The 57,671-nt window shown below is 73.1% G+C and carries 49 protein-coding genes, 1 tRNA gene and 1 riboswitch (1 of these 51 cut by a window edge); of the genes, 28 read left to right on the top strand and 22 right to left on the bottom strand.

Features of this window, described 5'->3' with window-relative positions; translation table 11 throughout:
• A protein-coding gene (locus tag ACH4DX_RS03195) for a TetR family transcriptional regulator (RefSeq protein WP_398117308.1) crosses the window boundary here: on the top strand, positions 1-603 show its 3' portion. It extends 33 nt beyond the left edge of the window; the window shows 603 of its 636 coding nt (coding positions 34-636); its start codon lies beyond the left edge, outside the window; its stop codon occupies positions 601-603.
• Between the two features lie 539 nt (positions 604-1,142).
• On the opposite strand, the gene ACH4DX_RS03190 is transcribed toward ACH4DX_RS03195, so the two are convergent.
• Both ACH4DX_RS03190 and ACH4DX_RS03185 read right to left on the bottom strand, forming a co-directional pair.
• Positions 1,143-1,376, bottom strand: a complete 234-nt coding sequence (locus tag ACH4DX_RS03190) for a ferredoxin (protein ID WP_398153780.1) — start codon at positions 1,374-1,376, stop codon at positions 1,143-1,145.
• The gene (locus tag ACH4DX_RS03185; RefSeq protein WP_398153779.1) at positions 1,376-2,875 is read right to left on the bottom strand and encodes an aldehyde dehydrogenase; all 1,500 of its coding nucleotides are present in this window, start codon (positions 2,873-2,875) and stop codon (positions 1,376-1,378) included. Before ACH4DX_RS03185 ends, ACH4DX_RS03190 begins: the two co-directional genes overlap by 1 nt.
• Before the next feature lie 132 nt (positions 2,876-3,007).
• Here ACH4DX_RS03185 and ACH4DX_RS03180 point away from each other — a divergent pair, with 132 nt between their 5' ends.
• From ACH4DX_RS03180 to ACH4DX_RS03150, 7 genes are all read left to right on the top strand, one after another.
• Complete coding sequence (locus ACH4DX_RS03180; RefSeq protein ID WP_398153778.1) at positions 3,008-4,084, top strand: MBL fold metallo-hydrolase; 1,077 nt, start codon at positions 3,008-3,010, stop codon at positions 4,082-4,084.
• A 97-nt stretch (positions 4,085-4,181) separates the two neighbouring features.
• Positions 4,182-4,272: riboswitch (cobalamin riboswitch) on the top strand.
• A gap of 136 nt (positions 4,273-4,408) precedes the next feature.
• Positions 4,409-5,656: a prenyltransferase/squalene oxidase repeat-containing protein gene (locus ACH4DX_RS03175; protein WP_398153777.1), complete on the top strand. Its 1,248-nt coding sequence runs from the start codon at positions 4,409-4,411 to the stop codon at positions 5,654-5,656.
• Entirely contained in the window at positions 5,653-6,348 is a 696-nt protein-coding gene (locus ACH4DX_RS03170; RefSeq protein WP_398153776.1) for an SCO2322 family protein, read from the top strand. The genes ACH4DX_RS03175 and ACH4DX_RS03170 overlap by 4 nt, the downstream gene beginning before the upstream one ends.
• Positions 6,341-7,579, top strand: a complete 1,239-nt coding sequence (locus tag ACH4DX_RS03165) for an energy-coupling factor transporter transmembrane component T (protein WP_398153775.1) — start codon at positions 6,341-6,343, stop codon at positions 7,577-7,579. The genes ACH4DX_RS03170 and ACH4DX_RS03165 overlap by 8 nt, the downstream gene beginning before the upstream one ends.
• Before the next feature lie 2 nt (positions 7,580-7,581).
• Entirely contained in the window at positions 7,582-9,363 is a 1,782-nt protein-coding gene (locus tag ACH4DX_RS03160) for an ABC transporter ATP-binding protein (RefSeq protein WP_398154170.1), read from the top strand.
• 164 nt (positions 9,364-9,527) lie between these two features.
• Complete coding sequence (locus ACH4DX_RS03155; protein WP_398154169.1) at positions 9,528-10,421, top strand: ECF transporter S component; 894 nt, start codon at positions 9,528-9,530, stop codon at positions 10,419-10,421.
• A gap of 308 nt (positions 10,422-10,729) precedes the next feature.
• Complete coding sequence (locus tag ACH4DX_RS03150; RefSeq protein WP_398117294.1) at positions 10,730-11,188, top strand: transglycosylase SLT domain-containing protein; 459 nt, start codon at positions 10,730-10,732, stop codon at positions 11,186-11,188.
• A gap of 246 nt (positions 11,189-11,434) precedes the next feature.
• Here the strand turns inward: ACH4DX_RS03150 and ACH4DX_RS03145 are convergent, their stop codons facing one another.
• Positions 11,435-12,604: a steroid 3-ketoacyl-CoA thiolase gene (locus ACH4DX_RS03145; RefSeq protein ID WP_398153774.1), complete on the bottom strand. Its 1,170-nt coding sequence runs from the start codon at positions 12,602-12,604 to the stop codon at positions 11,435-11,437.
• 259 nt (positions 12,605-12,863) lie between these two features.
• Here ACH4DX_RS03145 and ACH4DX_RS03140 point away from each other — a divergent pair, with 259 nt between their 5' ends.
• Together ACH4DX_RS03140 and ACH4DX_RS03135 are read left to right on the top strand one after the other, a co-directional pair.
• Positions 12,864-14,108 (top strand): cytochrome P450, encoded by a 1,245-nt coding sequence (locus ACH4DX_RS03140; protein ID WP_398153773.1) that lies wholly within the window; start codon positions 12,864-12,866, stop codon positions 14,106-14,108.
• Between the two features lie 116 nt (positions 14,109-14,224).
• Entirely contained in the window at positions 14,225-15,853 is a 1,629-nt protein-coding gene (locus ACH4DX_RS03135; protein WP_398153772.1) for a hypothetical protein, read from the top strand.
• On the opposite strand, the gene ACH4DX_RS03130 is transcribed toward ACH4DX_RS03135, so the two are convergent.
• On the bottom strand, positions 15,810-17,906 hold the full coding sequence (locus ACH4DX_RS03130) for a bifunctional glycosyltransferase 87/phosphatase PAP2 family protein (protein WP_398153771.1): 2,097 nt from the start codon (positions 17,904-17,906) through the stop codon (positions 15,810-15,812). The two genes, ACH4DX_RS03135 and ACH4DX_RS03130, sit on opposite strands and share 44 nt — an antisense overlap.
• Positions 17,907-18,392: 486 nt before the next feature.
• On the opposite strand from ACH4DX_RS03130, the gene proP reads away from it, so the two are divergent.
• From proP to nadE, 3 genes are all read left to right on the top strand, one after another.
• Positions 18,393-19,862 carry a glycine betaine/L-proline transporter ProP gene (gene proP / locus ACH4DX_RS03125; RefSeq protein ID WP_398117284.1) on the top strand — a complete coding sequence of 490 codons (1,470 nt, stop codon included), beginning with the start codon at positions 18,393-18,395 and terminating at the stop codon, positions 19,860-19,862.
• An 857-nt stretch (positions 19,863-20,719) separates the two neighbouring features.
• Positions 20,720-21,463, top strand: a complete 744-nt coding sequence (locus tag ACH4DX_RS03120; protein ID WP_398153770.1) for an O-methyltransferase — start codon at positions 20,720-20,722, stop codon at positions 21,461-21,463.
• A 92-nt stretch (positions 21,464-21,555) separates the two neighbouring features.
• Positions 21,556-22,386, top strand: coding sequence for an ammonia-dependent NAD(+) synthetase (gene nadE, locus ACH4DX_RS03115; RefSeq protein WP_398153769.1), 831 nt, complete (start codon positions 21,556-21,558; stop codon positions 22,384-22,386).
• A gap of 37 nt (positions 22,387-22,423) precedes the next feature.
• Here nadE and ACH4DX_RS03110 read toward each other — a convergent pair whose 3' ends face one another.
• Positions 22,424-22,819, bottom strand: coding sequence for a hypothetical protein (locus ACH4DX_RS03110; RefSeq protein WP_398153768.1), 396 nt, complete (start codon positions 22,817-22,819; stop codon positions 22,424-22,426).
• Between the two features lie 109 nt (positions 22,820-22,928).
• On the opposite strand from ACH4DX_RS03110, the gene ACH4DX_RS03105 reads away from it, so the two are divergent.
• Positions 22,929-23,249 (top strand): antibiotic biosynthesis monooxygenase family protein, encoded by a 321-nt coding sequence (locus ACH4DX_RS03105; protein ID WP_398117277.1) that lies wholly within the window; start codon positions 22,929-22,931, stop codon positions 23,247-23,249.
• Between the two features lie 479 nt (positions 23,250-23,728).
• Here the strand turns inward: ACH4DX_RS03105 and ACH4DX_RS03100 are convergent, their stop codons facing one another.
• On the bottom strand, positions 23,729-25,765 hold the full coding sequence (locus ACH4DX_RS03100; protein WP_398153767.1) for a DHA2 family efflux MFS transporter permease subunit: 2,037 nt from the start codon (positions 25,763-25,765) through the stop codon (positions 23,729-23,731).
• A 176-nt stretch (positions 25,766-25,941) separates the two neighbouring features.
• Between ACH4DX_RS03100 and ACH4DX_RS03095 the strand changes: the two genes are divergently transcribed.
• Entirely contained in the window at positions 25,942-27,036 is a 1,095-nt protein-coding gene (locus ACH4DX_RS03095) for a peptidoglycan-binding protein (RefSeq protein ID WP_398153766.1), read from the top strand.
• Between the two features lie 68 nt (positions 27,037-27,104).
• On the opposite strand, the gene ACH4DX_RS03090 is transcribed toward ACH4DX_RS03095, so the two are convergent.
• Complete coding sequence (locus ACH4DX_RS03090) at positions 27,105-27,764, bottom strand: HAD-IA family hydrolase (RefSeq protein WP_398117271.1); 660 nt, start codon at positions 27,762-27,764, stop codon at positions 27,105-27,107.
• 243 nt (positions 27,765-28,007) lie between these two features.
• On the bottom strand, positions 28,008-28,589 hold the full coding sequence (locus ACH4DX_RS03085) for a TMEM165/GDT1 family protein (protein WP_398153765.1): 582 nt from the start codon (positions 28,587-28,589) through the stop codon (positions 28,008-28,010).
• Between the two features lie 576 nt (positions 28,590-29,165).
• On the opposite strand from ACH4DX_RS03085, the gene ACH4DX_RS03080 reads away from it, so the two are divergent.
• The 5 genes from ACH4DX_RS03080 (at position 29,166) to ACH4DX_RS03060 (ending at position 35,293) form a co-directional block, all read left to right on the top strand.
• On the top strand, positions 29,166-29,813 hold the full coding sequence (locus ACH4DX_RS03080) for an HNH endonuclease family protein (RefSeq protein ID WP_398117267.1): 648 nt from the start codon (positions 29,166-29,168) through the stop codon (positions 29,811-29,813).
• A gap of 122 nt (positions 29,814-29,935) precedes the next feature.
• Complete coding sequence (locus ACH4DX_RS03075) at positions 29,936-31,630, top strand: alkaline phosphatase D family protein (protein WP_398154168.1); 1,695 nt, start codon at positions 29,936-29,938, stop codon at positions 31,628-31,630.
• A 164-nt stretch (positions 31,631-31,794) separates the two neighbouring features.
• Positions 31,795-33,810, top strand: coding sequence for an FAD/NAD(P)-binding protein (locus ACH4DX_RS03070; protein WP_398153764.1), 2,016 nt, complete (start codon positions 31,795-31,797; stop codon positions 33,808-33,810).
• A gap of 70 nt (positions 33,811-33,880) precedes the next feature.
• Complete coding sequence (locus ACH4DX_RS03065; RefSeq protein ID WP_398117264.1) at positions 33,881-34,339, top strand: DoxX family protein; 459 nt, start codon at positions 33,881-33,883, stop codon at positions 34,337-34,339.
• Between the two features lie 333 nt (positions 34,340-34,672).
• Positions 34,673-35,293, top strand: a complete 621-nt coding sequence (locus ACH4DX_RS03060; RefSeq protein WP_398117263.1) for a DedA family protein — start codon at positions 34,673-34,675, stop codon at positions 35,291-35,293.
• 21 nt (positions 35,294-35,314) lie between these two features.
• Here the strand turns inward: ACH4DX_RS03060 and ACH4DX_RS03055 are convergent, their stop codons facing one another.
• Positions 35,315-35,551: a DUF2277 domain-containing protein gene (locus ACH4DX_RS03055; RefSeq protein ID WP_398153763.1), complete on the bottom strand. Its 237-nt coding sequence runs from the start codon at positions 35,549-35,551 to the stop codon at positions 35,315-35,317.
• 117 nt (positions 35,552-35,668) lie between these two features.
• Between ACH4DX_RS03055 and ACH4DX_RS03050 the strand changes: the two genes are divergently transcribed.
• From ACH4DX_RS03050 to ACH4DX_RS03040, 3 genes are all read left to right on the top strand, one after another.
• Positions 35,669-36,028 carry a hypothetical protein gene (locus tag ACH4DX_RS03050; RefSeq protein ID WP_398117261.1) on the top strand — a complete coding sequence of 120 codons (360 nt, stop codon included), beginning with the start codon at positions 35,669-35,671 and terminating at the stop codon, positions 36,026-36,028.
• A gap of 142 nt (positions 36,029-36,170) precedes the next feature.
• On the top strand, positions 36,171-36,470 hold the full coding sequence (locus ACH4DX_RS03045; RefSeq protein ID WP_398117259.1) for a hypothetical protein: 300 nt from the start codon (positions 36,171-36,173) through the stop codon (positions 36,468-36,470).
• 259 nt (positions 36,471-36,729) lie between these two features.
• Positions 36,730-37,395, top strand: a complete 666-nt coding sequence (locus tag ACH4DX_RS03040; protein WP_398117257.1) for a hypothetical protein — start codon at positions 36,730-36,732, stop codon at positions 37,393-37,395.
• 50 nt (positions 37,396-37,445) lie between these two features.
• Here ACH4DX_RS03040 and ACH4DX_RS03035 read toward each other — a convergent pair whose 3' ends face one another.
• The 3 genes from ACH4DX_RS03035 to ACH4DX_RS03025 all read right to left on the bottom strand — a co-directional run bounded on the left by ACH4DX_RS03035 (position 37,446) and on the right by ACH4DX_RS03025 (position 39,720).
• Entirely contained in the window at positions 37,446-38,858 is a 1,413-nt protein-coding gene (locus tag ACH4DX_RS03035) for an erythromycin esterase family protein (protein WP_398153762.1), read from the bottom strand.
• A 239-nt stretch (positions 38,859-39,097) separates the two neighbouring features.
• Entirely contained in the window at positions 39,098-39,331 is a 234-nt protein-coding gene (locus tag ACH4DX_RS03030; RefSeq protein ID WP_398117254.1) for a hypothetical protein, read from the bottom strand.
• Positions 39,332-39,648: 317 nt separating this feature from the next.
• A tRNA-Val gene (locus tag ACH4DX_RS03025) sits at positions 39,649-39,720 on the bottom strand.
• A gap of 318 nt (positions 39,721-40,038) precedes the next feature.
• Here ACH4DX_RS03025 and ACH4DX_RS03020 point away from each other — a divergent pair.
• The 3 genes from ACH4DX_RS03020 (at position 40,039) to ACH4DX_RS03010 (ending at position 43,089) form a co-directional block, all read left to right on the top strand.
• Positions 40,039-41,394: a hypothetical protein gene (locus ACH4DX_RS03020; RefSeq protein ID WP_398117252.1), complete on the top strand. Its 1,356-nt coding sequence runs from the start codon at positions 40,039-40,041 to the stop codon at positions 41,392-41,394.
• A 103-nt stretch (positions 41,395-41,497) separates the two neighbouring features.
• The gene (locus tag ACH4DX_RS03015) at positions 41,498-42,109 is read left to right on the top strand and encodes a bifunctional 4-hydroxy-2-oxoglutarate aldolase/2-dehydro-3-deoxy-phosphogluconate aldolase (RefSeq protein WP_398153761.1); all 612 of its coding nucleotides are present in this window, start codon (positions 41,498-41,500) and stop codon (positions 42,107-42,109) included.
• Positions 42,106-43,089: a sugar kinase gene (locus tag ACH4DX_RS03010; protein ID WP_398153760.1), complete on the top strand. Its 984-nt coding sequence runs from the start codon at positions 42,106-42,108 to the stop codon at positions 43,087-43,089. Before ACH4DX_RS03015 ends, ACH4DX_RS03010 begins: the two co-directional genes overlap by 4 nt.
• A gap of 40 nt (positions 43,090-43,129) precedes the next feature.
• On the opposite strand, the gene ACH4DX_RS03005 is transcribed toward ACH4DX_RS03010, so the two are convergent.
• From ACH4DX_RS03005 to ACH4DX_RS02990, 4 genes are all read right to left on the bottom strand, one after another.
• On the bottom strand, positions 43,130-43,357 hold the full coding sequence (locus ACH4DX_RS03005; protein ID WP_398117249.1) for a zinc ribbon domain-containing protein: 228 nt from the start codon (positions 43,355-43,357) through the stop codon (positions 43,130-43,132).
• Between the two features lie 122 nt (positions 43,358-43,479).
• Positions 43,480-44,301: an HAD family hydrolase gene (locus tag ACH4DX_RS03000; protein ID WP_398153759.1), complete on the bottom strand. Its 822-nt coding sequence runs from the start codon at positions 44,299-44,301 to the stop codon at positions 43,480-43,482.
• Positions 44,298-46,934 carry a phosphoribosyltransferase gene (locus ACH4DX_RS02995; RefSeq protein WP_398153758.1) on the bottom strand — a complete coding sequence of 879 codons (2,637 nt, stop codon included), beginning with the start codon at positions 46,932-46,934 and terminating at the stop codon, positions 44,298-44,300. Before ACH4DX_RS02995 ends, ACH4DX_RS03000 begins: the two co-directional genes overlap by 4 nt.
• Positions 46,935-46,939: 5 nt before the next feature.
• Complete coding sequence (locus ACH4DX_RS02990) at positions 46,940-48,106, bottom strand: HpcH/HpaI aldolase/citrate lyase family protein (RefSeq protein ID WP_398153757.1); 1,167 nt, start codon at positions 48,104-48,106, stop codon at positions 46,940-46,942.
• 354 nt (positions 48,107-48,460) lie between these two features.
• Here ACH4DX_RS02990 and ACH4DX_RS02985 point away from each other — a divergent pair, with 354 nt between their 5' ends.
• Positions 48,461-49,381 carry a TerD family protein gene (locus tag ACH4DX_RS02985; protein ID WP_398153756.1) on the top strand — a complete coding sequence of 307 codons (921 nt, stop codon included), beginning with the start codon at positions 48,461-48,463 and terminating at the stop codon, positions 49,379-49,381.
• A 58-nt stretch (positions 49,382-49,439) separates the two neighbouring features.
• Here ACH4DX_RS02985 and ACH4DX_RS02980 read toward each other — a convergent pair whose 3' ends face one another.
• From ACH4DX_RS02980 to ACH4DX_RS02955, 6 genes are all read right to left on the bottom strand, one after another.
• Positions 49,440-50,186, bottom strand: a complete 747-nt coding sequence (locus tag ACH4DX_RS02980) for a Tellurium resistance (RefSeq protein ID WP_398117240.1) — start codon at positions 50,184-50,186, stop codon at positions 49,440-49,442.
• Between the two features lie 265 nt (positions 50,187-50,451).
• Positions 50,452-51,594 (bottom strand): DUF475 domain-containing protein, encoded by a 1,143-nt coding sequence (locus tag ACH4DX_RS02975; RefSeq protein ID WP_398117239.1) that lies wholly within the window; start codon positions 51,592-51,594, stop codon positions 50,452-50,454.
• A gap of 135 nt (positions 51,595-51,729) precedes the next feature.
• On the bottom strand, positions 51,730-52,305 hold the full coding sequence (locus ACH4DX_RS02970) for a TerD family protein (protein ID WP_030566412.1): 576 nt from the start codon (positions 52,303-52,305) through the stop codon (positions 51,730-51,732).
• 156 nt (positions 52,306-52,461) lie between these two features.
• Positions 52,462-53,037 (bottom strand): TerD family protein, encoded by a 576-nt coding sequence (locus ACH4DX_RS02965; protein ID WP_016642563.1) that lies wholly within the window; start codon positions 53,035-53,037, stop codon positions 52,462-52,464.
• A gap of 139 nt (positions 53,038-53,176) precedes the next feature.
• Positions 53,177-53,635 carry a peroxiredoxin gene (locus ACH4DX_RS02960; protein ID WP_398153755.1) on the bottom strand — a complete coding sequence of 153 codons (459 nt, stop codon included), beginning with the start codon at positions 53,633-53,635 and terminating at the stop codon, positions 53,177-53,179.
• A gap of 262 nt (positions 53,636-53,897) precedes the next feature.
• On the bottom strand, positions 53,898-54,329 hold the full coding sequence (locus ACH4DX_RS02955; RefSeq protein ID WP_058845858.1) for a DUF3052 domain-containing protein: 432 nt from the start codon (positions 54,327-54,329) through the stop codon (positions 53,898-53,900).
• A gap of 460 nt (positions 54,330-54,789) precedes the next feature.
• Between ACH4DX_RS02955 and aceE the strand changes: the two genes are divergently transcribed.
• Positions 54,790-57,537, top strand: a complete 2,748-nt coding sequence (gene aceE / locus ACH4DX_RS02950; RefSeq protein ID WP_398117234.1) for a pyruvate dehydrogenase (acetyl-transferring), homodimeric type — start codon at positions 54,790-54,792, stop codon at positions 57,535-57,537.
• Positions 57,538-57,671 lie beyond the last annotated feature (134 nt).

The raw sequence follows: 57,671 nt of genomic DNA, 5'->3' as shown, positions 1-57,671 counted from the left end.
GCGACAGATCCGGCCTCGCCGCCCCTCACCGAACGCCAGGAGGCCCGGCGCCGCCGCATCCTGCACGCGAGCGCCCAACTGGCCGGCCGCGGCGGCTTCGACGCCGTCCAGATGCGGGAGGTCGCCGAGGCCGCGGGCGTCGCCCTCGGCACGCTCTACCGCTACTTCCCCTCGAAGGTGCATCTGCTCGTCGCGACGATGCAGGACCAGTTGCAGCACATGCACAGCACGCTGCGCAAGCGTCCCCCTGCCGGTGCGGGTCCCGCCGAGCGGGTGGCCGAGACGCTGATGCGGGCCTTCCGTGCGCTCCAGCGCGAGCCGCACCTCGCGGACGCGATGGTGCGCGCCCTGACCTTCGCCGACAGGTCGGTGAGCCCCGAGGTGGACACCGTCTCGCGGCTCACCACCACGATCATCCTGGACGCCATGGGCCTGGCGGGGCAGCCGACGCCCGCGCAGCTCTCCGCCGTGCGGGTCATCGAGCACACCTGGCACTCCGCCCTCATCACCTGGCTGTCCGGGCGCGCCTCGATCGCCCAGGTCAAGATCGACATCGAGACGGTGTGCAGACTGATCGACCTGACGGCACCCGAGACGCCGTAGCGAACGCCTCCGGGCTCCCGCGGGGTGCTGGGCGCTCAGCCGCAGCGGCGACAGAGCCGCAGACGCATCTGCCAGCGACTCAGCGGACGCGTCTGCGGCTCGTCGCCGGTTGCTCGCGCAGTTCCCCGCGCCCCTCAAAAGACCCACCCCTGGACGCCCCAAAAGGGGCGCGGGGAACTGCGCGCCCAGCCCAAGAAAGGCCGCAGACGCATCTGCCCAGCGACCCAGCAGACGCGTCCGCGGCTCGTCGCCGGTTGCTCGCGCAGTTCCCCGCGCCCCTCAAAAGACCCGCGCCTGAACGCCCCAAAAGGGGCGCGGGGAACTGCGCGCCCAGCCCAAGAAAGGCCGCAGACGCATCAGCCCAGCAACCCAGCAGACGCGCCCGCGGCCCGTCGCCGGTTGCTCGCGCAGTTCCCCGCGCCCCTCAAAAGACCCACCCCTGGACGCCCCGAAAGGGACGCGGGGAACTGCGCGCCCAGCCCGAGAAAGGCCGTCCCTGGTTGCTCGCGCGGTTCCGCGCGCCCCTCGCGGGGGCGCCCTCACCCCTCCGGAGGGAACACCGCCTCCCCGCTGTCCAGCAGCGTGATGGTGATCGCCTCCACGGGGCACCCCTCGGCCGCCTCCAGGACATCCTCGGCGGCGCCGCTCTCGGGCCGCGCGGGATGCGACTGGCGGGCGGAGTCGAGGGTGAAGCCGTCCGGCGCGATGCTCACGCACATCCCGGAGCCGATGCACACCGACCGGTCCACCTCGACGCGCCAGCGGTCGCCCATCAGGCACCGCCGCCCGCGCCCGCGGTCCCGGCACCGTCCGCGCCCGGGTCGTACCCGGCGGGCAGGTGGATCATCTTGTGCTCGAAGTACTCGCCGTACCCCTCGGGCCCGAACTCCCGCCCGAGGCCGGAGTCCTTGTAGCCGCCGAAGGGCCCCAGCATGTCGAGGTTGAAGGTGTTCACGGAGTACGTGCCGGTCCGCACCCGGCGGGCCACGTCGATGCCGCGCTCGACGTCGGCGGTCCACACGCTGCCGCTGAGCCCGTAGTCCGAGTCGTTCGCGATCCGCACGGCCTCGTCCTCGTCGCCGTACGGGAGGAGGCAGATCACGGGTCCGAAGATCTCCTCGCGGGCGACGCGCATGGAGTTGTCGACGCCGCCCAACAGGGTCGGCTCCACGTACCAGCCCCGGTCGAACCCGGCAGGACGCCCGCCCCCGGCCAGGATCTTGGCACCCTCCTCCTGTCCGATGCGGATGTAGTCGAGGGCGCGGCGCTGCTGCCGCTCGGCGACGAGGGGGCCGAGTTCGGTTGCGGGGTCGAGGGGGTCGCCGACCTTCAGGGCGTTCGCGGCGGCGGCGAAGCCCTCGGCGAACTCGTCGTAGCGGGTGCGCGGGACGAGGATGCGGGTCTGGGCCACGCACGCCTGGCCGTTGATCATCCACGCGAAGGGCACGATCCCGGCCACGGCACCCGCGGCGTCGGCGTCCGGCAGGACCACCGCGGCCGACTTGCCGCCGAGTTCCAGGGTGACGCGGGTGAGGTTGCGGGCGCAGACCTCCATGACGCGCTTGCCCGCGGCGACGGACCCGGTGAAGGAGACCTTGTCGACGTCCGGGTGCCCGACCAGGTACTCACTGACCTCCCGGTCGGCGCAGACGATCGACAGCACCCCCTCGGGCAGCCCCGCGTCCGCGACGATCCCGGCGAGTACGCAGGCGTCGAGCGGCGCCTCGGGCGAGGTCTTCAGGACGACCGGGCAACCGGCGAGGAGGGCGGGCGCCAGCTTGGCGGCGGCGGTGAACTGCGGGACGTTCCACGGGACGACGGCCGCGACGACGCCGACGGGCTCGCGCCGTACGAGGATCGGCCCGAGCGCCCCGGCCCGCCCCTCCTCGTACACGAACCCGCGTGCCGTCGTGATCGCCGCGTCCCACACCATCATCGCGGACAGGGCCTGCACCATCACGGACGAGGTGAACGGGGTGCCGTTCTGGGAGCTGATGACGCGGGCGATCTCCTCGTGCCGCGCCGCGAGTCCGTCCTTGATCCTCGCCACGACCTCGATCCGCTCGTCGAGCGTCATGCGCGGCCAGGGCCCCTCGTCGAACGCCCGGCGCGCGGCGGCGACGGCCCGGTCGACGTCCGCGGGCGCGGCGTGCGGCACCCGCGCGAACACCTCACCGGTGTGCGGCGAGACCACCTCGATGACGTCCTCGCCGAGCGGGTCCGTCCACTCCCCGCCGATGAACAGCTGTCCGTGTTCCACGAGCTCGGTCATGACCGACTGCCCTCCTGTGGGACGCCGCCGCACCTTCTGACGTTGTCTCAGAACTGATATCAGTTCTAGTTGGGGTGGGCAATGGCCCCGCCGCAGCACCCAGTTGAGCCGACGAGGAGAGCGGGGACGCGGATGGCGCGGGCGATCGGCACACGGACGCAGGCGCACGGGGGCGGGGTGTGGAGCATCCGCGTGCCCATCCCCGACAACCCGCTCGGCCACACCCTGGTGTATCTGCTCGACACCGACAGCGGTCCCGTCCTCGTGGACACCGGCTGGGACGACCCAAGGTCCTGGGACACCCTGGTCGCGGGGCTCGCCGAGTGCGGCGCCGCCGTCGCGGACGTGCGGGGCGTCCTGATCACGCACCACCACCCGGACCACCACGGCCTCTCCGCGCGCCTCCGGGACGCCTCCGGGGCCTGGATCGCCCTGCACGAGGCGGACGCGCACGTGGTGCGGCGGACCCGGGAGTATCCGGCCGCGCGCTGGTACGACTACATGGTCGACAAGCTCACCGCCGCCGGCGCCCCCGCGGCGCACGTCGCTCCCCTGCTGGCCGCGCGGGACGCGGGCCGCACCCCGAGCCTTCCCTCCCTCGCCCTGCCCGACCGCACGATCACCCCCGGTGAACTCCTCGACCTGCCGGGGCGCAGGCTGCGGGCCATCTGGACGCCCGGCCACACGCCGGGCCACGTGTGCCTGCACCTGGAGGAGGAGCACCCCGCCGGGCTCCGGGGCAGCGGGCGGCTCTTCTCCGGCGACCACGTGCTCCCGGGCATCACCCCGCACATCGGCCTGTACGAGGACCCCGACAACACCACCGTCACCACCGACACCACCGTCACCACCGTCACCGACCCACTCGGCGACTACCTCGACTCGCTGGAGCGGCTCGGGCGGCTCGGCGTGGCGGAGGTGCTGCCCGCCCACCAGCACGCGTTCACCGGCGCCCGGGCCCGCGTACGGGAACTCCTCGCCCACCACGAGCAGCGCCTCGCCGACCTGTGCGCCCTGCTCACCGGGGACCGCACGCCGTGGCAGCTCGCCGAGCGCATGGAGTGGAACAGGCCCTGGGCCGACATCCCGTACGCGTCGCGCACCATCGCCGTGTCGGAGGCCGAGGCCCACGTCCGGCACCTGGTGCAGCTCGGCCGGGCGCAGGCCGTGCCCGGCAGGGGACCCGTCGCGTACAGGGCGACGGGCTAGCCGGGCCGCCTCCGCCGCGCGTCGCGGGGCCCGCGCCGGGCCCGGGGAGGCCGCGTACGGGCCGGTAGAGTGGGCGGGTCGTCATCATGCGCGAACGAGGGAAAGCCGGTGCGAATCCGGCGCTGACCCGCAGCCGTGTCCCGGCACGGGAGCCGAAGGGCGCCCCGCAACGGGAAGCCGGAATGCCTCGTCCGCCGCATGACCGGCTCGTGTCATCGGGACCGCCGATGGCCGGCACCGTCGAGGTATACGGAGCCGGAGCCGCCCGGTGCCCACCCGTGCCGTGCCGCCCGGCTCCCCGCAGGGAGAGGCACCCGCCGCATCATGAACGTTCGCCGCAGCGCAGCTGCCCTGGCCGTGGCCGTCGCCGCCCTCGGCACCGCCGCCGCCCCGGCCGCTCTCGCCGACGACGCGTCGCCGTCGCCCGCGGGCCCGCTGCCCTCCGGCCTCTACGGCAAGAAGGACCCGCAGTTCGACGGCGTGTTCCGGCAGTCGTACGCCCTCCTCGCGCAGCGGACGACGGGCGTCACCCCGGCCGCGAAGGCGGTCGACTGGCTCACCGGCCAGAGTTGCGCGAGCGGCGGCTTCGCCGCGTACCGCGCCGACGCGAGCGAGCCCTGCGGCTCCAAGACGCAGGTCGACTCGAACTCCACCGCCGCCGCCGTGCAGGCCCTCGCCGCGCTCGGTGACGAGGGGAAGTCGGCCCAGACCGTGAAGAAGAGCCTCGGCTGGCTGAAGTCCGTGCAGAACCAGGACGGCGGCTGGGGCTACAACCCGGGTCTGCCCAGTGACGCCAACTCCACCGGCATCGTCGTCGGCGCCTTCGCCGCCGCCGGTGAGAAGCCGGCCGCCGTGAAGTCCCAGGAGGGCAAGTCGCCCCTGGACGCCCTCACGAAGCTCGCCATGGACTGCGGCAAGGACGGCGGAGCCTTCGGTCTCGCCGACGCCAAGTCCGGCAAGCTCACCCCGAACGCCGACGCCACCGCGGCCGGCGTGCTCGGCGGCCTCGGCAAGGGCCTGGCCCTCGACGAGAAGGCGGTCGGCGAGGCGGACGCCGCGCCGCGGTGCGCGAAGCCGGACGACGCGGCGCAGGCCGCGCGGAACGGCACCGGGTACCTCCTCAAGGCCCTCGCCAGGAGCGGCCACCTCACCTCCTCGCTGCCCGGCGCCGCCGACAAGCCGGACGTGGGCAACACCGCGGACGCCGTCGTCGCGCTCGCCGCCGCGGGCCAGCGGGAGCAGGCGGAGAAGTCGGCCGAGTGGCTCGCGCGGAACTCCGCCGCGTGGGCCAAGGACAGCGGCCCCGCCGCGTACGCACAGCTGATCTTCGCCGCCCGCGCCGCGGGCATGGACGCCCGCGACTTCGGCGGCGCGAACCTCGTCGAGCAGCTCACCGCGCAGGGCCCCGCGCCCCGCGACGCCGGTGACGAGGCGGGGAACAAGGACGAGAAGGACGAGAAGGACGACGACGGCTCCGGGGTCAGCGTCTGGTGGATCGTCGGCGTCGGCCTGGTCGCGGGTGTCGGCATCGGCATCCTGTTCAGCGGGCGCAAGAAGAAGACCCAGCTGTGAGCCCGCGCCGCCGGGGGCGCGGCCCGCGCACGGCGGCCGCCGCGCTCGCCTCTCTCCTGACGGTGCTCGTCGCCCTCCTCGCGGCGGGCCCCGCCGGGGCCGCCGACTACCGCTACTGGTCGTTCTGGCAGCAGGACGAGGGCGGCGCGTGGGTGTACGCCACGCAGGGCCCTTCCGTCGCGCGGCCCGACGACGGCGACGTGGTGGGCTTCCGGTTCGCGGTGTCCGCCGACTCGGGCAGCGCCGTCAAGCCGCGCGGCGCCGCCGACTTCGACGCGATCTGCGCGGACACGCCCGGCGGTGACGGCCGCAAGCGGATCGCGGTCGTCGTCGACTTCGGCACGCCGGGTGACGCGCCCGCCGGTCAGACGCCCCCAAGGGCGCGGACGGCGTGCGCGCGGATCGGCTCCGACGGCACCACCGCCGACGCCCTAGCCGCCGTCGCCGAGCCCCTGCGCTACAACAGCGACGCGCTGCTGTGCGCCATCTCCGGCTACCCGAGGAGCGGCTGCGGCGAGCAGGTGTCCGGCAAGGATTCGGCGGGCGAGCAGTCCGCGGACGAGCGGGACAGCACCGCCGCGGACGGCTCCGGGGGCGGCGGCGGGCCCGCCGTCGGCCTGCTCGCCGGGGTCGCGGCCGTCGTCGTGCTCGGTGCCGCCGCCTTCTGGCAGGCCCGCCGCCGCCGTGGCTGACGCGGCCCCCGTCCCGCGCGGCCCGTGGCGCCCCGTCGCCCCGCGGGCGCACCGGTCGAACGCCCTGCACCCGGGAGCCTGGTGGCTGTGGGCGCTCGGCCTCGCCACGGCCGCGTCCCGCACCACCAATCCCCTCCTGATCGGGCTGCTCATCGGCGTCGCCGGCTATGTCGTCGCCGCCCGCCGCACGTCCGCACCGTGGGCCCGCTCCTACGGCGCGTTCGTGAAGCTCGCCCTCGTCGTCATCGGCATCCGCCTGGTCTTCGCGATCGTCCTCGGCTCGCCGATCCCCGGTACGCACCTCGTCGTCACGCTGCCGGAGGTACCGCTGCCGGACTGGGCGCGGGGGGTGCGCATCGGCGGCAGGGTGACCGCGGAGGGCGTGGTGTTCGCGCTGTACGACGGGGTGCGCCTCGCGGGCCTGCTGATCTGCGTCGGCGCCGCCAACGCCCTGGCCAGCCCGGCCCGGCTCCTCAAGTCCCTGCCGGGCGCGCTGTACGAGGCCGGGGTCGCCGTCGTCGTGGCGATGACGTTCGCGCCGAACCTGATCGCCGACGTGCAGCGGCTGCGGTCCGCGCGCCGCCTCCGCGGGCGCCCCGACCGCGGGGTGCGCGGGCTGCTCCAGGTCGGCCTGCCCGTCCTGGAGGGCGCCCTGGAGCGCTCCGTCGCGCTGGCCGCCGCGATGGACGCGCGCGGCTTCGGCCGCACCGCCGCCGTGCCCGCCCGGGTGCGCAGGACGACGGCGGTACTGACGCTCGGCGGTCTGATGGGGGTCTGTGCGGGGACGTACGGACTGCTCACCGCGGACGGCACGGCGTACGGCCTGCCGGTGCTCGGCATCGGCGTCGCCGCCGCGCTCGGCGGCCTGTGGCTCGGCGGCCGCCGCTCGGTGCGCACCCGCTACCGGCCGGACCGCTGGGGGTGGCGCGCCTGGCTCGTCGCCGGGTCCGGCGCCGCCGTGGCCGCGCTGATGATCGCGGCGAACTCGGGCGACGCGGGGGCCCTGCACCCCGGGGTCGTCCCGCTGGTCGCCCCCGAGCTGCCGCTGCTGCCCGCCGCCGCGGTCCTGATCGGGCTGCTTCCGGCGTTCGTGGCGCCGGTGCCGCCACCCGCGGAGGTACCGGCGCACGAACGCCGCCGTCCTCGCCCACCCCGTACACCACATACGTCCCGTACGTCTCACACATCTCATACGTCCCGCACGTCCCGTACCGAGGAGAACCCCTCATGACCATGATCCGGTTCGAGGACGTCTCCGTACGGTACGAGGGGACCGCGGGTCCCACCGTGCGGGGCGTCGACCTGAGCGTCCCCGAGGGCGAGCTGGTGCTGCTCGTCGGGCCGTCCGGGGTCGGCAAGTCGACGCTGCTCGGTACGGTCAGCGGGCTCGTCCCGCACTTCACGGGCGGCACCCTGCGCGGCCGGGTGACCGTCGCGGGCCGCGACACCCGTACCCACAAGCCCCGCGAGCTCGCCGACGTGGTGGGCACCGTGGGCCAGGACCCGCTCGCCCACTTCGTGACCGACACCGTCGAGGAAGAGCTGGCGTACGGCATGGAGTCGCTCGGCCTCGCGCCCGACGTGATGCGCCGCCGCGTCGAGGAGACCCTGGACCTGCTCGGCCTCGCCGACCTGCGGGACCGCCCCATCAGCACGCTGTCGGGCGGCCAGCGGCAGCGCGTGGCCATCGGCTCCGTCCTCACCCCGCACCCCCGCGTCCTGGTCCTCGACGAACCGACGTCGGCCCTCGACCCGGCCGCCGCGGAGGAGGTGCTCGCCGTCCTCCAGCGCCTCGTGCACGACCTCGGCACCACCGTCCTCATGGCCGAGCACCGCCTGGAACGCGTCGTGCAGTACGCCGACCAGGTCCTGCTCATCACCGCCCCCGGCGAACCCCCGGTCCTCGGCGACCCCGCCGCCCTCATGGCCGTCTCCCCGGTCTACCCCCCGGTCGTGGACCTCGGCCGCCTGGTGGGCGCGGACCCGCTGCCCCTGACGGTGCGGGACGCGCGGCGCAGGACGGCGGGGCTGCGGGAGCGGCTCGCGGGGGTGGAGGTGCCCTCGGGCGACGGTCCGGCCGCGCGGGACGGGGGCAGGGGCGTCGCGGGCGCGGTTGCGCGAGGTCGCGGCGGAGGCGCGGACCCGGTTGCGACGCGGGGACGCGGCGGAGGCGCGGGCCCGGTTGCGACGCGGGGACGCGGCGGCGGCGTGGTCCCGGCTGCACGAGGTCGCGGCGGTGCGAGCGAGGCCGTGCGGGTCAAGCGGCTCGCTGTGCGGCGGGGGCGCGTCGAGGCGCTGCGGCACGTCGACCTCACCGTCGCCCCCGGTGAGACCGTCGCCCTGATGGGGCGCAACGGCGCGGGCAAGTCCACTCTCCTGTCCACCCTGGTCGGGCTGCTCGCGCCCGCCTCCGGGTCGGCGCGGGTCGGCGGCGCGGTGCCGCACCGCATGCCGCCGCGCGAGCTGATCCGGCACGTCGGCCTCGTACCGCAGGAGCCGCGCGACCTGCTGTACGCGGACACGGTCGCCGCGGAGTGCGCGGCGGCCGACGGGGACGCGGAGGCCGCGCCGGGCAGCTGCCGGGCGCTGGTCGCCGAGCTGCTCCCCGGCATCGCGGACGACACCCACCCCCGGGACCTGTCCGAGGGCCAGCGCCTCGCCCTCGCCCTCGCCCTCGTGCTCACCGCGCGCCCGCCGCTGCTCCTGCTCGACGAGCCGACCCGCGGCCTGGACTACGGGGCCAAGGCCCGACTGGTCACCGTCCTGCGAGGGCTCGCCGCGCGGGGGCACGCCATCGTCCTCGCCACGCACGACGTGGAACTGGCGGCCGAGCTCGCCCACCGGGTGGTGATCCTCGCCGACGGCGAGGTGGTGGCGGACGGCCCCACGGCGGACGTCGTGGTGGCGTCGCCGTCGTTCGCCCCGCAGGTGACCAAGGTGCTCGCACCGCAGCCGTGGCTGACGGCGACGCAGGTGCGGGGTGCCCTGCGGGCGGCGGAGGGGGAGACGCCGTGACCGACCCGAAGTCCTCGCAGCCCTCGAAGCCCCCGGTGGCCTCGAAGCCCCCCAAGGCCCCGGAGCCACCGAAGCCCCCGGGCCCGCCGAAGCCCCCGGGCCCGCCGAAGCCCCCGGGCCCGGCGGAGCCCCCGGGGCCGCGGGAGGGGTCCCCCGCGCCCGCCGTGCCAGGCACGCCGCCCGGCGGCGCCGCCCCGCACTCCGACCGGCAGGTCCGCCCCGTCCGTCTCGGGCCCCGGTCCGTGGCCGCTCTGGGCCTGGTCAGCGCGGTCGGGGTGGTCGCCTTCGGGTGGCCCCTGCTCGCGGGCAGCGACTCGTCGCTCAGCGCGCACGCGCAGGACGCTCCGTGGCTGTTCGCGGCCCTGCTGCCGCTGCTCATCGGGGTCGTGGTGGCGACCGTCTCCGATGTCGGCCTGGACGCGAAGGCCATCGCGATGCTCGGGGTGCTCGCCGCCGCGGGGGCGGCGCTGCGGCCGCTCGGCGCGGGGACGGCAGGGATCGAGCCGATGTTCTTCCTGATGGTGCTGAGCGGGCGGGTGCTCGGGCCGGGCTTCGGGTTCGTGCTCGGCGCGGTGTCGATGTTCGCGTCCGCGCTGCTCACGGGCGGGGTGGGGCCCTGGATGCCGTTCCAGATGCTGGCCATGGGGTGGGTGTGCATGGGGGCGGGCCTGCTGCCGGGCGCCGACGCCGTCCCGCCCTCCCGGCTCCGCCCGAACGGCGCGGGCCCCCTGCGCGGCCGGCGGGAGCTGTACCTGCTCGGGGCGTACGGCGCGGTCTCGTCCGTGCTCTACGGCGTCGTGATGAACCTCCAGGGCTGGCCCTACATCGGGGGGCTCGCCACGGGCGTCTCCTTCGTGCCGGGCGACCCGGTCGGCGACAACCTGGGCCGCTTCGTCGCGTACTGCCTGGCCACCTCGCTCGGCTGGGACCTGCCGCGCGCCGTCGTCACGGTGGTCCTGAGCCTGACGCTCGGCCCCGCCGTCCTGAAGGCGCTGCGCCGGGCCACCCGGCGGGCCGCGTTCGAGGCGCCGGTCACATTCGAGCCGTCCGAACGGTGAGCGGGCCTGCGCGTTCCGTGAGGGACAGGGCGCCCTGTCCGTGAAGCGGCCCACAGGACCTTGGTCCTCTACTACCGAGGCCCGTAGCCGCGCCCTGTTGACGCGTACGCACCAAAAGGCGGTCTGACCTGGCCGTTGAGAGCCAGATCACACGGGGGACCTCCGGTCTTCGTGCGAGTGCCACTAGTAAGAGGGGGCATTGCCACGCCGTCGCGGCCCTGTTTCTCTGGATGAGTCGCACGGCGCCGACGTGCCCCTGAGGGCCTCGGCGCCGAGGCATTCCCCCCACGATCCGCAGTGATCACGGCATGCCCGCGGCTGTCCAACCCCCCACCGGAAGGTCCTCTGTGTCCGTCTCGCTCCTGCGCCGCATCGCTTCCCCGAAGAAGGCTCTCGCCACCGGCGCCGTCGCCGCGGCCGCCACCGGCATGGTCTTCGCCGCGGCCCCCGCCCAGGCCGCTCCGGCGGCCGCGACGTCCGACTCGGCCAAGGCCGTGGCTCAGCGGATGATCTCGGACGACGCCCAGTTCAAGTGCTTCGACCGCATCGTCTCCCACGAGAGTGGCTGGGACGTCAACGCGAAGAACGCCTCCTCCGGCGCGTACGGCCTGGTCCAGGCCCTGCCCGGCTCCAAGATGGCCTCCGCGGGTGCCGACTGGCAGACCAACCCCGAGACCCAGATCGAGTGGGGCGTCAAGTACATGAAGGACCGCTACGGCAGCCCCTGCGACGCGTGGAGCTTCTGGCAGTCCAACGGTCACTACTAGCCCCTGGGCTTCAGGCAGCGAATGGGCGGTACCCCGGATCGGGGGTACCGCCCTTTTCGCGCTGCGCGCTCGTCCTCAATCGCCGGACGGGCTTTTCTTACCCACCTGCCCTCATCGCCCGCCGCGAACGCGCACCGGCGACGCACAGCGACCTCGGCCGGATCAAGCCCGTCCGGCGATCGAGGACGAGACGCGGAGCGCCGGCAGACCCCGCGCCCCACGCCCCGCACCTCCAGCCAGGGGAACCTACAACCGCTGCAAGATCGTGGCGGTGGCCACCGCGCCGCCCGCGCACATGCACACCAGCGCGAACTCCCTGTCCGTCCGTTCCAGCTCATGCAGGGCGGTGGTGAGCAGCCGCGCACCGGTCGCCCCGACCGGGTGGCCCAGGGCGATCGCGCCGCCGTTCACGTTCACCTTCTCCAGGTCCTGCCCGAAGACCCGGGCCCAGCTCAGTACGACCGACGCGAACGCCTCGTTGATCTCGACCAGGTCGATGTCCCGCAGGGACATGCCCGCCTTGCCGAGCACGGCCCGCGTCGCGTCGATCGGCCCGTCGAGGTGGAAGTGCGGGTCGGCCCCGACCAGGGCCTGCGCCACGATCCGGGCCCGCGGCCGCAGCCGCAGGGCGCGGGCCGTCCGCCTGGAGGCCCACAGGAGGGCCGCGGCCCCGTCGGAGATCTGTGAGGAGTTGCCCGCGGTGTGCACGGCCGTGGGCATGACGGGCTTGAGGCCGCCGAGGGCCTCCATGGACGTGTCGCGCAGCCCCTCGTCGCGGTCCACGAGGCGCCACATGCCCTGCCCCGCGGCCTGCTCCGCCTCGTTCGTGGGCACCTGCACGGCGAACGTCTCCCGCTTGAAGCGCTCCTCGCCCCAGGCGCCCCGCGCCCGCTCCTGCGAGAGGAGCCCGAGGGAGTCCACGTTCTCGCGGGTGAGCCCTCGCTTGCGGGCGATCCGCTCGGCCGCCTCGAACTGGTTGGGCAGGTCGACGTTCCACTCGTCGGGGAACGGCTTGCCGGGCCCGTGCTTGGAGGCGGACCCGAGCGGCACCCGTGACATCGACTCGACCCCGCAGCTGATCCCGACGTCGATGACGCCCGCCGCCACCATGGCGGCGACCATGTGCGCGGCCTGCTGGGACGAGCCGCACTGGCAGTTGACCGTGGTCGCCGCGGTCTCGTACGGCAGCCCCATCGCGAGCCACGCGGTGCGCGCCGGATTGGCGGACTGCTCGCCGGCCTGGGTCACGGCGCCGCCGACGATCTGTTCCACGCAGTCGGCGTGGATGCCGGTGCGGCCGAGGAGCTCGCGGTAGGTCTCGCCCAGGAGGTAGGCGGGATGGAGATTGGCGAGCGCGCCCCCGCGCCTGCCGATCGGGGTGCGTACGGCTTCGACGATGACAGGTTCAGCAACCACAGACTCGTCCTCTCCTCCACGGCCCGCGGGGCGTCCCGGCATCCCGCGCGTGAGAACTAGTACGCGTTCTAGTTCTGTTCAGCAGTCTGCTGAGCCCGACCCAGCCCCCGCAAGGGTCGTGCACGCAACGCCCGCACAACCGGCCACCCGGAGCGGTCGCATCGATCACGTCGGGGGCCTTGCGACTTGCGGGGCCCGTCATTACGGTGCGTTCCCACCTCCTGATGACCTGTCAGATGAACGTCTGGAGCTGGCTGCGATGTCCTGTCCCGCCCTGCCCGACGGCTTCGACTTCACCGACCCCGACGTCCTGCACGACCGCGTGCCCTTCCCGGAGTTCGCGCGGCTGCGGCAGTCGGAGCCGGTGCGCTGGATCGCCCAGCGGCCCGGCATCGCCGGCTTCGACGACGCGGGCTACTGGGCGGTGACCCGGCACGCCGACGTCAAGTACGTGTCCACCCACCCCGAGTTGTTCTCCTCGTCCCTGAACACCGCGGTCATCCGCTTCAACGAGTCGATCGGCCGCGACAGGATAGACGTCCAGCGGATGATCATGCTCAACATGGACCCGCCCGAGCACACCCGGGTCCGCCAGATCGTGCAGCGCGGCTTCACCCCGCGCGCCATCCGGTCCCTGGAGGACGCCCTGCGCGACCGCGCCCGCCGGATCACCGAGGCCGCCCTCGCCAACGCCGCCGACGACGGCTCCTTCGACTTCGTGACCCAGGTCGCCGTCGAACTCCCCCTCCAGGCCATCGCCGAGCTGATCGGCGTACCCCAGGAGGACCGCTCCAGGATCTTCGACTGGTCCAACAGGATGGCCGCGTACGACGACCCGGAGTACGCGATCACCGAGGAGGTCGGCGCCGAGGCCGCGATGGAGATCGTGGGCTACGCGATGAACCTGGCCGCGGCCCGCAAGGAGTGCCCGGCCAAGGACATCGTCAGCCAACTCGTCGCGGCCGAGGACGAGGGGAACCTCACCTCCGACGAGTTCGGGTTCTTCGTCATCCTCCTCGCCGTCGCGGGCAACGAGACCACCCGCAACGCCATCACGCACGGCATGCACGCCTTCCTCACCCACCCCGGCCAGTGGGACCTGTACAAGCGCGAGCGCCCGGCGACGACCGCCGAGGAGATCGTGCGCTGGGCCACGCCCGTGGTGTCCTTCCAGCGCACCGCGACCGAGGACACCGCACTCGGCGGCGCGCGGATCAGGAAGGGCGACCGGGTTGGGCTCTTCTACTCCTCCGCCAATCACGACCCCGAGGTCTTCGACCGCCCCGACGAGTTCGACATCACCCGCGACCCCAATCCGCACCTCGGCTTCGGCGGCGGAGGCCCGCACTTCTGCCTCGGCAAGTCCCTCGCGGTCCTGGAGATCGACCTCATCTTCCACGCCGTCGCCGAGGCCATGCCCGGCCTGCGCCTGACCGGCGCCCCCCGCCGGCTGCGCTCGGCCTGGCTCAACGGGGTCAAGGAACTGCGGGTGGGGGTCCGTTGAGCGCGGGATCCGCCAAGTGTTCATGTGCTCGGCGGTAATCGCCAACGTTTTCGACGCATCGAGCGTCTAGTGGGGTGAACCTTGACCCTCCAAGACTTCGAACGGAAACGGTGGCCGTGGCCTCTGCCGACCTCTCGATCGTCCCGACCGGCAGCTCGCCCACAGAGCGGAAGAATCCCTTCCGTGCGGCCCGCTCCTTCTACCGGCGCCACCGCGTCGCCGTCCTAGCGACCGCGCCCACCCTGCCCCTGTACGCGCTGTGGGCGGCGTTCCTCGCCACCGGCGGCGGCGACCTCGCCGCCCAGGAGGCCTGGGCAAGGTTCGCCGACGACCACGGCTCCGCCGCGTACGGCCTCTTCTGGTACGGCGGCATGCACACCGCCAACTACAGCCTGATATCCCCGTACCTGATGGCGGCGATCGGCGTGAAGACCGTCACGGTCCTCTCCGGCGTCACGGGGGCCTGGCTCGTCGCCGTCCTCATCGAGCGCTCCGGGGTGCGCCGCCCGCTGTGGCCAGCGGTCCTCGCCTCCCTCGCCGTGTGGTGCAACGTCGCCTCCGGGCGCACCACGTTCGCGCTCGGGCTCGCCTTCGGCCTCGGCGCCGTGCTCGCCCTGCTGCGCGAGAAGCGCCTGACGGTGGCGGTGGTCTGCTCGGTGCTCGCCACCATGGCATCACCGGTGGCGGGCCTGTTCCTCCTGGTGGCGGGGGCGGGCTATGTCTTCGTACGGGAATGGGGGCGCGCCCTCGCCCTGCTCGTGCCGCCCGTCGTGGTCGTCGGCCTGACGACACTGCTCTTCCCCTTCAAGGGCGAGCACCTGATGTGGGCGCACAGGATCTACCCGCCCGCCCTCTTCAGCCTGGTCCTCGTGGTGGCGGGGCCGCGGGAGTGGCGGGTCCTTCGGTGGGGCGCGGGGGTGTACGCGACGGGGACCGTCCTGACGTATCTGATCCCCTCCCCGATCGGCACCAACGTCGAGCGCCTCGCCGAACTCGTCGCGCCCGCGCTGCTGCTCGCCGCCCTGCTCACCCCCGCGCTGTCCCTGGTCCGCCGCGTCGCGCTCGTGATCGCGCTCGTCCTGTCGACGGCGTGGGTGGCGGAGAAGACCGCCGACGACCTCCGGGTGTCCACGACCGTCCCCGCCTGGGCCACGCAGACCCAGGGCGTCCTGGCGGAGCTGAAGCGGCTCGGCGCCGACCGCGCCCGGGTCGAGGTGGTGCCCGCCCGCAACCACCGCGAGGCCACCGCGCTCGCGCCGTACGTGAACATGGCGCGCGGCTGGAACCGCCAGCTCGACATCGAGCGTGGCCGGCTCTTCTACGACGGCTCGTTCTCGGCGACGACGTACCGCGCCTGGCTGGACCGCTGGGCCGTCGGCTTCGTCGTCCTGCCCTCCGCGCGCCCGGACGGGCCCGCGCTCGCCGAGGCCGCCCTGGTGCGGAGCGGGCCCGCGTGGCTCGAGCCGGTGTGGCAGGACGAGCACTGGCGCATCCTCCGGGTGCGCGACGCGGTACCGATGGCGTCGGCGCCCGCCTCCGTGGTCCGCTCCACCAGCACGGACGTGGTCGTACGGGTGCCGGAGCGGGGCGCGGTGACCGTGCGGATCGCGTACTCGCCGTGGCTCAGGGCCGAGGGGGCGTGCCTGGAGCGGCACGGCGAGTTCACCCGGCTCACGGTGCGGACGCCCGGCACCTACCGGATCAGCTCGGGGTACGGTCGCCCGCCGCGCCCTTCGGCTTGCTGACGGGAGCGTCCTCGGCGTCCGGCACGGCCCCGGCCACCGCGGGCTGCTTCCCCGTACCGATCCGGAGGACCTCCTTCACGCGGGGGCCCTGGAGCAGGTACGTCAGACCGAAGCCCGCGCCGACGACGGCCGCGCCGCCCACCGCGTCCAGGATCCAGTGGTTGCCGGTGCCGACGATGGCGCACACCGTGAAGAACGGGTGCAGCAGGCCGAGGGCCTTCATCCACCACTTGGGCGCGAGGATCGCGATGGTCAGACCGCACCACAGGGACCAGCCGAAGTGCAGCGAGGGCATCGCCGCGTACTGGTTGGTGAGCTTCGTCAGCGTGCCGTAGTCCGGCTGCGAGAAGTCCTGCGGGCCGTGGATGGTGTCGATGAAGTTGAGGTTCTCCATCAGCCGCGGCGGCGCGAGCGGATAGCCCCAGAAGCCGACGAGCGCGAGGACCGTGGCGAAGCCGAGGGCGGAGCGCGCCCAGCGGTACTGGGCGGGGCGGCGCAGATAGAGGATCGCGAGGACGCTCAGTGGCACCACGAAGTGGAACGACGTGTAGTAGAAGTTGAAGAAGCTCTCCATCCAGGGCGTGCGCGCCGTCAGATGGTTGAACCAGTGCTCGATGTCGATGTGCAGGAACTGCTCGATGGAGTGGATCTGCTCGCCGTGCGTCTCGGCCCGCTCCCGGCCGCCGGAGATGGTGCCGCCGGTCGCCGCGAGCCGGGTCTGCTGGTACGCGGAGTAGCCGACGCGGATCAGGAGCAGTTCGAGGAGCAGGTTCGGGCGGGTCAGGACGCGCCGCCAGAACGGGAACAGCGGCACCCACTTCCAGCGTGCCGGTACGGGATCGGCGTACGAGGTGGGAATCGGCTCCCGGTACTCGGGGGCCGTGCGGGACAGGAACGGCACGAACAGGGCCGTGGCGAGCGCGGCGAGCAGGACGACGTTGTCACGCAGCGGATCGAGGGCCGACATGTTCGGCAGCATCATCTTCGACGGCAGCGTCATCACCAGGACGATGGCGATGGGCCACACGTACCGGTCGGACGCGCGTCTGCCGACGCGGCCGACCACGGCGAGCAGCAGCCACAGGAGCTGGTGCTGCCAGCTGGTCGGGGACACCGCGATGGCCACACAGCCGGTGAGGGCGACGGCGAGCAGCAGCTGGCCGTCGCGGGCGTACGTCACCGCGCGGCGCAGCCCGATGACGGCGACGGCGGCGCCGAGCGCCAGGAAGAGTCCTATCTCCAGCGGCCCCTCCAGACCGAGGCGGAGCAGGGCGCCGTGCAGCGACTGGTTGGCCCCGTCGTCCGGGGCGGCGCCGAGCCCCGCACCCGCCAGGTGGTGCACCCAGTACGTCGACGAGTCGTGCGGCATGGCCGCCCAGGCGACGCCGGTGGCGGCGGCGAAGGTGGCGCCCGCGGTCCCCGCGGCCTTCTTGCGGCCGGTGAACCACAGCAGCGGCGCGAACAGCAGGACGGTCGGCTGAAGGGCCGCCGCCAGGCCGATGAGGACACCGCTGGTCCGCTCCCCGCGCACGGCGAGACAGCCGAGCAGCACGAGGAGCACGGGGATGATGCTGGTCTGGCCCAGGTGCAGGGTGTTGCGCACCGGCAGGGACAGCATGAGGAGGCAGATCGCGACGGGGGCCGCGAGCAGCGAGGCGCGGCGCGGGACGGGCTGCGGCAGCGCGCGGGCGGCGACGAGGCCGAGGACCACGACGAGACCGAGGGTGCCGAAGGTCCAGGCCCAGCCGAGCGCGTTCTCCGCGGAGTTGGCGAACGGCTTCAGGGCCAGGCCCGCGAAGGGGGTGCCGGTGAACTTGTCCGCGTCGTAGAGCGAGCCGTTCACGTGCAGCACGCCGTTCGGCCCGATCCAGGTCTCCAGGTCGGTCAGGCGCTCGCCCTTGGGGGTGCGCAGGATGACGGCCACCTGCCGTACGGCGAGGACGGCGGCGATCAGCCAGAGGGCGACGCGGACGGCCCCGATCCGTGGATCGGGCGTCCCGGATGCCCCCGTGTCCAAGGCACTCCCCGGTCGCCTGTGCTCAACATTCGCCACGCCCTGTCGGCCCTCCCGCCCCATCCGTCACCCTTGTTCAAAATCGTTCACAGTGCCAGGAGATTCCTGATCTCACCCGAAGAGGCTCGCATGCCTCTGGGAGAGACGCGCGCAACCCCCGTGTCACCTGGCAGCCACACCGCTTTTTACCGGCTTTTCGGGTCCCGTGCCCAACCGGGCCCCGGTGGGGGGCGAGCCGCGACGGCGCGGCGACACGCCTCGTCAACGCCGGTACGAGGCTCATTCGTGCGAGGTACGGGGCTCATCCGCGCGAGGACTACGGGCGTTTTCCGCGTGGTTGCGGCCTCCGGAGGCGACATAGATCACATGCGGCTCGTGCCGCCACTGCCGGAACTCATCCCGTTTGGCCTGAATACAGCGCTATTGCCCACGGTGCGCGATCACCCGGCGACCCCCCGTAATGATGCTTGCTGCACCTAAAGTCACGGGGTCCATGTCGTCCACGAAAGGCAGGCGAGCGAGCTCTTGCCGACCGCGCAACACGTCGAACCTCGCGCCTCCGCGGCCCCTTCCCGCACCGGCCGGGCTGCCGCCCACGGCACCCCGACGGGCACACCCCCCGGGGCCCCGGCCGCCACGGAAGTCACCGTCACCGACCCCGCGCTCGTCAGGCGGGCCGTGAAAGCGGCCGCGCTCGGCAACGCGATGGAGTGGTTCGACTTCGGCGTCTACAGCTACATCGCGGTGACCCTCGGCAAGGTCTTCTTCCCCTCCGGCAGCCCCACGGCGCAGCTCCTCTCCACCTTCGGCGCCTTCGCCGCGGCCTTCCTGATCCGCCCGCTCGGCGGCATGGTCTTCGGTCCGCTCGGCGACCGCGTGGGCCGCCAGAAGGTGCTCGCCCTCACCATGATCATGATGGCGGCGGGCACCTTCGCGATCGGCCTGATCCCGTCGTACGCCTCGATCGGCGTCTGGGCCCCGGTCCTGCTCCTCCTCGCCCGCCTGGTGCAGGGCTTCTCCACCGGCGGCGAGTACGCGGGCGCCTCCACGTTCATCGCCGAGTACGCGCCCGACAAGAAGCGCGGGTTCCTCGGCAGCTGGCTGGAGTTCGGCACGCTGGCCGGGTACATCGGCGGCGCGGGGCTCGTCACGCTGATGACGGCCCTGCTGTCCCCCGGCGACCTCCAGTCCTGGGGCTGGCGGATCCCGTTCCTGATCGCGGGCCCGATGGGCCTGATCGGCCTCTACCTGCGGATGCGCCTGGAGGAGACCCCCGCGTTCGCAGCCGAGCTCGACAAGGCCCACGAGGACGAGCAGACCCGGCCCAAGGTGCGGGTCCGGGACATGGTGACGGGCCAGTGGCGTGCCCTGCTCCTGTGCATGGGCCTCGTCCTGGTCTTCAACGTCACCGACTACATGCTCCTGTCCTACATGCCGAGCTACCTCACCAGCGAGCTGAAGTACGACGAGACGCACGGCCTGCTCGTGGTGCTCGTCGTGATGGCCCTGATGATGTGCGCCCAGCCGTTCGTGGGCGCCCTCACCGACCGCGTCGGCCGCCGCCCCGTCATCGCCGCGGGCTGCGCGGGCTTCCTGCTCCTGTCCGTGCCCGCCCTGCTCCTGATCCGCGCCGGCTCGCTGTGGGCCATCGGCCTCGGCATGGCCGCGCTCGGCCTCCTCCTGGTCTGCTTCACCGCGTCCATGCCGTCCGCGCTGCCCGCCCTCTTCCCCACTCCCGTGCGGTACGGGTCGCTCTCCATCGGCTTCAACATCTCCGTCTCGATCTTCGGCGGGACGACTCCGCTGGTGGTCACCGCGCTGATCGGGGCCACCGGGGATGTGATGATGCCCGCCTATTACATGATGGCGGCGGCGGTGGTCGGCGGGGTCGCCGTGTGGTACATGACGGAGTCGGCGGGGCGGCCCCTGCCGGGGTCGCCGCCCGCGGTGGAGACTCGGGCTGAAGCCCGCGCGCTGTCCTGTGGCCGGGCCTGATCACGGCCTACGCCCCGGCTCGTCCTCCCCGCCGGACAGGCTCTTCCTCCCCCACCCACCCGCCCTCCACCGCGCTCCCGCGCTCGCCTTCGCCACCGGACAGGTTCTTACTCCCCCACCCGCCCGCCCCTTCATCGCGCTCCCGCGCTCGTCCCCGCCACCGGACAGGTTCTTTCCCCGCCCACCCGCCCCTTCATCGCGCTGCGCGCTCGTCCTCAAACGCCGGACGGGCTGATTCACGCCCGGGCGCGCTTCTCTCGCGCTGACGCGCTCGTCCTCCGCTGACGCCGGGCGGGCTTCTTTCCCCGCCCACCCGCCCCCTTGGTCGCGCTGACGCGCTCGTCCTCAAACGCCGGACGGGCTGTTTTCCGCCCGGCCGCGCTTTGATCGCGCTGGCGCGCTTGTCCGCAATCGCCGGACGGGCTTGATGCTTCGCCTGCGGTGGCGCTTCCAGTGCGGCGGGGTATTGCAGCCGGTCCGGCGCTTGAGGACGAGCGCGCAGCGCGATTCCAGCCGGTTCGGCGCTTGAGGGCGAGGCGCGGAGCGCGACTTCAGCCCGTCCGGCGCCTGAGGACGAGCGCACCGCCCAATCCCAGCCCGTCCGGCGTTTGAGGACGAGCGCGCAGCGCGACTTCAGCCGGTCCGGCGCCTGAGGACGAGCGCGCACCGCCCAATCCCAGCCCGTCCGGCGCTTGAGGACGAGCGCGCAGCGCGATTTCAGCCCGTCCGGCGTTTGAGGACGAGGCGCGGAGCGCCGACAAGGGGGTCCAGGGGGCGGAGCCCCATGGTTTCGGGGAGGGGCGGGGCTGGGGAGGCACAGCGCAGCGTCACGCCGCCCACCCCTAGGAGCAACCACCGTGAACCCCAGCCCCAGCACCAGTCCCGGCCCCGCCCCCGGCAGCAGCACCGGCACCGGCAGCAGCACCGACCCCGCCCAGCACCTCTGGACGGAGGTCGACGACTACTTCGGGGACCTCCTCGCCCCGGCGGACCCCGCCCTCACCGCCACCCTTCGCACCAGCGAATCCGCAGGCCTGCCCCCGATCAACGTCGCCCCCACCCAGGGCAAGCTCCTGCACCTCCTGGCCAGGATCCAGGGCGCGCGCCGCATCCTGGAGATCGGCACCCTGGGCGGCTACAGCACCATCTGGCTGGCCCGGGCCCTGCCCGCCGAGGACGGCCACCTCCTGACCCTCGAATACAGCCAGGAGCACGCGGCCCTGGCCGCGACCAACCTCGCCCGCGCCGGCCTCGACAAGATCACCGAGATCCGCACGGGCCCGGCCCTGGACTCCCTGGCCGCCCTGCACGCGGAGAACCCCACCCCCTTCGACCTGGTCTTCATCGACGCGGACAAGGTCAACAACCGCACGTACCTGGAGTGGTCGCTCAAGCTCACCCGCCCGGGCAGCCTGATCGTCGTCGACAACGTCGTACGCGGCGGCGCAGTCGTCGACGCCGACACCGACGACCCGGCCATCCGGGGCACCCGGGCGGCCCTGGAGCTCATCGCGAGCCATCCCGACCTGGACGGCACGGCGGTGCAGACGGTGGGCCTGAAGGGGCACGACGGTTTCGCCGTGGCCCGGGTTCTCGGCTAGCGGGACGGCACGCTCGGGTGCCGCCGGACCTCCGCGCCGCCCCTGGGTAGGGTGGAAGCGACAGCACACCGTGTACCGGAACAGGAGCAGTCGTGAGCGAGCGGGCGTCCACCGCCAAGCAGCAGCAGATCGCCAGGGAACTCCAGGTCGCCGAGATCTTCGAGGCCGAGCGTGAGGTCGAGCGCAGGGTGGCCTTCCTCGCCGAGCGGCTGACGGCCACCGGCCTGCGCTCCCTGGTGCTCGGCATCAGCGGCGGCGTCGACTCCACCGCCGCGGGCCGCCTGTGCCAGCTCGCCGTGGAGCGGGCCCGCGCCGCCGGGCACGAGGCCCGCTTCCACGCGATGCGGCTGCCGTACGGAGTGCAGGCCGACGAGCACGACGCGCAGCTCGCCCTCGCCTTCATCAAGCCCGACCGCGTCCTGACGGTGGACATCAAGCCCGCGAGCGACGCCGCCCTCGATGCCGCGCTCGCCGCCGACGTGGCCTTCCGCGACGAGGCACACCAGGACTTCGTGCTCGGCAACATCAAGGCCCGGCAGCGCATGATCGCCCAGTACGCGGTGGCGGGCGCGCACGACGGCCTGGTCGTCGGCACCGACCACGCCGCGGAGGCGGTGTCCGGCTTCTTCACCAAGTTCGGTGACGGCGCGGCCGACCTGGTCCCGCTGGCCGGGCTGACCAAGCGCCGGGTGCGCGCCGTCGCGGACGCCCTCGGCGCGCCCGCGGAGCTGGTGTGGAAGGTCCCGACGGCGGACCTGGAGACCCTCGACCCGGGCAAGGCGGACGAGACGGCGCTCGGAGTCACGTACGACGAGATCGACGACTTCCTGGAGGGCAAGCCGGTGGACGAGCGGGCCTACAACAAGATCGTCGACCGCTACCACCTGACGGAGCACAAGCGGCAACTGCCCATCGCTCCCTGACGGGACGGGACGGGACGGGCAGCTCCGCGTCCGGCGCCTAACTCTCGTGGTAGAAGCCCACGTTGACGCTCCGCGGCCCCGACCGGTCCTGGACGACGATTTCGCCGGTGCCGCCGCGGGGCAGCGGGGTCGTGGCCCCGTAGGCGAGGGGCACCGCGGAGCCGCCGGTCAGGACGCGCACCTCGGCGGCCGGGTCGGGCTGCGAGCCGCGGACCCAGGTCACCGTCCAGGCGCCGTCGATGCGGCAGCGGAACTCCAGATGCGTACGCGAGACGAACAGCCAGTCCTGCGGCGGCGAGAGCCTGCACACCGCGCGGTCACGCCCCACGCGCAGGACCGCGCCGGGATCGCTCGGCGCGTCCGCCATCAGCATGCCCGCGGTCGCTCTCGCGTCCGCGGCCCCCGACACCATGGCCATGGTGAGCTCAAGCACCTGGGTACCCCCCGTCCCCGAATTCCGGACCACCGCGCGCATCCTAGCCCCGAGGGCCGGGGGCCGGGGGTGTGTCGCTCGCGTGCGGTCGTGCGCGACGATGGTGCCCATGAGCATCGTGAAGATCAACGTTCTGACCGTGCCGGACGAGCAGCGCGAGGTCCTGGAGAAGCGCTTCGCGTCCCGCGCGGGTGCCGTGGAGAACTCGGACGGCTTCGAGTGGTTCGAGCTGCTGCGTCCCGTAGAGGGCACCGACCAGTACCTGGTGTACACGCGGTGGCGTGACGAGGCCGCCTTCCAGGCCTGGATGGAGGGCCCGATGAAGTCGGCCCACCAGGGCGGCGGCGAGCGCCCGAAGCCCGCGGCGAGCGGCTCCGAGGTGTGGTCCTTCGAGGTCGTCCAACAGGCGGCCCCGCCCACCACCGCCTGAGCCCCCGCCCCCGACACCCCCCGCCCCCCGAGCCGGTCGGCTCGGGGGCGGCGGTCGCGCTGTGACGTGCGTACCGCACGGAGACCAGCGGCGGACACCGGCACCCTCCGTACGACCACCTGACGGCCGACAGGTACGGGCGGGTGGGTGGGAGACACCCGCCGCGGCAGCGGCGGAAGAGGACCACCGCGCTGGGCGGTGAGGGCAACCCTCCGTACGGCAACCAACGGCCGACAGCAACGGGCGGGCGGGTGGGAGACCCCGCCGCGGCAGCGGCGGAAGACGACCACCGCGCTGGGCGGTACGGGACACCCTCCGTACGGCCACCTGACGGCCGACAGCAACGGGCGGGCGGGTGGGAAACACCGCCGCGGCAGCGGCGGAAGACGACCACCGCACTGGGCGGTACGGGAAGCCCCCCGTACGGCACCAAACCCCCCGCCAGGGAACGGCACCGACCGAACCGAAGGGCGGGACCTCTACGCCCGCCGGGCGGGACGCTCCGCGTCGGAGCCGCACATCTCCGCCCCCAACTCCGCCACCAGCTCCCCCAGATCCCTCGGCCGGTCCGGCCCCCACCAGTCCCCGAGCAACTCGCAGAGCGACTCCTCACGCGCGGCCCCAAGCCGCGCGGCCACCTCCGCGCCGGAGTCGGAGAGCCGCATCCCGAGCCCCTCGCGGACGGCGAGCCGCCGTTCCTCCAGCTGCCGGGCGGCCCGGGTGACGACGGTGAGCGGCACCGTGCTGCGCTCGGCGAGCGTGCCGGGTTCCACGTGCCCGTGCCGGGCGATGCGAAGGAGCAGCCAGCTGGCCGCGGGCAGCAGGTCGTACCCGGCCCGCTCGGTGATCCGCACGTACACCTCCCGCCGCCCCGCCCGCGTACCGAGCAGCGACAGCGCCCGCGCCACCTCGTCGTACGAGGACCGCTCCACGGGGTTGCTGGCGAGCGTCTGCGTGGGCTCGGGCGCCCGTACCGCCCCGCGCAGCCGGTCCTCGCGCAGGAACCAGGCCAGGACGAAGGCGACGAGGGCGACCAGGGCCGCGTACAGGAAGACGTCCGTGATGGCGGAGGAGTACGCGTGCAGCGCCCCGGCGCGGGCCCCCGGAGGGAGTTCCGCGATGCCGCGCGGGTCGGCCTTGAGGGAGTCGACGCCGACCCCGGCGGGAAGTTCCTGCCCGCGCAGGGCGTCGGTGAGCTTGTCCCCCAGCCTGGCGGTGAACACGGTCCCGAAGATCGCGACGCCGAACGAGGCGCCGATGGACCGGAAGAACGTGGCGCCGGACGTGGCGACGCCGAGGTCCTCGTAGCCGACCGCGTTCTGCACGATCAGGACTAGGACCTGCATGACGAGGCCGAGGCCGAGCCCGAAGACGAAGAAGTAGGCGCTCATCTCGCCGGTGCGGCTGTTCTCGTCCAGCTGGTGCAGGAGCAGCAGGCCGAGCGTGGTGACGGCGGTGCCCGCCACGGGGAACACCTTCCACCGCCCGGTGCGGCTGACGATCTGACCGGACGCCGTCGAGGCGATCAGGAGTCCGGCGACCATGGGCAGCATGTGCACGCCGGACATGGTCGGTGAGACGCCCTGGACGACCTGGAGGAACGTCGGCAGGTACGTCATGGCCCCGAACATGGCGAAGCCGACGACGAAGCTGATGACGGCGGACAGGGTGAAGGTGCGGATCCGGAACAGCTTCAGCGGGATCACCGGTTCCGCGGCCTTCCGCTCGACCGCCACGAACCACACGGCGAGCACCACGCCGAGCACGGCGAGCCCGATGATCCGCGGGGAGCCCCAGGCCCAGGTCGTGCCGCCGAGCGAGGCGACGAGGACGAGGCAGGCGGCGACGGCCGCGATCAGGAAGGTGCCCAGGTAGTCGATGGTGTGCCGGGCGCGGCTCGCCGGGATGTGCAGGGTCGCGGCGATGACGCCGAGCGCGACGACGCCGACGGGCAGGTTGATGTAGAAGACCCAGCGCCAGCTGAGGTGTTCGGTGAAGACGCCGCCGAGCAGCGGCCCGAGGACGCTGGTGGCGCCGAAGACGGCGCCGAAGAGACCCTGGTACCTGCCGCGTTCGCGCGGCGACACCAGGTCGCCGACGATGGCCATGGACAGGACCATGAGCCCACCGCCGCCGAGGCCCTGCACCGCTCGGAACCCGATGAGCTGCGGCATGTTCTGCGCGACGCCGCACAGCGCGGAGCCGAGCAGGAAGATGACGATGGCGGTCTGGAAGAGCTTCTTGCGGCCGTACTGGTCGCCGAGCTTGCCCCACAGCGGGGTCGCGGCGGTCGCGGCCAGCATGTACGCGGTGACGACCCACGACAGGTGCTCCAGGCCGCCGAGGTCGCTGACGATGGTCGGCAGGGCGGTGGAGACGATGGTCTGGTCGAGGGCGGCGAGGAGCATGCCGAGCAGCAGTGCGCCGATGGACACCAGGACGCCGCCCGGCACGTGTTCCGAGGAGCCTGCCCGGCGCCGCGCTCCGGCAGGGCGGGGGTTCACGTCGTGCGTCATGGACACCTCCTGCGGGTGCTCACTTTCCATCGTCGTCCGTGTCTCCCGTTATGGCCTGTCGAGTCGAGCGGCTGCATACTCCTGGGAAGCCCTGTGGGGCCGGCGAGGGAGGGGAGTGGGCAGTGGGCACGGGAGACGCGGCACGGGGTCGGTTAGGTGGGCCCGGGGAGCCGGGCGTGACAGGGGCGCCGGCGGGGGCCGACTGCCCGGGGTGCGGTGCGACGCGAGGGCCCGGCGGTGAACCGGCCTGCGGCTGCGCCGGTGCGGCGGCCCGCGCGGTCCTCGAGACGCGCTCGGCCCAGGCGGCGGCCGCGGAGGACTTCGATCCGCTGCGGATCCGCCCGTACGTGACCCTGCCGGAGCCGTCGGCACCGCCGCCGCTCCCGGCGTCCTGTCCGGCCCTCCGCCGCGCCGCTCAGCCGCACACCACGGCCTCCGGGGCGGGAGCGGGAACCACGACCTCCGGGACGGGAGCGGGGACCACGGCCTCCGGGACGGGAGCCGGGACCACGGCGGGCACCTGGACGGGCGCGGCGGCCGGAACCGGAGCGGACGCCTGGCCCGGGACGGTGGCCGGAGCGGGTGCCGGGACCGGCGCCGAGCCGGTGCCAGGAACCGTCGCCGCCGCCCGCGAGCGCCGCCGCAGCCGTGCCGCCCTGTTCTCCGGCGCGGGCATGCTCGCCGCGTCGGCGGCCGTCTTCGCCGGTGGCATGTACGCGGGTGCCGGAGGCGGCGCCGGCGGAGTCGGCGGGCACATCGACCGCGCCCTGCCGGACACGGCGTCGGGCAACCCCGACCGCCCCCAACGCCCCCAACGCCCGGCCCCCGAGGCCGACGGGCCCGCCCTGCAAACCTCCGTGCGGTCCGCGGCCCCCGAGCCGACCCGCACGGCACCGCCCGAGACGGAACCCGCGCCGAAGCCGTCGGCCTCGTCCCCGAAAGACGACTCCCCCCGGACACCGCGGGAACCGGCCACCTCACCGACGCGTACGACGGCCCGCGTGACCGGCACCGTGATCCTGCCCCCCGATCCGCGCCCACAGGGGCCACGGCCCCTGAGCCTCGGCGACACGGGACCCGCGGTGAGCGAACTCCAGCACCGGCTGGGGCAGTTGTCCTTGTACGCGGGCCCGCGCGACGGCACCTACTCCCCCGCCGTCGCCGAAGCGGTCATCCGCTACCAGTGGGCGCGGGGCGTCACCGACGATCCGCCGGGCACCTACGGCAGGGCGACCCGCCGGGCCCTGGAGACGGAGACGACCGCCCCCTGAGGGACGGTCGCCGAAACCTTCGCGCCCACGGCCCTTCGCTCACGCAAGGCCCGCGGCGCGCCGTCCGCTCAGCCGAGGACGAGCCGTATCGCGCCGTCCGCGGCCGCGGTGACCCGGAGCCGCGTGAGGTCGTCCACCCACACCGTGGGCTCGTGGACGCCGGCGCGGGGGCCGATGCCCACCACCCGCATCCCGGCGGCCTTGCCAGCCGCGATGCCCGCCCCGGAGTCCTCGAACACGACGCAGTCGGCGGGGTCGAAGCCCAGTTCGGCGGCGCCCTTGAGGAAGCCCTCGGGGTCGGGCTTGCTGGCGGAGACGCTCTCGGCGGTCACGCGCACCGCGGGCAGCGGGAGCCCGGCGGCGGCCATGCGCCCGGTGGAGAGCGGCACGTCGGCGGACGTCACCAGGGCGTGCGGCAGACCGGCGAGCGACGCGAGGAACGCGGGCGCGCCGGGCACGGGGACGACGCCGTCCATGTCGGCGGTCTCCTCGGCGAGCATCGCGCGGTTCTCGGCGTGGTTCTCGGCCGCGGGCCGCCCCGGCAGCAGCAGCGCCATCGACGCGTGGCCCTGGCGGCCGTGCACGACCCTCAGGACCTCGTCGCCGTCGAGGCCGTGCCGGGCGGCCCAGCGCCGCCAGACCCGCTCCACGACGGCGTCGGAGTTGACGAGGGTGCCGTCCATGTCGAGCAGGAGGGCTCGGGCGGTCAGTTCGTTCACGGCCGTCATCGGCGCACTCCAAGGGGCAGAACAGCGGGGACACGCGGCCATGCGCGGAACACGCGGGCCACGCAGGTCACGCGGTCGCGTAAGTCACGCGGGCCACGCAGGTCACGCAGGATCAGTGCGGACGCGGGCGTCCGGGAAATCAAGGCGGCCCCGCCCGCCGGTCAGGGAGTACGGGCGGAGCCACTTTGTTCCCTCACGGTACAAAACAAGCCCCCCATGCGCCAACACCGCAGGTCAGCCGGGTTATGCCACCGACTCGACCAGGCTCCACACACCGAGCGCCAGCATGAGGATCGCCGCGATCTTCGTGATGAGGGACAGCGGAACGCGCTTCATCAGGGCCTTGCCGCCCACGATGCCGATACCGGCGACCGCCCACAGCGCGAGCACCGCGCCGAGGCCCACGGACAGCGGGTCGTCGTACCGCGCCGCCAGGTTGGCCGTCATGATCTGCGTGAGGTCGCCGAACTCCGCGACCAGGATGAGCATGAAGCCCGCTCCCGAGACGCGCCAGAAGCTCTGGTCCTTCGGCGCCTTGACCTCGTCACCGTCGTCGCCGCCCTTGGAGAGCAGGAGCATCGCGGCGCCACCGAGGAACAGCACGCCGGTGAGCGCGTGCAGCAGTTGCTGCGGAAGCAGGGTGAGCACGCTGCCCGCGGCCACCGCGAGCACCACGTGCACGGCGAAGGCGGCGGCCACTCCGGCGAAGACGTACGAGGCGCGGTAGCGGGTGCCGAGGACGAGCCCGGCGAGCGCGGTCTTGTCGGGCAGTTCGGCGAGGAAGACGACGCCGAAGACGAGCGCCGTCACACTGATGCTGATCAAGGTTCCACTCAATCGGTCGGGCCGCCCCGCCGAGAGTTCCGCAGCCTTCGCGTACGACACCTCGGCACGGCAGCGCGCGGCTGCGCGCACGGGTGTGCACGCGGGGCACTGCTGGCCGAAGGTCTCGCTGGCCGCCCACCGCGTGGGCCGCCTCCGGGCGCCGGCTCAGCCGTCGACCCGCGCGCGAGGCGCTCCACCGGGGGCGGTGGTCGGGTGACGGCCGGGCAGTATGTCGACGGTCCGGCGAAGAGCTACTCCCCTTCTGCTCCGGCCATGGTACGCGACCCGCACACCGCTTCGGCCGGGGACTTCCGCCCCGGCCGCGCCGATCGTGACCCGCGCCACACCGGACACCCGGAGCGCCACCCGAGGCCACCCGGCACACCCGGGCGTCCGGCAATTCACCCCGAAGTACCAACTTCTGCCCCAACGCGCCCACATGACGGAGCACCAGAACTCTTGCTGTTCACCAGTGATTGACGCGACCCTGTCACCCGGTGCACACCTCGGGGTCACCCGAGCGCGCCAGCATGACCGCCCCACCGGTCACCGTCCCCCCACAGCAAGGGAGTTCACATGCCCAGGTTCTACGCGCGTCACCGGGTCGCCGCCGTCGGCGCCCTCACCGCGCTCGCCGCCGCAGGCACCCTGCTCACCGGCGCGCCCGCCCAGGCCGCCCCGCCCGCCCCGGTCGACGCGGGCACCGCCCGCACCTACCTCGGGCAGCTCACCGTGCGCGCCGAGGGCTCGTCCGACGGCTACAGCCGCGACAAGTTCCCGCACTGGTCGACCCAGTCCGGCGCCTGCAACACGCGCGAGGTCGTCCTCAAGCGCGACGGCAGGGACGTACAGCAGGACGGCAGCTGTGCCGCCGTGTCCGGCACCTGGAGGTCCGACTACGACAACGCCACCTGGACCCAGGCGTCCGACCTCGACATCGACCACGTCGTCCCGCTCTCCGAGGCCTGGAAGTCCGGCGCCAACACCTGGACCACCGACCGCCGCAAGGGCTTCGCCAACGACCTCGGGCAGCCGCAGCTCATCGCCGTCACCGACAACGTCAACCAGGCCAAGGGCGACAAGGACCCGGCCGAGTGGATGCCGCCGACGTCGTCGTACCACTGCTTCTACGTCCGCATGTGGGTGGACGTGAAGCACCACTACGGCCTCAGCGTCGACTCCGCGGAGAAGAGCAAGCTCACCTCGGTCCTGAGCGGGTGCTGACCGGCTCACGACCGGCTGCCGGGCGGCCGTCGCCCGGCCGCTGATCGCTCCGCTTCGGCGGAACCGTACCGCCCGCCTCCGTCGTTCCGTACCGTACGGGGCGACGGAGGAGGGTGATCACTGTGGCACGGCTGCGCCTGGGTCCACTGCTGAGGTACGTCGACGGCGCGAGCGCGACCGTCTGGGTGGAGGCCGACCGCCCCTGCACGGCCGAGGTGCGCTGCGCCGACGGCACCAGGGGCACGTCCCGGACCTTCCAGATCGCGGGGCACCACTACGCCCTGGTGCACGTCGAGGGGCTCCGCCCGGGCACGGACACGGCGTACGAGGTGTCGCTCGACGAGAGCCCCGTGTGGCCGCTGCCCGACTCGCCGTTCCCACCCAGCACCATCCGGACGCCGGGTGGCGGGGACGGCGAGGACGGCGAGGACGGCGGGACCGTGCGGGTGACCTTCGGTTCCTGCCGGTGGGCCGCGCCGCCCGCGGCCGAGCACGGCGGGTCGGCCGGTTCCCGGCTGCGCCCGAAGCAGGACGACCCCATCGGGCCCGACGCCCTCGACACGCTCGCGGCCCGCATCGCCGCCGACCCGGCCGCGCCGCGCCCGGACGTGCTGCTGCTCCTGGGCGACCAGGTGTACGCGGACGAGGTCTCCGACGACACCCGCCACTGGCTCGCCGCCCGCCGCGACCTCTCCGAGCCGCCGGGCGACCAGGTCGCGGACTACGAGGAGTACACCCACCTCTACTACGAGTCCTGGCTCGACCCCGAGGTGCGCTGGCTGCTCTCCACCGTGCCGAGCTGCATGATCTTCGACGACCACGACGTCATCGACGACTGGAACACCAGCGCCAGCTGGCTGGCCGAGATGCGGGCGACGCCCTGGTGGCGCGAGCGCATCCTCAGCGGCCTGATGTCGTACTGGGTCTATCAGCACATCGGCAACCTCCCGCCCGAGGAACTGGAGCGCGACAAGCTGTTCGCCGCGGTGCGCGCCGCGCCCGACGGCACGGACGCCCTGCGCGCCTTCGCCGCCACGGCCGACACCGAACCGGCGTCGACGCGCTGGAGCTACCGCAGGGACTTCGGCCGCGTCCGCCTGCTGATGGTCGACACCCGGGCCGCCCGCGTCCTGAAGGAGGACGAGCGGGCGATGCTCGACCCGGGGGAGGCCGAGTGGCTGCGCGAGCAGGCCCTCGCGGGCGGCTGCGACCATCTGCTCATCGGGACGTCGCTGCCCTGGCTCCTGCCCCATCTCATCCATGACGCCGAGGGCTGGGACGCCGCGCTGTGCCGCGGTGAGCGCGGCGCCCGCTGGGCCCGCTTCGGGGAGCGCCTGCGCCGGGCCGCGGACCTGGAGCACTGGGCGGCGTTCCCGTCGTCGTTCGACTCCCTGGCGGCCCTGATCGCCGAGGCCGGTTCGGGCGCGGACGCCCCCGCGACGGTGTGCGTGCTCTCCGGCGACGTCCACCACGCGTACGTCGCCGAGCCCACCTGGCCCGACGGCGGCCCCGGGGCCCGCGTGCTCCAGCTGACCTGCTCACCGGTGCACAACTCCATCCCCGGCTACATAAGGGGCGGCTTCCGCTTCGGCTGGAGCCGGGTCGGCCGGGCACTCGGGCGGCGGTTCGCCCGGCACGGGAGGCTCCCCCGCGCCGCCGTCGACTGGCGCAGGACGGGCGGCCCGTGGTTCGGCAACCACCTGATGACCCTGACGATGCGGGGCCGGTCGTCCCGGCTGCGCCTCGACCGGGCGCTGGCGGGCAAGGGCGGCGCGGAGCGGATGGAGACCGTGACGGAGACCCGGCTGACCCCATGAGCCGGCGGGCCCTTGCCGACGTGACTCGGGCCACAACCGGATGACGATCCTCCGAAGCGGGGTCCGGCCACGGCACTCCCGACGGCATGATGTCCCGGTCCCCGCGTCCGCACCGGGGGCACGATCCGTACCGGAAGTCACGATCCGTACCGGGAGTCACGCCCTTGTCTGCTGCCCCGCCCGCTGACCCTTCCATAGCCGTCGTCGGCGCGGGGCCACGCGGCACCAGCGTCCTGGAGCGCCTGTGCGCGTCGGCCGCCGAACTGCTGCCCCCGGGGGCGCGCCTCACGGTCCACGTGGTCGATCCGGCGCCCCCGGGCCCGGGGCGGGTCTGGCGCACCGCACAGCCGCCCGAGCTCCTGATGAACACCGTGGCCTCCCAGGTGACGCTGTTCACCGACGCGAGCGTCGACTGCGCGGGGCCGGTGCGCCCGGGGCCGAGCCTGTACGAGTGGGCCGCCCGCGGGCACCTGCCGGGGCTCGGGCCCGACGACTACCCGACGCGCGCCGACTACGGCCGCTATCTGGAGTGGTTCTTCGCCCGCACCGCGGCCACGGCCCCCGGCGGCGTCCGCGTCGTCCCGCACACGGCCCGCGCGGTCGGCCTGACCCAGGCGCCCGACGGCCTCCAGGTACTCGCACTCGACGACGCCGAGGTCCTGTCCGGGCTGTCCGCCGTCGTCCTCGCCCAGGGCCACCTGCCGACGACCGCGGAACCGGCCCGGGCGGAGCTGTCCGCGTACGCCGCCCGGCACGGTCTCCGCCTCGTCCCGCCCGCCAATCCGGCCGACGTCGACCTGAGCGCGCTCGCGCCGGGCGAACCGGTGCTGCTGCGCGGGCTCGGCCTGAACTTCTTCGACCACATGGCGCTCCTGACCGTCGGACGCGGCGGCCGCTTCGTACCCGGCGACGGCGCGGGCGGCGCGCTGCGCTACGTGCCCGCGGGCAACGAGCCGCGCCTGTACGCCGGTTCGCGCCGCGGGGTGCCGTACCAGGCGCGCGGCGACAACGCCAAGGGCCCCTACGGGCGGCACCGGCCCGTGGTCCTCACCCCGGAGGCGATCGCCGGGTTCCGCAAGCGTGCGGACAGCGGGGACGCGCCCGACTTCCGCGCCGAGGTCTGGCCGCTGGTCGCCAAGGAGGTGGAGACGGTCTACTACACGGCGCGCCTCGACGCCTCGGGCGCGGCGGAGCGGGCCCGCGCCTTCCCCGAGCGGTTCCTCGACACCGCGCCCGGCAGCCCCGAGGAGGCCCTCGTCCTGGACGCGTTCGGGTTCGCCCCCGACGACCGCTGGTCCTGGGAGCGGCTCGAGCGGCCGCACGGGGGACGCGCCTTCCGCTCGCCGGGGGACCACCGCGCCTGGCTGCTCGACCGGCTGCGCGAGGACGCCGCGCAGGCCGCGCTCGGCAATGTGGCGGGCCCGCTCAAGGCGGCCCTCGACGTGCTCCGCGACCTGCGCAACGAGCTGCGCCTCGTCGTCGACCACGGCGGTCTTTCGGGCGCCTCGCGCCGGGACCAGCTGGACGGCTGGTACACGCCCCTCAACGCCTTCCTGTCGATCGGTCCGCCGCGGCGCCGCATCGAGGAGCTGACCGCGCTGATCGAGGCGGGCGTCGTGGAGGTCGTCGGCCCGCGGCTCGATGTGCGCGGCGCGGACGGCGCGTTCCTCGCGCACTCCCCGGACGTGCCGGGCTCCGGGGTGCGGGCGACCACCCTGATCGAGGCGCGGCTGCCCGAGCCGGACCTGCGGCGCACCGGGGACCCGTTGCTCGCGGGGCTCCTCGCCGCCGGACAGTGCCGTCCGCACACCGTGGACGGCTACGAGACGGGCGGGCTCGACGTGACGCCGCGGCCGTACCACCTGATCGACGGCGAGGGGCGGCCGCACGCGCGCAGGTTCGCGTTCGGGGTGCCGACGGAAGGGGTGCACTGGGTGACGGCCGCGGGGGCGAGGCCGGGGGTGGACTCGGTGACGCTGTCCGACGCGGACGCGGTGGCGCGGGCCGCGCTGCGGGCGGCGGTGTCGGCCCGCGCGGGGGTGGCTCCGGCGGGGGCGGCCCCGGCCGGGGTCGTCCCGGTGGGGGTGCCGCGGGCCGGGGCGGCGGGTGACGCACGTGCTGCCCGGACACAGCAGATTCTCACGAAACACTCAGATGTTGAAGTTGCAAGTACTAATTAGGGGCCCCTAATCTTGGGGCTCCCGATCGGTTCCCGTCCCCGAACCGGTCAAGACCGAAGGAGTCCCCTCCATGACTGGACGTCTGGACAGCGCCCAGCCCTACGCCCTCGGCCTCTTCCGCATCGTCGTCGGGTTGCTCTTCGCCTGCCACGGCGCCGCCTCCCTCTTCGGCGCCCTCGGCGGCACCGACGGCGCCGGCGGCACCGTCGACGCAGGCACCTGGCCCGGCTGGTACGCGGCGGTCATCCAGCTCGTCGGCGGCAGCCTGGTCCTCCTCGGCCTCGGCACCCGGGCGGCGGCGTTCGTGTCGTCGGGATCGATGGCGTACGCCTACTTCAAGGTGCACCAGCCGGAGGCGCTGTGGCCGATGGAGAACGGCGGCGAGGCCTCGGCGATGTTCTGCTGGGCGCTGCTGCTGCTCGTGTTCACCGGTTCCGGCGCGTTCGGCCTCGACCGGGTGATCGCCTCGGTCCGCCGCGAGCGCCGGCCGAAGGCCGCGGACGCGGAGCGCGCACCGGTCACCGCCTGACCCGCACGACGCACGGACGGCGCCCCCTTCTCCGTATGTGGTTCCCGATACGGAGAAGGGGGCGCCGCGCGTCTACTCACCGGCGTGCGGTGAAGTCCAGCCGGTGAAGTCCAGCCACACCTCGTTGTCCGGGCTCAACGGGACATCCGAGGTGACCGCCCCACCACCGACGGCAGCCAAGTGAACGTGACGTAGCGAACATCTGAGCCCCCAGTGGATCTACGGACGACAGTCCGGCGTACGCTGTACAGCTGTCATCAGGCCGCCACCCGCCGCTCCCCGCGCCATCGCGGCGAATGAGTTGCCGACCGGGGAGTCACGGGGGAGTTTTCGGTGTTGGAGAGTGTGGGGGCGCTGACCGGCAGCCCATGGATCTACGCGGTCGTGGCCCTCTCCGTCCTGTTCGACGTGTTCCTGCCGCTGCTGCCGAGCGGGGTGCTCGTCATCACCGCGGCCACGGCCGCCGCGGCGGCCGGTTCCGGCACCGGGCGCGTGCCGCACGACGTCCCCGACATCCTGCTGCTGATGCTCTGCGCCGCGACCGCGTCCGTGCTCGGCGACCTCGTCGCCTACCGCCTCGCCTGGCGCGGCGGTGCGCGCCTCGACCGCGCCATCGCCCGCTCCCGGCGCCTGACCAGCGCCCAGGAACGGCTCGGCACGGCCCTCGCGCGCGGCGGCGGCGTCCTGTTCGTCATCGCCCGCTTCGCCCCCGCGGGCCGCTCGATCGTCTCGCTGGGCGCGGGCGCGGCACACCGCACGGTGCGCGAGTTCCTGCCGTGGTCGGCGCTCGCGGGCGTGGCCTGGGCCGGATACAGCGTGGGCCTCGGCTACTTCGGCGGCCAGTGGCTCGGCGCGACCTGGCTGGCGACGGGCGTCTCGGTGTTCGCGCTGTTCGCAGCGGGGGCGGGGGCGGCGTTCCTGGTACGGCGACCGCGGGAGCGGGCGGCGGGCTGAGGCCCGCCGCCGTTCCTCCGCCTACGTGGCCGCGCGGTCCCCGGTGGCCGCCCCGCGCACCTCCAGGTGGGCGAGCAGGTCCGCCGTCGCCTCGGTGACGGCGTCGACGGCGCGGTCGAAGACCTCGCGGTTGTGGGCGGCCGGGGCCCGGAACCCGGAGACCTTGCGCACGTACTGGAGCGCGGCGGCCCGGATCTCCTCCTCGGTGGCCTTCTCGGGGAGCGCGGGCGGGCGAAGGGTCTTGATGCTGCGGCACATGCCTCCAGCTTCGCGCGTTCGGGCCGCCGAGGGGAACCTGTCACAGCCGACTACCGCCGCCACAAGTCACCCGTACGGCTCTCGCCCATCAAATTCGAACAGGAGTACTATCGCGGGGTGTCCGCAACCCCCGAGCATGAGTTCCCGAGCGACCTCCTCGCAGGACAGGAGGAGCTGCACCAGGTCAGGTCCGAGCTGCACGCCCTGCTGAAGCGGCTGCCCTGGTGCGTCGAGCCGCACGACGGCTTCAGCGACGACCACGGCTGGCGCAAGGTGGAGCGCCCGGCCTCCCCCGGCTGGACGCCGGACGAGCAGGCCGAGGTCGAGAAACTGCGCGCCCGGGAACGGGAGTTGGCGGTCTTCGTGAGTTGTCACCGGTTCTGGGAACAGGTTTCGGGCCCGGCCGCGGTGGATACCCGGACGCTGCTCAAGTACGTGCACGAGCCCCCGTCCGGCACCTCGCCCGAGGAGCGTTGACAGGCGGTGCGGGCGGGCGGTGACGCGCGTACGAGGGACGGTCCAGCCCTGGACGGCCGCCGTCGGCCCACGCCGGACGGCGCCGGACCGTACACAGAAGCAGTCCACCCGGCCCCCGCGTTCCAGCGTGCGGAGGTACCCCATGACCGTTCTCGTCGTCGCCCTGGCCGTCATCCTCATCGCCCTCGGCTTCAACCAGCCCCTGCTGTGGCTCGCCGCGGCCGCTCTCGTCTACTTCCTCGTCCGCCGCGTCGGCGGCCCGGCCAGGACCGGCCCCGTCGGCGGCGGGGCGGGCGCGTCGGCTCCGGGCCCGGGCGCCGCCAAGCCCGGGGCCGCGAGCCTCCCGTCCTCGTACCGCGACTACCGCATCCGGCGTGACCGCCAGGAGCGCTGGGACCGCAGGTACCGCCGTACGCATCCGAAGACGAAGGGCCGCAAGTAGCGGATGCCCGGCCCTTCAAGCGTCTGATTCCGTGCGCCGGTGCGGCGGGCGGGGGTCGGCGGGTCACGTCACTGCGCCGGGGGGGCCGGGTGCGGCCGGGCAGGGTCAGGGGGACCGTGACGGGGCGCCCCGCACCGGTGTGACCGGGCGCCGCCCGGTACGACTTCTCACCGTTGCGGGTGACCCTGCGCTTATCCGGGCGGCCCCCGGGGAGTGTGCGCTTGCACCGTGCACCGCACCAGCCCCGGGAGTCGCCCGCATGCGCTACGAAACCGCCCCACGAGACGCGGCGGCGCGAGTCTGGCGGAGCCGCAACCCGCGGGCGGTGAAGCCCCGTTGCCCACGCGGACCACTACCGCGACCGCGTGCGCTCAGGGCCGTCGCCCGGCTGTCCGCCCGCGCCGTCCACACCGCCCTGGCCGTCCTCACGGCCCTGACCGTCCTGACCGTCGCGAGCTGCGCGTCCCCCGTCCGGACGGCCTCGATGCCCCCGAACGACGTCATCAGGACGGCGCAGCGCGACCTCACCGAGGACTGCCTGACCCGCCAGGGCCTGACCCCGCCGCGCCCCGGCGCCCGCCCGTCGCCCGCGGCCAGGCAACAGCGGGTGACGCGGGCCCTGTTCGGCACGGGCCGCACGGAGCTGTCCCTGACCCTGCCCACCGGGTACTCGGTACGCGCCCACACCGACGGCTGCCTCGCCGCGGCCCAGCGCACCCTCTACGGCGACCAGCGCCGCTGGTTCCGCGTCTCCACGGTGGTCAACAACCTCAAGCCGGAGGCGTCCTTCCGCAAGGAACCCCTGTCCGAGGTCCGCGCCCGCCACCGCGCCGACCTGGCCGAGTGGCGCAGGCTGCGGGCCCGGGCCCTGGTCAACGCGAAGGCCCATCTGCAAGCGGTGGGCCATCGGGCGGCGGCGCGGTAGGCCCACGGCCGCGATCACCGCCGAACGAGCAGTGCGGCGCCTGCACGGGACTACTTGAGCATGCGGGCAGCCTCCACCTTCTTGAGGTGTACGACGACGTCGTGGGACTTCGCGAGCCGGATCTGCGGGGCGTCCGCGATGCCGGGGTAGGTGGCGCCGATGTTCTTGACGGTGCGCGGCGCGGCGAGCCAGGCGCGGGCCGGGGCCGGAGCGTTGCGCAGGTCCACGAAGAAGTCGCGGTACCGAACCCGGTCCAGGGTGTGCTCGGCGGTGCCGGGCGCGGCCGGACCGACAGCGAAGCGGTGGACGCCGCCGTCCCGGCCGAGGGCGTTGAACGAGCCCCGGTCGAAGGTGAGGCCGACACTCAGGTAGTCGCCGCCCAGCCGCTCCCGGAGGAATTGGCCCTGGATCTTCGGATGGCTGGCGGGGGCGTAGGTCTTGAGGGCGATGTGGCTGTTGTGGGCGGCGAGCACGATCTTGTCGCCGGTCCGCTGCCGCCACCAGACGACGTTCTCCGCCATGACCCGGTCGCGGTAGCGCATGATGTCGGGGATGTCCTGCGGGTCGTCCCAGTCGAAGGCGAACATCGTGGTCATCTGGTGGATCGCCGTGGCGTGCTGCACGGCCCAGGCGTGCGCCTCGGCGCCCGCGCCCCTGCCGGGCCGCTGCTTGAGCAGGTCCACCGCCCGGCCGGTCCGCTCGGCGAGCTTCTTGCGTTCGGCCAACGGCTTGGCCAGGTAGTCGTTGACGTACGTCTCGGCGTCGGTGGCGGGCCGCAGACCCCGGTACAGCTCCGCGAGCCGCGCGGTGAGTTCGGGACGGGCCCCGGCCGCGTAGGTGCTCACCTTGTCGTACAGCTCGGCGCCCGCGAACCCGTTGTCGTCGCCGACGAAGCGGACCGGGTCCTTCGGGTGCTCGACGTTGTACGCGCGCATCCACTGGAGCAGGTCGCGGTACTCGGCGTTGTTCCAGAACCGGTAGGTGCCCCGGAACTCCTCGTCCATGATCTTCCTCAGGTCGCCCCTGCCGCTCGTGAGGTAGTCGTTGAGTCGCAGTCCGGTGCTCCACGGCGCTTCGAGGGCGAAGGCCCTGAAGCCCTTCTTCTCGACCAGGTACCGCAAGACGCGGTGCTTGACGGTGAAGAACTCGTGCGAGCTGTGGGTGGCCTCGCCCAGGCCGACCACCTTGGCGTCGCCCACCATCCGGCCGAACGGACGGAGGTCGTCCAGGCCGCCGCGGGGCTCGGTGGTACGCAGCGGGTGGGCCGCCCGGCCGAGGGCCGCCTCGGGAGAGCGCAGGGCGGGGGCCGCGGTCTTCTGCGGACCGGAGGGCGCGGCGGCACCGGCGGAGATCGGTGCCGCGGCCGGGGCGGGCGGGGTGGCGGCGGAGACGGCCGGGGCGACGGCCAGGGCGGCACCGAGCGGGACGATCAGGGCGGCGAACAGGGCCTTGTGCGTGTTCATGAGCCCAACTCTCGCCGCGCGGAGGCGCCCCGGACCATACACCGCGCCCCCTGATCGGCCCGGGAGCCTGCTACACCATCGACGACGACGAGGCAGATGGCGGCGGCTGCGGCCCGGCTTCTTCGGGAAGACGGGCTGGCTCCTTCGGGAAGGCGACCCGGCTCCTTCAGGAAGGCGTCCCGGCTCCTTCGGGAAGGCGGTGCCGCTTCGTCGTGCCCGGGGTCAGGTCACGTCCGGCTTCATTCCGTGAAGACGGTGTGCACGCCCAGACAGGGCGGGGCCCCGCACATGACCTGAACGCCCAGGCCCTGGACGGCGCTGATCGTCGCGCCCTGTTCGCTGCCGCAGGTCCGGCACGCCAGCTCCCCCATGCGTCGCAGCACGGCGGCCATGTTCGCACTGTTGTTGGTCTGCGCGGCACGACGCAGTTGCGCGATGTCCGCCATGGTCGTCGTGGTTCGTCGATTGGTCATCCGGAACCTTCCGTGATCACTTCGTCCACACAGCGCCGCACTTGCACATGCAGAGGAACGTCCCGTCCTCCTGCGGGTACACCTCGATGTCGCCGCCGCCGCACACTGGGCATTGCATGACGTCACGGTATGGCCCGGGCGACGGGCGGCGCAGGAGACTGGCAGAAAGGCGCAGGAGACTGGCAGAAATCGGCGGTCCCGCCACGGCGTCACCGGCGCAACGGCCCCCACCAGGTGCGATGTACACGAGAAAGCCCCCCGGCCGATCGCGGCCGAGGGGCTCGAAAAGGTGATTCTCACCAGCTGCTGCTGTCCGGTGGGCGCGGACGGTTTCGAACCGCCGACATCTGCCTTGTAAGGGCAGCGCTCTACCCCTGAGCTACGCGCCCGGAATGTTCGGACAGCCTACCCCGACGGTGGGCCGGGGTCGCAAACCGTGTGCACGGTGCGAACTGACCGGCCCGTGTGTTCGTCCTTCACCGGTGGGAGAATGACATCGGGCAGGGCGACAGCACGGGAGAGGGACAGTGACGGCGACACCTCCGCGGCCGCGCACAAGGGACAGCCGGACGTCGTCGTCGGCGGTGGTCGCCGCAGGTGCCGACGCCGGTACAGGTAGCGGTACGGGTACCAGTGCAGGTACCGGTACGAGTACGCGTACTGGTACGAGTGTCGCTGCGGGTAGCGGTGTCGGGCGCCGCGGTGCCGTGGCCGCTGGGAGGTCCCGGCGTGCCGGCGGAGGCGGCGGGCTCGGGCTCGTGCTGCTTCCCCTCGGGCTGCTGCCCCTCGTCGCCGCCGTGCTGCCCGCGGCCTTCACCGGCGGCGGCACCCGGCGCTGGTTCGGCGGGCGCGGTGAGAGCGTGCGGGCCGAGGCGCAGGCCGCGAAGGACGCCGCCGCGGCCGCGTTCTACGAGCTCGACACCGCGCAGCGCGACCTGCGGATCTCCATCGAGACCATCGCCGCCGTGGACTCCTCGCCCGCCGCGCGCGAGGCCGCCGCCGACTTCGAGGCGTTCGGGCGGCGCATCGACGAGGTGAGCCACCAGTACATCACCGCCGTGGACGCCCACGACCTGGACCGCGACGACCTGGAGGCGTCCGCCGCCGCGCGCGCCCGTACGGAGCTGACCCGGGCGAAGGACGCCCTCGGTACCACCAAGCAGGACCTCGACCGGTTCACGCGGGGGCTCGCGCCGCTGCTCGACAAGGCCGAGACCCAACTGGCGCGCCTCGCCCCGGCCGTGGAGCGGGCCCGGCAGACCCTGCTCGCCGCGAGCAACGCACTGGACGCCGTCCGCTCCGCCGGCCTCAAGGCCGACGACCTGGCGGGCCGCCTCGCCGCCCTCGCGCCCGAGCTGACCAAGCTCAACCAGGGCGCGGGCCGGCACGGCGTCCCCGACACCCTCCAGCGCGCCGACCGCGTCGTACGGGACGCCGAGGCGGTGCGCGCCGAGGCGGAGCGGCTGCCGGAGCGCGCCCGCGACATCGACCGGCGGCTCGTGTCGCTGCGTACGCGCGCGGAGGCCCTGACCACGCGCAGCGAGCAGGTGCAGCCGATCCTCAGCGAACTGCGGCGGCGCTTCACCGCCGCCTGCTGGCAGGACCTCCAGCGGGTGCCCGAGCAGGCCGAGGAGAGCGTGCGGCAGGCCGAGACCAGGCTGAAGGAGGCCCAGCGCGCCCGCGAGGACCAGCGCTGGCCGGACGCCACGGCGCTCCTGTCCACCGTGCGGGCCCTGCTGAACTCCACCGACGAGGCCGTGTCCGCCGCCGGTGACCGGTTGCAGCGCCTCAACGCCGTCGCGAAGGACCCGCAGGCGGAGATCGAACGCACCCGCTTCGCCGTCCGCGACGCCCAGCGCCTCGCCATGGCGGGCCGCCAGAAGCCCGACCCGCGCCACGCCCGCCCCCTCGACGACTCCGTGGCCCGCCTGGACCGCGCCGTCGCCGCCCTGGACGGCCGCCACCCCGACTACTGGCACTTCCTGACCGAGACGGAGGCGGTGCGCACGGCCGTCACGCGGGTCGTCGCGCAGATCCGGGAGGAGCGGGGGCAGGGGGCCTGAGCCCTCGTCGACGGTCCGGGCGCGTCCTCGCCCGTCCTGGGCGGCCGAGGGCCCCGCGAGGACCCGCGTGGCCCTGTGCGAGCCTGGGGGCATGGTCGACTTCATGACTGCCCTGCGGACGAGACGGCTCGTGGCCATCGTGCGCGGCTCGGACGCGGAAGCGTCGTTCCGTACGGTGCTCGCGCTCGTCGAGTCCGGTGTGCCCCTGGTCGAGGTGTCGCTGAGCGGCGCCGACGCGCTCGGTGTGCTGCGGCGGGCGCGGGCGGAGCTGGGCCCCGACGCGTGGCTCGGCGCGGGCACGGTCCTGACCGCGGACGACGCGGTGCGTGCGGCCGACGCGGGCGCCAACCTCATGGTGACGCCCGGGCTCGGCCCCGGCGTGGAGCACGCCGTCGCCGCGGGTCTTCCCGTCCTCGCGGGCGTCCTCACCCCGACCGAGGTGATCGCGGCCGAGGCCGCGGGAGCCACCGCCCTGAAGGTGTTCCCGGCGTCCGCCGTCGGCGGTCCCGGCTATCTGAAGGCCCTGCTCGGCCCGTTCCCCGGCCGCTCCTTCGTTCCGGTCGGCGGCGTGGACGCCGCCGCCGCGGCGCGGTACCTGGAGCTCGGCGCGGTCGCGGTGGGCGTCGGCTCCCCCCTGGTCGGGGACGCGGCGGACGGCGGTGACCTGAACGCGCTGCGGCAGCGCGCGGGTCGCTTCGTGGCGGTGTGCGGGTGAGCGCCCATGGGCGGGCGGACGTCCTCACCTTCGGCGAGACCATGGTCGCGCTGCGCGGTGACGGGCCGCTGAAGCTCGGCGGGACGATGGCGGTGTCCGTCGCGGGCGCCGAGTCGAACGTGGCGATCGGGCTCGCCCGGCTCGGCCACACCGTTCGCTGGGCGGGCGCGGTCGGGGAGGACGAGGCCGGGGAGCTGGTGCTGCGCACGCTGCGGGCGGAGGGCGTGGACGTACGGGGAGTGAGCAGGGACGCGGCGGCGCCCACGGGTCTGCTGCTGTTCGAACCGCGGCTGCCCGAGGTGACGCGGGTCCACTACTACCGTGCGGGCTCGGCCGGTTCACGGCTCGGCGCGGACGCCGTGGAGCGGGCCTTCGCGAGCGCGGCGCCCCCGCGGGTGCTGCACCTGACCGGGGTCACCCCGGCGCTCGGGGCCGACGCCCGGGCGGCGTGCGCGCGGGCGCTGCGGCTCGCCGACGAGCACTCCGTACGGGTCTGCGTCGACGTCAACTTCCGCTCCCGGCTGTGGAGCCGGGAGGAGGCGGCCGCGGTCCTGCGGGACTGGGCCGGGTACGCCGACGTGCTCATCGCCTCCGACGACGAACTGCCGCTGTGCCTTCCCGCCGGCCACCACGAGCACGCCCTCGACGACATCGCGGGCCAGGCGCGGACGCTGCTCGGTCTCGGGGTGCGTGAGGTCGTCGTCAAGCTCGGCGCGCGCGGGGCCACCGCGTACACCGGGGCGGGCGAACTCCACCGCCCCGCGCGGACGGTACGGGCCGTCGACGCGGTGGGCGCCGGGGACGCCTTCGTCGCCGGATACCTCTCCGCGCTCCTCGACGGGGCGGACGTGGCCGAGCGGCTGGAACGCGGCGTCATCACCGGGGCGTTCGCGGTGGCCTCCCGCGGGGACTGGGAGGGTGCGCCGACGCGGGCCGAGTTGGGGATGCTGGGGGCGGGGGACGGGGCCGTGCTGCGGTAGCTCCCCCTCCCCCGTGCTCCCCTCCCGCGGGGCGGCTGCGTCAGCCGCAGCAGCCTCCGCCGCAGCAGCCGCCTCCGCCGCCGCCCGCGGGGGCCGCGCCGCGTGCCGGGGCCGCTGCCGCCGTGCCCGCGACCGCCACGGTGGAGAGCAGCTTCACCGTGTCCTCGTGGCCGGAGGGGCAGGTGGCCGGGGCCGCCGAGTCCGCCATCGGGCGGCTCAGCTCGAAGGTGGTGCCGCAGGGGCGGCAGCGGTACTCGTATCGGGGCATGGGGACAGGGTACGGGGGTCCGGGGCCCGGCGCGGGTGCCTGGGCGCGTACAGGGGTTGCCCGCCGGGGAAGGTTGCCCGGCGGAGCGGGGGACGGCCGCCCACAGGAGCGGGCGGTGCGGCCTACCCCGCCAGGAAGCGGCGCAGGATCTGCTCCCCCGCGGCCACCCCCCGCTCCGGCACCACCGTGAGCCCCGGCACCGACCAGCCCGTGTCGGCCAGCTCCCCGTGGGAGGGCCGCCAGGAGCGGTCCGCCGCGGCGAGCAGGTCGGCGTCGAGGAGCGAGTCCCCGGCGGCGAACACCTCGTCGGCGCCCGCCCGCCGCGCGATCTCCCGCATGGCCGCGCTCTTGGTCAGCGGCCGCGGCACCGCGTAGATCTTGCGCCCCTGCAAGGAGACAGCCCAGCCGCGCTCCACGGCCCACTCCCCCAGTTCCTTGACCCAGCCGGACGGCAGCAGCGAGCGCTCCACGACGAGGTAGGCGAAGAGGTCCTCGGCGACGCGCTCCTTGAGGAGCCAGGCGGGGTCGGCGGTGCGCAGCAGATGGGCGCGGATCTCGTCGAGGGGCGCGCACTCGGCGGCGACGCGGCGGTCGACGGCCGCCCGCCACGCCGGGTCCGAGACGCCGTCGACGAGCAGGTGCCCGCCGTTGGCGCAGATCGCGTACCGCGGTACAGGACCCGGGAGGTGGACGCGGTGGTACTGCTCGCGGGTGCGGGTCGTCGTGGGCACGAAGACGGTACGCTCCGCCAGTTCCGTGAGCAGCGCGGCGGCGGTCTCCGTGACGTACGAGAGCGGCTTGCCCTCGTACACCTCGACGCACAGCAGCCGCGGCGCCTCGGCGTCGGGCACGGTCAGGCCGAGGGCGGCGGCGGAGTAGATGAGGGTGCGGTCCAGGTCGCTGGCGACGAGCAGGCGCCGGGCACCGTCGTGGGGAGCGCTCACGCCGACGCCACCGCCCTGCCGTCCGCGCCCGTGGCGCCCCGCGTGTACCGGGGGTGGATCAACCCCATGCAGGTGTACGGGAGTCCGTCGACCTCCTCGACGGGCACACCGCGCTGTGCGGCGAGCAGCCGCACGTGGTCGAGGTCGGCGCCCGCGCCCGCGCGGGCCAGGATCTTCCACGGGACGCGGCGCAGCAGCACGCGCGTGGTCTCGCCTACGCCAGGCTTGACCAGGTTCACGTCGTGGATGCCGTACTCCTCGCTGATCCGCTCGACGGCGGCCCAGCCCTCCCAGGTCGGGGCGCGGTCCGCGGCGAGCATCTCCTTCACCTGCGCGGCCACCGCGTCCGCCACCTCGTCGAAGCGGGCGGCGACGGCGTCGACGAAGTCGCGGGAGACGTCGGTGTCCGCGAGGTCGCGGTAGAACTTCGCGCCGTGGAAGTCGTCGGGCCCGACCAGGTCGGCGCGCAGCACCGTACGCGAGATCAGGCCGGACACCGTGGAGTTCAGGCACGCGGACGGGATGAGGAAGTCCTCGCGCGTGCCGTAGGTGCGTACGCAGGAGCCGGGGTCGGCGAGCACGGCCATCTCGGGGTCGAAGCCCGTGGCGCCACCCCGCGCCTCGAACTCCTCGACCGCGGCGGCCAGTTCACGGGTGATGGCGCCCTTGCCGGTCCAGCCGTCGACGAAGACCACGTCGGCCGGGTCGTGGTGCGCGGCCAGCCAGCGCAGCGCGTTGGCGTCGATGCCGCGGCCGCGCACGATGGACACGGCGTAGTGCGGCAGGTCGAGGCCGAGCCGGTCCTTGGCCCAGCGGCGCATCAGGACGCCGACGGGGGTGCCGGCGCGGGCGAGGGACACCAGGACCGGGCGGGGCGAGCGCTCGGCGACGACGGTCTCGGTCACGGCGCCGACGGCCTGCGCGATGCGGGCCGCGGAGGTGTCGAGCGCGGCCCGGAACAGCTCCTGGTACCGCGGACTCGGCTGGTACTCCACCGGCAGCGACTCGGCATAGTGCGCGCCGCCGCTCTGGATGGCCTCCTCGCGCTCCTCGGTGGGCGCCTCGAGCGTGACGTCCGAGAGGTCCTGGAGCAGCCAGCCGACGTCGGCGGCGGCGTACGAGGAGAAGGCGGGACCGCGCAGGGGTTCGGGCAGCAAGGAGGCTTCCTGATCTCGAGGGGCGTGCGGAGGGGTGTGCAGGGCGTGCGGGACCTGTGAAGGGGCTGGTGCGAGGGCCTGGGCGGGGGCCTCGGCGTGGGCGTACGCGGGGACGTACGAGGGCACGACGGCGAGCAGCACGTGCCCGGTGTGCGCGGCGAGCCGGGCGATGAGGCCGTCCGGCGCGTGCAGCGCGGGGGTGTCCGCGGTGGAGTCGACCACCGCGACGACCGCGTCGAAGCCGCCGCCCGCCACGTTGTACGCGAAGCGCGGCCCCGGCCCGTCGGCCGGGTCGTCGTGCGCCGGGAAGACGAGGCGGGTGCGGATGGCGTACCCGGGGTCATCCACGGCGAGGACGGGTGAGCGGGTGGTGGTGGAGTACCGCACCTCGGTGCCCGTGCGGCCGAGCCGCTCCTCCAGGGCCGTGCCGAGGGCGAGCGGTGCGTACATCAGCTCCTCGAAGCCGAGGACCAGGACGCGGCGCGCGCCCGCGGGCAGCGCGGCGGCGACCCGCTCGGCCATGCCGGGCAGCTCCGCTTCCAGGCGCTCCCGGTGGGCGGGGGTGAAGCCGTGCCGCCCGCCGTCGGGCACGCCCGCGGGCCAGCCGAGGTCGACGCGCGTGACGGGCGCCCGCTCGCCGCACGCGGCGGGCACCGGGGCCCCGGCCGCCTCCGCCGCCGCTTCGTGCTCCGCGACCAGGGCCTGCCCCTGCGCGAGGACGCCCTCGGGCAGCCGTACCGTGCCGGAGGCGAGGGCGACCAGGTCCACGCGGGCGCCCAGCTCGCGCGCGAAGGCGTCGAGGCGGTCCCGGTCCTCGGGAGTGCGCATGTCGACCAGGGCGACGACGACGTACCGCTCGCGCGGGAAGCGTGCGTGCAGGGCGCGGATGGTGTTCAGGACCGTGTTGCCGGTGGAGAACTCGTCGTCGACGAGGACCAGCGCCCCGTCGCCCGCGAGCAGCCGGGGGTCCTCGGGGAGCAGCAGGTGGGACGTGGCGTGCGAGTGGGCCTCCTCGAAGCCGCCCGCGCGCTCGACCCCGGCGACGGGGCGGCGCGTGGAGTGCAGGTAGGGGGCGAGGGCGACGCCGTCGGCGACGCTGTGGCCGAGGCCCGTCGCGGTCTCCGCGTAGCCGAGGACGACGGCGCGGGCCGCGTCGCCCTCCCCGAGGAGGTCGCGTACGCGGACGCCGAGGTCGTACCCGGAGCGCCAGATCACCGACGGGTGCTGCGGTACGTGCTTGCCGAGGACGTTCGACACGAGCAGGTGCGCCCGCTTGGGGTTACGGCGCAGCGCGAGCCCGAGCAAGTCCTTCAACCGCCCGCTCCCGGCACCACCGCCTGCGGCACCGCTGCCTTCGGCACGGCTGCCCTGCGCACTGCCGTCCACCCCGTTCTCGATCAGCTCGACCCCGAGCCGCTCGGTCACCCACGTACCCGACCACACCACGTCTTGCGTCTTCCTCACGTTCGCGCTCATGTCCGTCACGCGGGCAGCCCCGCGCTGAGCAGTTCCACGAAGCCGACGTCCTCCCGCGCGACGCCGAAGACCTCGGCGCGGCGCAGGGTCCGCACCGCCCAGGCGCGGTGCGGCTTCACCTCGTTCATCTTGTTCGTGTACGCGGAGCGCAGCACACCGCCCCCGTCCTGCTCGGGGCGGAGGATGTCCTCGGCGTCGCTGAACTCCTCGCGGCTGACGACCGACAGGGCGTGCACCGGCAGGACGTGCGAGGGGTGGATGCAGGTCTTGCCGAGCAGGCCGTTGGCCCGGTCGAGCTCGATCTCGCGCAGCAGGCCGTCCAGGTCGTGCTCGATGAGGGCCCGGCGCAGCTCCTCGGCGCGCACCTGGAGGAAGGGGCTCTGCCGCAGCTGCGGCTTGAACATCCGCTCCTGGGCGCGGAAGTACTCCCACACCGGTCCGGTCACGGTGAAGCCCGTGCCGTCGGCCCTGCCGAGGTGGTTGACCACGTCGGCGATGACGGACGCGACGATCTGCACGTCGTAGGCGGTCATGTGCGGCGGTCTGCGCAGACCGTACGCCGAGCAGAAGTCGGTGACGCCGAGCCGCAGCGCGAGCACGCGGTCGCGGTACTTGTCGACGGTGCGGGCGATCCCCGCGAGCGTCTCGGTGCGGCTCTCCAGGTGGAGGAGCTGCGGCGACTCCAGGACCGGCATGGCGAAGAGCCGCCGTCCGCTCGCCGCCTCGGCGGCGGCCAGGGACTCCAGGAACGGAACGCCCCGCTCCTCGGTGAACTTCGGCAGTACGAATCCGGACAGGAGCCGAATCGCAGGGCCGAGCCTGCGTACCAGGTCAGGGATCTGCTCGGCGGCGCGGACCCGGATGAAGAGCAGCGGCGGCTCGACGCCGGGACGCCCGTCGAGGTCGGTGAGGTGCCGGACCAGGTTCTCCTCCGCGGCCACGACGTCCTCGTCGCCGATCGAGTCCTCCAGGCAGATGACCATCGAGATCACGCCACGCGCGGACTGCTTGAGGATGTCGTCGGCGAGGTGCGTGCGGGTGGCGGGGCTGTAGAGCGTGGCGCCGAGCGCGGCCGCGAGGAGCTGCGGCGGGGAGTCCGCGGTGAAGGCACACGGCTCCCGATGGAAGAGGCGCTGGCGCACCTCTGGGGTTATGTGCCCGAAATGACGCATGTGGTTCCTCTTTGATTCTCCTGGTATAGGCCATTACGCCCGTATCGTCGTCGCGATCCGAAACGATGTGGCCGGTAATAGTACGTAGGGACAGGTGTCCAGGGTTCCCCGCGGGCATGAAGTCCAAGCAACCCGATCACGTCGCACACACGGACACCGCACCGGCACAGGCAGGTGTCATAGGCCGGGGGACGGGCAGGACGGGGGCAGGACGGGCAGGTGTCCGAAAGTTTTCGTCCGGGTACGGACCTCGTGTCCGGGCGGCCACGAGCGTGCCGCGGGCCCACGGGAGTCCGACGACAGGCCCCGGGCCCCGCGTTGTCCGGGTCCGCACCAGGAAGGCAGGATGACCGCATGACGCACGCGATGTTGAAGGGGTCGAACGTCCCGCTCGAAGCCGCCGCCGTCCGCGCGGTCCTGCGCTGGGCGCCGCGCCAGGGCTCCCCCGACGTCGACGCGTCGGCCCTGCTGCTCGGCACCGACGGCCGGGTGCGCTCCGACGAGGACTTCGTCTTCTACAACCAGCCGCGCCACCCCTCCGGCAAGGTCTGGCGGCTCGGCAAGAAGCGGGTCGCCGAGGGCCTGACGGACACCGTGCAGTCCGACCTCGCGGGCCTGGACCCCGCGGTGGACCGGGTGCTGCTCGTGGCCTCCGCGGAGAACAAGCCCTTCAAGCAGGTCAGCGCGTTGCGGATCCTGCTGTACGACGCCTCGCCGACCGTTCCCGCGGGCGCGGAGCCGTTCGCGTACTTCGACATCACGCCGGAGACCGGCGACGAGACCGCGCTGATCTGCGGGGAGCTGTACCGCCGCGGCGGCAGCTGGAAGTTCCGAGCGCTCGGCGAGGGGTACTCCAACGGCCTGGTGGGCCTCGCCACGGACTTCGGGATCCTGGTGGACGAGTCGGAGGCCGTGACCGACCCGACGCCCGACGCCTCGCTGCCGCAGACCCAGCACCTCGGGACGACGGGCGGGTCCGCGCCGCTGCCGCCCGCCCGGCCCGCCGCGCCCGCACCGGCGGCCCACACCCTGCCGCCCGCGCCGTACCCCGCGGCCCCGCCGTCCGCGCCCCAGCCGATGCCGCAGCCCGCGTACGGCTACCCGCCCGAGCCGCCGCGCTACCCCGCGCCGCAGCCGTCCTACGGCTACCCGCAGCCGGCGCCCACACAGCCGCCGGTCCCCGCCTACGGCTACCCGCACCCGGTGGCGCCCCCGCCCGTGCCCGACCCGAACTTCCGGCTGCCGCCGCAGGGGCCGCAGTTCCTGCCGCGCTGACCGGTCCGGTCGGGCGCCGGGGCGCGCCCGCGCCCGGCGGTCGCGCGGGGGCCGTGGTTCAGCTGCCGCCCACCTTGCTCTTGTAGCCCCGGCCCCATTGCAGGCCCCAGCCGTACAGCCGGTCGAGCTCGGCCTGGAAGCCGTACACGTACCGGACCTCGCGGCGCACGATCAGCTCGTCCTTGACGTTCTCCAGCATCAGCACGGCGCAGGAGCGGGCCTGCGGGGCGCGCTCCTCCAGGTCGATCTCGACGCGGGGGCCGTTGCTCGGGTAGAGCGTCACCTTGGCGTGGGTGCGGTCGAAGGCCGGTGTCTGGTCGTAGATGTAGACGAACACGAGGAGCCGCTTGATCGACTCGCGCTGGTCGAGGTTGACGTAGATCGTCTCGCCGGAGCCCGAGCCGAACCGGTCGTCGCCGCTGCCCTTGACGTACGGCGGCGAGTTGAGGCTCCCGAAGAAGTGTCCGAGGGGCTGCACCACGCCCTTGCTGCCGTCGGTCAGCTCGTACAGACAGCCCAGGTCGAGGTCGACGTTGACCATGCTCTGGGTGTGCGCCTGCACCGGTTCGGGCTGGAACAGCTTCAGCGGGTGCCGCAGCAGGCTGCCGCCGCCGCGCCTCTTGCCGAGGAGGTCGGACGTGCGCATCTGCCACGTCAGCGTGACGCGCAGATTGCCGGTGGCCGCGCCCTGTTTGGTGAGCGAGACCACCGGATTGCGCTTGGTCAGTTCGATGGAGTTGGTCGCGGCGCCGCCCGACGCGAAATCCATCGCACGCCTCGGCCGCAGACCGTCCCAGAAGGACATGCCACCCCCAGTAGGAAGCCCCGTGTCAGTTGTGCGTACGCCCCGGTGCGGTGCGGCCCCGGGTACTTCGGGTCCGCGACTGCCGCCCCGCACAGAAGCGTTCCTCAACCGGGGCGGTGCCACACTTCCGGACGGCGAAGTCGGCTCACCGTATGCCGCGGCGCGTACGCCGACGGCGGCGCCCCCCGGGTGGGGAGCGCCGCCGTCGCGGTGTGCTCGGGCCGGCGCGGCACCCGCCGTGCGGGCGGGTGGCCGGTGCGAGCGGCTAGACGCCGGAGGAGACTTCCGCCTTCTCGTCCGAGCCCGTGCCCTCCTCCGCCGCGAGCCGCCTGTTGCGGCGCACGGACGACCAGAAGGAGAAACCGATGAGGATGACACCGATCGAGCCGGTGATGAACTCGTTGATCTCGTACTGGATGGTGATGAGCAGGATCGCGGCGAGGGCGCCGATGGCGTAGTGCGCGCCGTGCTCCAGGTAGACGTAGTCGTCGAGGGTGCCCTCGCGGACCAGATAGACCGTGAGGGACCGGACGTACATCGCGCCGATGCCGAGGCCGAGCGCCATCAGGACGATGTCGTTGGTGATGGCGAAGGCGCCGATGACGCCGTCGAAGGAGAAGGACGCGTCCAGGACCTCGAGGTAGAGGAACATGAAGAACGCGGCCTTGCCCGAGAGCGCGATGGCCGAGACGGGCTTGCCGGTCTTCTTGGCCTGCTCCTCCTGCTCGTGCTCACGCTCCTCCTCTTCCTCGAGTTTGTCCTCGAAGAAGCCGGAGAGACCGCCCACCACGAGATAGGTGATCAGGCCCGCGAGTCCTGAGATGAGGACGGTCTCCGCCTTGTCGGCATGGACGCCGCCGTGCTGGTGCGCGTGCTTGGCGAAGGTCATCGAGGAGGCGAGCAGCACGACGAGCGCGATGCACACCGAGAGCATGTCGACCTTGCCGAGCTTGGCGAGGGGGCGCTCCAGCCAGCCGAGCCACTTGATGTCCCGGTCCTCGAAGATGAAGTCGAGGAAGATCATCAGCAGGAACATGCCACCGAAAGCGGCGATCGACGGGTGCGCGTCGGTGACCAGCTGTTGGTACTTGTCCTTGTCGTTGAGCGCGAGCCGGACCGCTTCGATCGGGCCCATCTTGGCGCTGACAGCGACGATCACGACCGGGAAGACGAGGCGCATGCCGAAGACGGCGATGAGGATGCCGATGGTGAGGAAGATCTTCTGCCAGAAGGCATTCATCTTCTTCAGGATCCCGGCGTTGACCACCGCGTTGTCGAAGGACAGCGAGATCTCCATGATGGACAGGATCGCCACGAGTCCGAGCGCCGCCCACCCCCCGAAGAGCACCGCTGCGACCAGGCCGAGCGCAGTGACTGCGAACGACCAGCCGAAGGTTTTCAGTACCACTGGCTACCCCATCGTATGTGTACGGGTCTCCCCCGCGCCGTCCCCGGTGATCCGTCCTCCGGGGGACGCCCCCGGCCTTCCCAGCGGACTGCCGGGCGAACCCGTCAGGCGTTTGGGGAACCCGGGGAGAGTCCTTTAAGAAACATTGACTCCGAAGTCTAGAGCGATGCCGCGCAGACCGGACGCGTACCCCTGCCCGACGGCTCGGAACTTCCACTCGCCGCCGTAGCGATACACCTCCCCGAAGATCATCGCGGTCTCCGTGGACGCGTCCTCACTGAGGTCGTAGCGGGCGAGTTCCTGGCCGTCCGCCTGGTTCACCACCCGGATGAAGGCGTTGCTGACTTGGCCGAATGTCTGTCCGCGGTTGTCCGCCTCATGGATGGAGACCGGGAAGACGATCTTGTCGCAGTGCGCGGGGACCTTGGTGAGGTCCAGGATCAGCGACTCGTCGTCGCCGTCACCCTCACCGGTGAGGTTGTCGCCGGTGTGCTCGACCGAGCCGTCCGGGCTCGTCAGGTTGTTGTAGAACACGAACCACTCGTCCCCGAGGACCCGGCCGGACTGGCACAGCAGGGCACTGGCGTCGAGGTCGAACGGGGCTCCGGTGGTGGAGCGAGCGTCCCAGCCGAGGCCGACCATCACCTTCGTGAGATCGGGTGCGGCCTTGGACAGGGAGACGTTGCCCCCCTTGGCGAGCGTCACGCCCATGATGCTGGTCCTCCCCGAGGTGCTGGAGCGTTGGGCCGCGCCGGGCCCCGGCGGTGCGCCGGGGCACGGCGGTCATGCGGTGCCGCGCGCGTCCGGCGCCGCACTTGACGTGTGCGGCGCCGGACGGCTCGGGTGCTGCGGTCCTTCGGTTCCGGCTCAGACGTTGACGCCGAAGTCCTGCGCGATACCGCGCAGACCCGAGGCATACCCCTGGCCGACGGCGCGGAACTTCCACTCCGCGCCGTGGCGGTACAGCTCGCCGAAGACCATGGCCGTCTCGGTGGAGGCGTCCTCACTGAGGTCGTAGCGGGCGAGCTCCGCCTCGCCCGCCTGGTTCACCACGCGGATGAAGGCGTTGCGGACCTGGCCGAAGGACTGCTGGCGGTTCTCGGCGTCGTAGATCGAGACCGGGAAGACGATCTTCTCGATGTCCGCGGGGACGGCCGCGAGGTTGACCTTGATCTGCTCGTCGTCGCCCTCGCCCTCACCGGTGATGTTGTCGCCGGTGTGCTCCACGGAGCCGTCCGGGCTCTTCAGGTTGTTGAAGAACACGAAGTTGGCGTCACTGCTGACCTTGCCCTCCGCGTTCGTCAGGATGGCGCTGGCGTCCAGGTCGAAGTCCGTCCCTGTGGTCGTACGGACGTCCCAGCCGAGGCCGACCGTGACGGCGGTCAGGCCGGGCGCCTCCTTGCTCAGAGATACGTTGCCGCCCTTGCTGAGGCTGACTCCCACGAGTCCTCCAAAATGTGTCCAGGGGCGGGGAGCCCCAGTCGTGCTTGCCATCGGATCAACGTGTGGATCCTAGTGACCGGTTCCCTGCGGTCACAGGCTCCGCACCTGAAGAATCACAGGGTGTCGCCCTAGGGGGTCGTCACAGGTTCCCGAGCGCCTTCACGTAGTCGTTGAGGTCCCGCGCGTCGGGGAGGCCGTTGACGACGGTCCAGCGGACGACGCCCTCCTTGTCGATGATGAAGGTGCCGCGCACCGCGCAGCCCTTGTCCTCGTCGAAGACGCCGTACGCCCGCGAGGTCTCGCCGTGCGGCCAGAAGTCCGACAGGAGCGGGTACGCGAGGCCCTCCTGCTCGGCGAAGACGCGCAGCGTGTGGATGGAGTCGTTCGACACGGCGAGGAGCTGGGTGTCGTCGTTCTCGAACTTCGGCAGTTCGTCGCGCAGGGCGCAGAGCTCGCCGGTGCAGACGCCGGTGAACGCGAACGGGTAGAAGAGCAGCACCACGTTCTTGTGCCCCCGGAAGTCCGCGAGCCGCACCGTGCGGCCGTGGTTGTCCTTCAGCTCGAATTCCGGAGCCTTGACGCCGACCTCGATCGTCACGTGAGCCACTTCCCTTCGCCTGAGCCATTGGGGTGCACTCAGCCTACGGGTGCAGCCCGTGCCCTCGCGGGGCGCCCCGGACCCGCCCCTTCCCGGACGGGCTGACATGCCCTCGCCGCACCGACGGGGGTTCTTGAGCCCGTCCGGCGATTGAGGACGAGCGCGCAGCGCGACGGCAGGAACATCCGCCCCCACGCGCGTGAGGCCCCTGACGGCGGAACCGTCAGAGGCCTCGGGGAAGCGGCGGCAGGCCTGCGGCCCGCTACCGCTTCTTGGCGGCGCCCTTGGGCGTGCTCAGCCGCGAGCCGTTCCAGTCCTTGCCCGCGTTGATGCTCTTGGTCTGGGACAGGCCGGCCGTGGTGGAGGCCTCACCGATCTCGCTGGGCTCGACGTAGCCGTCGCGCCCGGTCTTCGGTGTGAGGAGGAGGATCGAGCCGCCTTCTTCCATGTACGCGATGGCATCCACCAGCGCATCAGTCAGGTCCCCGTCGTCCTCACGGAACCAGAGCACCACGGCATCAGCCACGTCGTCGTATTCCTCGTCGACGAGCTCCGTGCCGGTGGCCTGCTCGATGGCCTCGCGGAGCTCCTGGTCGACGTCGTCGTCGTAGCCGATCTCCTGGACCACCATGTCGGGCTGGAAACCCAGCCTTACGGCAAGGTTCGTCTCCGCGTGGTCCGCGGTCGCGCTCACGGATTGCCTCCTGATCGTGTTCTTGGGAATGCCTGGCAGCCTCGCGCGTACGCGGGGCATGGGTCGTAGTCCACACGGGCGGGACGGATCGCGCAAGTACCCGGCCGTCGAGACCGCCGAAACGGTGACGTTCCCAACCGTGTCACCGCAACTGTCGCCGCTTCCCGAGCGGCGTCCGGCACGGGCCGGGCGGCTCCGCCGAGGCCGCTGGGCGGGATGGGCGTATCGTTGCGATTTGGTCGAGCCTACCCCAGGGACAGGGGCCGTCGTCCCTGTTACCTCGGGGTAGAGATGACGTATCCCTCGCCTGGGTAGACGATGGTGAACGTCGTACGGGCCGGTCCGTACCGGCACTGTACGGGCCGCACACGCACCCGACAGAGTTCAGACGCAGAGCAGAGTCCAGGCAGAGCACGAATCCGATCGCGTGCACCGCGCGACAACACAGCGAAGGAACAGCGTGGCTTCCGGATCCGATCGCAACCCGATCATCATTGGCGGCCTTCCCAGCCAGGTCCCGGATTTCGATCCAGAAGAGACCCAGGAATGGCTCGACTCCCTCGACGCCGCCGTCGACGAGCGCGGCCGCGAGCGGGCCCGCTATCTGATGCTCCGACTGATCGAGCGCGCCCGCGAGAAGCGCGTCGCCGTGCCCGAGATGCGCAGCACGGACTACGTCAACACCATCGCCACCAAGGACGAGCCGTTCTTCCCCGGCAACGAGGAGATCGAGCGCAAGGTCCTGAACGCGACCCGCTGGAACGCCGCGGTGATGGTCTCGCGCGCCCAGCGTCCGGGCATCGGCGTGGGCGGGCACATCGCCACCTTCGCGTCCTCGGCGTCGCTGTACGACGTGGGGTTCAACCACTTCTTCCGCGGCAAGGACGAGGGCGACGGCGGCGACCAGATCTTCTTCCAGGGGCACGCCTCGCCCGGCATCTACGCCCGCGCCTTCCTCCTCGACCGGCTCTCGGAGCGGCAGCTCGACGGGTTCCGGCAGGAGAAGTCCAAGGCCCCGCACGCCCTGTCGTCGTACCCCCACCCGCGCAGCATGCCGGACTTCTGGGAGTTCCCGACGGTCTCCATGGGCCTCGGCCCGCTCGGTGCGATCTTCCAGGCCCGGATGAACCGGTACATGGAGGCGCGCGGCATCGCCGACACCTCCAAGTCGCACGTCTGGGCGTTCCTCGGCGACGGCGAGATGGACGAGCCGGAGTCGCTCGGCCAGCTGTCCATCGCCGCCCGTGAGGGGCTCGACAACCTCACCTTCGTCGTCAACTGCAACCTCCAGCGGCTCGACGGCCCGGTGCGCGGCAACGGTAAGATCATCCAGGAGCTGGAGTCGCAGTTCCGCGGCGCCGGCTGGAACGTCGTCAAGCTGGTGTGGGACCGCAGTTGGGACCCGCTGCTCGCGCAGGACCGGGACGGCGTCCTCGTCAACAGGATGAACACGACGCCCGACGGCCAGTACCAGACGTACGCAACCGAGACCGGCGCCTACATCCGCGACCACTTCTTCGGCGACGACCAGCGGCTGCGCGCGATGGTCGAGAACATGTCGGACGACCAGATCCTGCACCTGGGCCGCGGCGGCCACGACCACCGGAAGATCTACGCGGCGTTCTCGGCGGCCAAGGCGCACAAGGGCCAGCCGACGGTCATCCTGGCCAAGACGATCAAGGGCTGGACGCTCGGCCCCAACTTCGAGGGCCGCAACGCCACGCACCAGATGAAGAAGCTGACGGTCGACGACCTCAAGGGCTTCCGCGACCGCCTGCACCTGCCGATCACGGACAAGCAGCTGGAGGACGGCCCGCCGCCGTACTACCACCCCGGTCGCGACTCCGAGGAGATCCAGTACATGCACGACCGCCGCCGGGGTCTCGGCGGCTATGTCCCGACCCGGGTCGTGCGCTCCAAGCCGCTGCGGCTGCCCGAGGACAAGACGTACGCGTCCGTGAAGAAGGGCTCCGGCCAGCAGTCCATCGCCACCACCATGGCGTTTGTGCGACTGCTCAAGGACCTCATGCGGGACAAGGAGATCGGCAAGCGCTTCGTGCTGATCGCGCCCGATGAGTACCGCACTTTCGGCATGGACTCGTTCTTCCCGAGTGCGAAGATCTACAACCCGCTCGGCCAGCAGTACGAGTCCGTGGACCGGGAGCTGCTGCTCGCGTACAAGGAGTCGCCGACCGGCCAGATGCTGCACGACGGCATCTCCGAGGCGGGCTGCACGGCCTCCCTGATCGCGGCGGGCTCGGCCTACGCCACCCACGGCGAGCCGCTGATCCCCGTGTACGTCTTCTACTCGATGTTCGGGTTCCAGCGCACCGGCGATCAGTTCTGGCAGATGGCCGATCAGCTCGCGCGCGGTTTCGTTCTCGGCGCGACCGCCGGGCGCACGACCCTGACCGGTGAGGGCCTTCAGCACGCCGACGGCCACTCCCAGCTGCTCGCCTCCACCAACCCGGGCTGTGTCGCCTACGACCCGGCGTTCGGCTTCGAGATCGCCCACATCGTCAAGGACGGTCTGCGCCGGATGTACGGCGAGGGCGCCGACGGCGGGCAGGGCGAGGACGTCTTCTACTACCTCACCGTCTACAACGAGCCGATCCAGCACCCCGCGGAGCCGGACGACGTGGACGTCGAGGGCATCCTGAAGGGCATCCACCGCTTCAAGGCGGGCACGGACGGCGCCATCCCCGCGCAGATCATGGCGTCCGGCGTCGCGGTGCCCTGGGCCGTCGAGGCGCAGCGGATCCTCGCCTCCGAGTGGAACGTCAAGGCGGACGTCTGGTCGGCGACCTCCTGGAACGAGCTGCGCCGCGACGCCGTCGACACGGAGCGGCACAACCTGCTGCACCCGGAGGAGGAGCAGCGCGTGCCGTATGTGACGCGCAAGCTCTCCGGGGCCGAGGGGCCGTTCGTGGCCGTCTCGGACTGGATGCGCGCCGTGCCGGACCAGATCGCCCGCTGGGTGCCCGGCACCTATCAGTCGCTGGGCGCGGACGGCTTCGGCTTCGCGGACACCCGGGGCGCGGCCCGCCGGTTCTTCCACATCGACGCGGAGTCCATCGTGGTCGCGGTCCTCACCGAGCTGTCCCGTGAGGGCAAGGTCGACCGTTCCGTCCTGAAGCAGGCGATCGACCGCTACCAGCTCCTGGACGTCATGGCCGCCGACCCGGGCCCCGCCGGGGGCGACGCCTGACGCTCGCGGCACGACAGCTCCCTCCGGTCGCGGGGGGGGGGGGGGCCCCCGGGGCGGCCCCCCCCCCCCGCCGGTGAGTACAGCGGCCCCCCCACCCGAGGTGCGGAGCCCCCCCCCCCGCGGGCGGGGCCGGG

Source organism: Streptomyces sp. NPDC017940 (assembly GCF_044328435.1).
Taxonomy (GTDB): domain Bacteria; phylum Actinomycetota; class Actinomycetes; order Streptomycetales; family Streptomycetaceae; genus Streptomyces.
This window is presented reverse-complemented; position numbering and strand designations above follow the sequence as displayed.

Excerpts from the sequence above, each read along its gene's own strand:
- ACH4DX_RS03055 (WP_398153763.1), bottom strand. The coding sequence starts at position 35,551 with ATGTGCCGCAGCATCAAGACCCTTCGCCCGCCCGCGCTCCCCGAGAAG.
- ACH4DX_RS03180 (WP_398153778.1), top strand. The coding sequence starts at position 3,008 with ATGGCGCGGGCGATCGGCACACGGACGCAGGCGCACGGGGGCGGGGTG.
- ACH4DX_RS03190 (WP_398153780.1), bottom strand. The coding sequence starts at position 1,376 with ATGGGCGACCGCTGGCGCGTCGAGGTGGACCGGTCGGTGTGCATCGGC.
- ACH4DX_RS02980 (WP_398117240.1), bottom strand. The coding sequence starts at position 50,186 with ATGTCCTTCTGGGACGGTCTGCGGCCGAGGCGTGCGATGGATTTCGCG.
- ACH4DX_RS03090 (WP_398117271.1), bottom strand. The coding sequence starts at position 27,764 with ATGACGGCCGTGAACGAACTGACCGCCCGAGCCCTCCTGCTCGACATG.
- ACH4DX_RS03015 (WP_398153761.1), top strand. The coding sequence starts at position 41,498 with ATGACTGCCCTGCGGACGAGACGGCTCGTGGCCATCGTGCGCGGCTCG.
- ACH4DX_RS03040 (WP_398117257.1), top strand. The coding sequence starts at position 36,730 with ATGCGCTACGAAACCGCCCCACGAGACGCGGCGGCGCGAGTCTGGCGG.
- ACH4DX_RS02970 (WP_030566412.1), bottom strand. The coding sequence starts at position 52,305 with ATGGGCGTGACGCTCGCCAAGGGGGGCAACGTCTCCCTGTCCAAGGCC.
- ACH4DX_RS02985 (WP_398153756.1), top strand. The coding sequence starts at position 48,461 with ATGACGCACGCGATGTTGAAGGGGTCGAACGTCCCGCTCGAAGCCGCC.
- ACH4DX_RS03005 (WP_398117249.1), bottom strand. The coding sequence starts at position 43,357 with ATGCCCCGATACGAGTACCGCTGCCGCCCCTGCGGCACCACCTTCGAG.
- ACH4DX_RS03140 (WP_398153773.1), top strand. The coding sequence starts at position 12,864 with ATGTCCTGTCCCGCCCTGCCCGACGGCTTCGACTTCACCGACCCCGAC.
- ACH4DX_RS03100 (WP_398153767.1), bottom strand. The coding sequence starts at position 25,765 with ATGACGCACGACGTGAACCCCCGCCCTGCCGGAGCGCGGCGCCGGGCA.
- ACH4DX_RS03030 (WP_398117254.1), bottom strand. The coding sequence starts at position 39,331 with ATGACCAATCGACGAACCACGACGACCATGGCGGACATCGCGCAACTG.
- ACH4DX_RS03185 (WP_398153779.1), bottom strand. The coding sequence starts at position 2,875 with ATGACCGAGCTCGTGGAACACGGACAGCTGTTCATCGGCGGGGAGTGG.
- ACH4DX_RS03035 (WP_398153762.1), bottom strand. The coding sequence starts at position 38,858 with ATGAACACGCACAAGGCCCTGTTCGCCGCCCTGATCGTCCCGCTCGGT.
- ACH4DX_RS03080 (WP_398117267.1), top strand. The coding sequence starts at position 29,166 with ATGCCCAGGTTCTACGCGCGTCACCGGGTCGCCGCCGTCGGCGCCCTC.
- ACH4DX_RS02990 (WP_398153757.1), bottom strand. The coding sequence starts at position 48,106 with ATGCGTCATTTCGGGCACATAACCCCAGAGGTGCGCCAGCGCCTCTTC.
- ACH4DX_RS03105 (WP_398117277.1), top strand. The coding sequence starts at position 22,929 with ATGAGCATCGTGAAGATCAACGTTCTGACCGTGCCGGACGAGCAGCGC.
- ACH4DX_RS03150 (WP_398117294.1), top strand. The coding sequence starts at position 10,730 with ATGCCCGCGGCTGTCCAACCCCCCACCGGAAGGTCCTCTGTGTCCGTC.
- ACH4DX_RS03160 (WP_398154170.1), top strand. The coding sequence starts at position 7,582 with ATGATCCGGTTCGAGGACGTCTCCGTACGGTACGAGGGGACCGCGGGT.
- ACH4DX_RS03065 (WP_398117264.1), top strand. The coding sequence starts at position 33,881 with ATGACTGGACGTCTGGACAGCGCCCAGCCCTACGCCCTCGGCCTCTTC.
- ACH4DX_RS03175 (WP_398153777.1), top strand. The coding sequence starts at position 4,409 with ATGAACGTTCGCCGCAGCGCAGCTGCCCTGGCCGTGGCCGTCGCCGCC.
- ACH4DX_RS03045 (WP_398117259.1), top strand. The coding sequence starts at position 36,171 with ATGACCGTTCTCGTCGTCGCCCTGGCCGTCATCCTCATCGCCCTCGGC.
- ACH4DX_RS02995 (WP_398153758.1), bottom strand. The coding sequence starts at position 46,934 with ATGAGCGCGAACGTGAGGAAGACGCAAGACGTGGTGTGGTCGGGTACG.